We start from the raw sequence: 54,886 nt of genomic DNA on the forward strand, positions 1-54,886 counted from the left end.
AGCTCGTCCAGGATCTCCGACGCCGACAGCCCGGAGATCGTCTCGAAGTGGTGGATCTCCGTCGCCGTGAACGCCTTGAGCGAGACGTTCGGCAGGGCCGCCTTCAACTCGCGCAGCGAGCGCGGGTAGTAGCGCCACGGCAGGTTCGGGTGCAGGCCGTTGACGATGTGCAGCTCGGTGAGGTTCTCGCCCTCCATCGCCTTGGCGAGCTTCACCGCCTCCTCGATGCGCATCGTGTACGCGTCCTTCTCCCCCGGCTTGCGCTGGAAGGAGCAGTAGGCGCACGACGCCGTGCACACGTTGGTCATGTTGAGGTGGCGGTTGACGTTGAAGTGCACCACGTCGCCGTTCTTGCGGGTGCGCACCTCGTGCGCGAGCCCGCCCAGCCACGCCAGGTCGTCCGACTCGTACAGGGCGACGCCGTCCTCGCGGGTCAGCCGCTCACCGGCCCTGACCTTCTCCTCCAGCTCGCGCTTGAGCCCGACGTCCATGCCCACACCTTTCACCGACGACCTACCGACGACCTACCGACGACTTCCCGCCGGTTCCCTGCCGGCCCGACTACCCCGCCGGCCCGGCTTCCTGCCGACCCGACCCACCGTACGTCTTCGCCCCTACACCTCTTCGGGCAGCTCCCCGACGCGGTTCTCCCACTTCGTGGAGAGCACGATGGTGGTACGGGTGCGGGACACGCCCTTGGTCCCGCTGAGCCGGCGGATGATCTTCTCCAGACCGTCGACGTCCGTGGCCCGCACCTTGAGCATGAACGAGTCGTCGCCGGCGATGAACCAGCAGTCCTCGATCTCGCTCAGGTCCTTGAGCCGGGCCGCCACGTCCTCGTGGTCGGCGGCGTCGGACAGCGAGATGCCGATGAGGGCGATGACGCCGAGGCCCAGCTGGGCGGAGTTCACGGTGGCGCGGTAGCCGGTGATGACGCCGGCCGCCTCCAGCCGGTTGATGCGGTCGGTGACACTGGGTCCCGACAGGCCGACGAGGCGTCCCAGCTCCGCGTACGAGGCCCGGCCGTTCTCCCGGAGGGCCTGGATGAGCTGCCTGTCCACCGCGTCCATGCGAATCGAAGCCTTCCGATCAAGATTCCTGAAGAGATGAGAGGTACTGCGACTTGCTCAGACGGCCCTCATGAGGCCCGGGTTCCGGCCGCGCCGCCCAGATCGCCGTCCCACCGGCGGTAGAGCCCGTGCGCGACCCCCGCCGCGTCGAGTACGCGCCCGGCGACGAAGTCGACCAGGTCCTGGATGTGGGTGGCCCCCGCGTAGAACGCGGGCGAGGCGGGCACGACGCTCGCGCCGGCGTCGTCCAGCGCGACCAGATGGCGCAGTGTCTGCCCGTTCAGCGGGGTCTCGCGCACGGCGACGACGAGCGGCCGCCGCTCCTTGAGCGTGACGCTCGCGGCCCGCTGGAGAAGGTCCTTCGACAGTCCGAGGGCGACCCCGGCGACGCACGCCGTCGAGGCGGGGACGATCAGCATCCCCTTGACGGGATACGACCCGGAGGAGGGGCCGGCGGCGAGATCCCCCGCGCTCCAGTGCCGCACCCGGTCGCCGCTGACGTCCGCGTCGAACGCGCCCGGCTTCCCGTCGGCCCCGCGCGCGAGCCATTCCCGCAGGTCGTCCCGCCAGTGCGCGTCCCGGAAGGAGATCCCGGTCTCGTCGAGCAGGGTGAGTCGCGAGGCCCGGCTGACCACCAGATCCACGCTCTCGCCCGCGGCGAGCAGCGCACGCAGCACAGCGGCGGCATAGGGCGTACCGGACGCCCCGGACACCCCCACGATCCAAGGCACGCGCTGCGTTTCTCCTGCGTTCACACCTTGAGCGTACCGGTGGGCGGAAAGGTCTTCAGGACTGGACTACACCGTGAGCCCGCGCACCATCAGGTCGGCGAGCGCACAGACGAACAGGCTGATGCCGATGAACCCGTTCGTCGAGAAGAACGCCCTGTTCAGCCGGGACAGGTCGTGCGGCTTCACGATCGAGTGCTCGTACACGAACGCGCCCGCGACGATCAGCAGCCCCAGCCAGAAGAACGCGCCGGCACCGGTGGCCAGCGCGTACCAGACGAGCAGCGCGGTCGTCACGGCGTGGCAGACGCGCGCGCTCTTGATCGCCGCCGGGATGCCGAAGCGGGCCGGGACGGACATGACGCCGGTCTCCCGGTCGGTCTCGACGTCCTGGCAGGCGTAGATCAGGTCGAAGCCGCCGATCCAGACGCCGACGGCGAGACCGAGGACGACCGCGTCCCAGGACCACTCGCCGGTGATCGCCAGCCAGCCGCCGATCGGCCCCATCGCCTGCGCCAGACCCAGGATGGCCTGCGGGAAGTTCGTGAACCGCTTGCCGTAGGGGTAGACGACCATCGGGACGACGGCGATGGGGGCGAGGGCCAGGCAGAGCGGGTTCAGCATGGCCGCCGAGCCGAGGAAGACGGCGACGGCGATCAGCGCGCCGGTCCACGCGTGCTTCACCGACATCGCGCCCGTCACCAGCTCGCGCTGCGCGGTGCGCGGGTTGCGGGCGTCGATCTCGCGGTCGATGATCCGGTTGACGGCCATGGCGAAGGTGCGCAGGCCCACCATGCAGACGGTGACCAGCAGCAGCCTGCCCCAGTGGATGTTGCCGTCCAGCTCGAACATCGCCGTCAGCGCGGCGATGTACGCGAAGGGCAGCGCGAACACGGAGTGCTCGATCATCACCAGGCGCAGGAAGGCCTTCGTGCGCCTCGGCTGCTGCGGGAGCGCTGCGGAAGCGGAGCTCACAGCCCGTACTCCTTCCAGCGGCGGTCGACCTTGGCCGCCGTCTCCGGGTCGGAGAGGACCATCTCGGGCCAGCCTCCGTCGCGCGTGTACCCCTCCTCGGGCCATTTCCGCGTCGCGTCGATGCCCGCTTTGCCGCCCCAGAACTGCTGGTAGGACGCGTGGTCGAGATGGTCGACGGGGCCCTCGACGACCGACAGGTCGCGGGCGTAGTCCGTGTTGCCGAGCGCCCGCCAGGCGACCTCGTGCAGGTCGTGGACGTCGCAGTCGGCGTCGACGACCACGATCAGCTTGGTCAGGGACATCATGTGCGCGCCCCAGACCGCGTGCATGACCTTCTGCGCGTGCTTGGGGTACTTCTTGTCGATCGAGACGATCGCGCAGTTGTGGAAGCCGCCGGCCTCGGGCAGGTGGTAGTCCACGATGTCCGGAACGATGATCTTGAGGAGGGGGAGGAAGAACCTCTCCGTGGCGCGGCCGAGCGGGCCGTCCTCCGTCGGCGGCCTGCCCACCACGATCGACTGCAGCAACGGCCGTTTGCGCATCGTCACACAGTCGATCTTCAGGGCGGGGAACGGCTCCTGCGGCGTGTAGAAGCCGGTGTGGTCGCCGAAGGGGCCCTCCGGGAGCATCTCGCCCGGCTCCAGCCAGCCCTCGATCACGACCTCCGCCTGCGCCGGCACCTGCAGCGGCACGGTCTTGCAGTCGACCATCTCGATCCGCTTGCCCGCGATGAAGCCGGCGAAGAGGTACTCGTCGATGTCGCCGGGGAGCGGGGCGGTGGAGGCGTACGTCACGGCGGGCGGGCAGCCGAAGGCGATCGCCACGGGCAGCTTCTCGCCCTTGCGGGCGGCCACCTGGTAGTGGTTGCGGCTGTCCTTGTGGATCTGCCAGTGCATGCCGATCGTGCGCTTGTCGTGCCGCTGCAGGCGGTACAGGCCGAGGTTGCGGATGCCGCTCTCGGGGTCCTTGGTGTGGGTCAGGCCCAGGTTGAAGAAGGAGCCGCCGTCCTGCGGCCAGGTGAAGAGGGCCGGCAGCTCGTCGAGGTCGACGTCGTCGCCGTACAGGACGACCTCCTGGACAGGTGCATCCTGGGTCTTCACCTTCTTCGGCGGCACGTGCGTCATCGCGCCGAGCTTGCCGAAGGCCTCGCGCACGCCCACGAAGCCCTGCGGCAGCTCGGGCCGCAGCAGCCCGCCGATCTTGTCGCTGATGTCCGCGTACGACTTCAGCCCGAGGGCCTTCAGCAGCCGCCGGTCGGTGCCGAACACGTTCATCGCGAGGGGCATGCTCGACCCCTTCACGTTCTCGAAGAGCAACGCGGGGCCGCCGGACTTCTGGACCCGGTCGACGATCTCCCCGACCTCCAGATACGGATCGACCTCGGCTTTGACGCGCTTGAGGTCGCCTTCGCGTTCCAGTGCCCTGAGCAGGGAACGAAGATCGTCGTAAGCCATGTGTCCCAGTATCGGCCACCCGCTACCCTGACCCCGTCACCGGGGCCGCCCCAGCTCCGCCACCCTCTGTTGAAGGAACCTGCCACCATGCTCAGGTATCTGCCGTTCCTGCTGGTCCTGGCACTGTGGATCTACGCCTTCATCGACTGCCTGAACACCCCCGAGGAGGAGGTGCGCGGGCTGCCGAAGGTGATCTGGGTGATCATCATCCTGCTCTTCGGCGAGGTGCTCGTGGGCCCGGTCGCCTGGCTGGTGGCCGGAAAGACGCGGCACGCGCCGGCGGGCGGCTCCACGCCGTCGCAGTGGCACCGCAACCAGCGCACGGAGTTCGTCGCGCCGGACGACAACCCCGAGTTCCTCAAGTCCCTGAAGGACGAGAACAACAAGGACGAGAAGCTCCTCAAGGACTGGGAGGCCGACCTGCGCCGCCGCGAGGACGAGCTGAAGCGCCGCGAGTCGGGCGAGGAGCCTACGGAAGGCTGACGGCGTCCACGAACGCGGCCCAGGCGCTCCGCGCGACGACGATCACCGGACCGTCGGCCACCTTGCTGTCACGGACGGGGACGACGGACGTGAATCCGGGGGCGACTTCTAGGCAGTTGCCGCCGTTCTCGCCGCTGTAGCTGCTCTTGATCCAGGTCGTCGCGCTGAGTTCGAACCTGTTCATGGTGGCCGTACCCCTCCATCGCGTCGCTGATCAGAACGACGGACTCGCGGGCCGACAGAGCGTCCGCCCTGAGCACATCATAGGTGCGGCTATGGCTGGCGAAGACGGCCGGATCGTCGTTGAAATGGCCGCGATCCACCGACTCCGAGTACACCCATCGGTGACCATTGGGCAGCTCGATCAGCGACATCGACACATTGGGCCGCAAAAGCTCCGGGAAGTCCGCCGGGGCCACCTGAACGCGGATATTGGCACGTCGGCCGGCCTCTAAAAGATGCGCGCACTGGTCCCGCATGATCGCCGCACCCCCCACGACGTGGCGCAGGCAGCTTTCGTCCAGTACGACGACGTACAACGGACCGTCTTCAGCCAGGAACCGCTGCTGTCGACTCAGCCTAGCCCGTACGCGCTCCTCTACTTCACGGCCGCTCGTCACGCGTGAGAACAGAGCGTGCGCATACTCCGGGGTCTGCAACATGCCTGGCATCACGCGTTCTTGGTACTCCCAGAGCGACACCGCCTCCGCGTCCATCTCCGCCCGGCGCTTGAACCAGTCCGGATGCTCCACCTGTGGATACCAGTCCACCCGGACCCACAGGCGGCCCAACGCCCCTCCCGTGGTGAGCACTTCGTCGCACTTCTTCGCGAACGGCTCCTGCGGGACCCGTGTCCCCGCCTCCACCCGCGCCACCAACGACCGGTCGCACGGGATCGCCTTCGCCAGTCCGTCCTGCGTCAGCAGGGCCCCCTCGCGGAAGTGGCGCAGCAGCTCGCCGAACAGGGCGGCGTTGGTGGTCACGGTCGTCATCCCCTCTGTGACAGGAGTCCGTTGGCACGCGTCGGGCATTGATACGCACCATGCCCTCGCGCGACGCTCGACACACCCAGAGTCACGACGTCGGTACGGAGAGGGCACGGACGAGCATGACCGAAAGCACCGAGAACCAGTTCGAAACCGGAGCGGTCGTCTACGACTCCGCCTCGGGCAACGTCGGCGAGTACCGCGGCACAGCGGGCCCCTACGCGCTGCTGCGTCCGGTCGGCGGCGGCCGGGAGTGGGAGACACGACCGGAGTCGCTGCGTCCGGCCACCCCCGGCGAACGCCTCGGCGCGGGCGTCCGCGCGGCCAACTCCCGCTCGTCCCAGCATGCGCAGGAGCCCCCCGTCCCCGTCCGCGACTGTGCGGCCTGCGCCGATCTGGCCGGGCTTCGCGACGACGCCCGCGCCCGGCACGACGGCAGCGCCGAGACCGACGCGGACGTCCTGCTCCGCCGCCACCAACGGCGATACCACGCACCGCTGCTGGGGCTGGAGGAGTACGAGCCCGCGCCGAATGCCTCGGATGGGGTGGAGTACGAGACGTCGTGCACCGAGTGCGCGGCCGGGTCCGGAGCCCGGCGGCGGCCCGCCGACGTGGAGGAGTGGCAGCGGGGGCACGCCCGGGACACCGGGCACGCCCGCTACCGCCGCACCGTCGCCGACTACGCGGTGTGCGGGCTCCAGGCACCGGTGCCGTGAGTGTCCGGGCGGTCGCGGTCGACGTGCTGGATCGACAGCATGATCAGGGCGGTGACGCCGCCCCAGTCGGACGGACGCAGCTGGACCCGGAAACCGTACTGTTCGCAGACGCGGCGCACCACGAAGAGGCCCATGCGCTGGGAGGTCCCGGCGTCCGGAGCTGCCCGCAGGTCGGTCAGCCTCGCGTTGACGTCGTGGAAGTCCTCGGGAGAGAGGCCGAGTCCCCGGTCATGGATCTCCAGCAGGACACGGCCGTCCGGCAGCAGGTGGCCGGTGACACGCACCTCGGTGTTCGGCGGAGAGAACGCGGCGGCGTTCTCCAGCAACTCGGCCAGCAGGTGGACAAGGCCGCTCGCGGCGACGCCGCGGATCTCGACTCCTGGAAGACCGGACAGATCGAAGCGCTCGTACTGTTCCACCTCGAAAGAGGCGGCGCGGACCACGTCGACAAGGGGGACGCCACGGTCCCCGTATCGGCCGGACACACCACCGGCGAGAAGCTGGAGGGTCTCGCTGATGCGCCCCAGACGGGTGGCCAAGTGGTTCAGGCGGAAGAGCCCCTCCAGTTGATCGGCGTCCGCATCCGGGCGGCGCAGCTGGAAGACCACATCCAGCTGCGCTTCGATGAAGGCCTTCTGGCGACGGGCCATACTGCCGAAGACCGCGCGGAGCGACGCTTGCTCGGCGGCGATGCGAACCGTCCGAAGATGGAGCCGGTCGAACGCCCGGGCGACCTCCCCGATCTCGTCCTTGGTCTGGATGCCGATCGACTTGACGGTGGTGTCGACGTCGGCCGAGTCGGCTGGGGAGATGTGCTGGACCATTGCGGGCAGCCTGACGTCGGCGACCTCGATCGCCGCGTCCCGTAGCTGGCGCAGTGCCGCCGACCTCGTGACGACCGAGGGCCGGATCCTGGTCACCCGGTTGGTGGCCTCTTCGATGATCTCTCTGGCCTGGGCCTCCGCCTCCAGGCGCAGCCGCTCGGCGTCCCGCCGGGCCCCTTCGAGGTCCACGCGACGCTCTGCCGCGACGCCCTCCGCATTCGCCGCGCGCAAACGCTCCTCGACGACCCGCCTCTCCAGCCGTTCGCGTTCCGCCGACTCCTCGACGGCGACGAGCTCCGCCTCCAGTTCCCCACAGCGCGCCCTAGCCGCATCGCGTTCCCGGACCGCTTCGGCAAGCGCCGCCTCCAGTTCCGCGATCCTCTCCCGCAGGTGCTCGCCGCGGACCTCGAGATCGGCCTTCTGGCGGCGGTACAGGTCCAGCTCCGACCCGAGCTCCCGCTGCTCACGCGCACAGGCGATTTCGAGCTCCTTCATACGCGACTTGAGCGCGTCCAGCTGTTCCCTGTGGCGGGACAGGTTCCCTTCGAGGTCGTGGATGCGCAGTTCGGCGTCCTCCTGCCTCAGCACCGCGTCCTCCAGCCTGTCGCTCGCCATCTGCTCGCGGTACCTGGCGGGCTGATCGGCCATCAGGGCCTCGCGGTACCGCTGATACAGATGTGCCTGCAGATCGGCGGTGACCTCCCACCCGTTCCGCTCGCAGGCCGACTTCATGAGGACGTCGAGGAACTGCTTGTCGGGAATGCGGTCACCCTTGAGGTAGCGGGAGACCGAGGGCGCGCTGAAATGATGGCGAGCGGCGAACACACGCAGACTCAGCCGCGTCGCCTTGAAAAGGCCGCGCATCGCGAGAACCAGGTCCCGCGTCTCCTGCGAAAGGTCGGGGCGCAACGACTGGAAGCCCTTGAGGTGCTCCACGTCGCCGAAGGACGGCTCCCCGTCGTCGAACTCCTGCTCCCCCACAGACCGTCCCGCCTCTCGGTGCCCCTGGTCGTCATTGATTCCCACCTCCTGCGCTCCTTCCACCTCCAGGGTCAGTCGATCAGACCGTTGAAGAACGGCACGGCGAGACCGAAGCCCGCCGCACCCGTCAGGACGGCCTGTGCGGTGCTCAGCCCGGTCAACCCGGTCAGGACGCCCGCGCCGATGCCGCACAGGACCGCGAGCAGGAAGATCAGCGCCGAGCGAGTGGTGAGCAACGTACGGTTCACGACAGCCTCCTTGGATGCCTCGACAAGTGGCTCCAGCGTGGCGAGGACCAAGGGTGTTGCGGAACGGAAACACCGACTGTTTCCGCAGGTGGAAACAGGAGTCGCGGTAGGGGACAGCTGTTTCCGGCCGGAAACGGGGCGGAGTTCAGTCGACCGTGATCGAGTCCAGCTTCTCGCGCAGGTAGACGTGCGAGTCGACCGGTTCGTACGCCACCCGGCCGACCGGGGCGGGCACCGACTCCACGAGCGTCCCCGGTGTGCACTCGCCGAAGTAGACGAGGGACATCAGCTCCTCGCCGGGCTCGTCGGCCGGGGGCGGCAGGACCCGGTGCCGGCCGGAGCGCCACCGGTCGCCGGTCCAACGGGCCAGCAGATCACCGACGTTGACGGTGAAGGCGGCCGGGTCGAAAGGCGCGTCCTCCCAGCCGCCGTCGTCCGTCCAGACCTGGAGACCGCCCTTGCCGGCCTGCCGGTCGAGGATCGTGACGGTGCCGAAGTCGGTGTGCGGGCCGATGCGGAACTGACCGGGCTGCGGCTCGCCGACGACGTCCGTCCCCGGATACCAGTTGATGTTGAAGCCGTAGGTGGGATGGTCCATGTGGCGGGAGAAGAAGTCCGGTTCCAGGCCCAGGGCCTCGCCGAGCAGGGACAGCAGCTCCTTCTCCAGCCCGGCCATCCGCTCCAGGTACTCCTCGCACAGCGCCCGCAGCCGCGGGGTCTGCGCGGGCCAGACGTTCGGCGCGTACCACTCGGCGTTGACCACCGGGTCGTCGAAGGGCTCATGGGTGGCGAAGGTCAGGGACTCCTTCAGGTCGGGAGGCGTCTCGGTGCCCTCCGCGTAGCCGTTGGCCTCCGCGCCGGGGCCCAGCCAGCCGCGTCCGCCCACCTTCGCGGCGTACGGCTGCTTGGCCTCCGCGGGGAGGGTGAAGAACGCCCGGGCGGCCTCCCGGAGGCGGGCGCGCAGCGAGAGGTCGACGCCGTGCCCGGTGATCAGCAGGAAGCCGACGGTCTGCAGGGCCTCGTCGACGGTGCGGGCGATCGCTGCGCGGGTGCCGGGGTCGCCGTCCAGCCAGGGCCGCAGGTCGATGGTGGGGATGCGCGGAATCCGCCGGGCGGCGGGATCGCTCGCGGCATCACGCACAGAATCACTCACGGGATCGCTCACGAAGTCACTCACCGATGTCCTCGTTCCACAGGGCCGGGTTCCGGGCGATGAAGTCGCGCATCATCGCGACGCACTCGGCGTCGTCCAGCAGCACGATCTCCACACCGTGCTCCGCCAGCCAGTCGTGGCCGCCCCGGAAGGTCGTCGCCTCTCCGACGACCACCCGGGAGATGCCGAACTGGCGGACCAGACCCGAGCAGTACCAGCACGGGGAGAGGGTCGTGACCATCGTCGTGCCGCGGTACGACCGCTGCCGGCCCGCCGCCCGGAAGGCGGCCGTCTCGGCGTGCACGGAGGGGTCGCCGTCCTGGACGCGGCGGTTGCGGCCGCGGCCGAGGAGCGCGCCGTCAGGGCCGTACAGGGCGGCGCCCACCGGGATGCCGCCCTCGGCGAGACCGGCGCGGGCCTCGGCGACGGCGGTGGCCAGCCAGGTCCGGGCCGTGGGCCGATCCAGAAGGTGATCCATGCGTTCATGCTGCTGCGGCGGACGGCCGGGGGCAACGCCGCATCACTCGTGCGGGACGCCGGACGCCCGATCCTCCCGGTGTCGTGACCGCACTACGTGACCGGACCGGACCGGACGTCGTCCAGGTAGTCGTGCAGACGGCCCGCTCCCGCCAGCATCGCGCGACTGCGGGCCGTCAGCGCCTCACCGCGCGCCGCGAGCGCGGACCGCAGCGCCGCCGCGCTGCCGCCCTCCAGGCGCAACTCCGCCAGCACGGGCCGGATCTGCGCGAACAGGTGGTGACCGCGGCGCAGGCTGTGCACGATCCGCGCGTCCCGCACCTCCGCGGGACCGTAGACCCGGTACCGGGTCCCGCGCTCGCGCGGCGGACTGACCAGCCCGGCCGCCTCCCACACGCGCAGCGTCGACGTCCGCACCCCGAGCAGTCGGGCCACCTCCCCGATCCGCAGCCCGGAGGACGCGACGGCCCCGGGGGATCCGGCAGGTCCGGGCGCTCCCGCGCGACCGGGGGCCTCCCGGGCCAGCGCCTCCAGGGCCTCTCCGGTCGCCCGCAGGGCGGTGCGCTCCCGGTGCAGTTCGGCGTGCGCCTCGTCGACGAGGGCGAGCGCCGCCGCGACGTCCCCCTCGTGGACGGTCCGCATGATCCGGGCCGCCGTCACCGGCCCGTATCCCTTCACCAGCGCCCGGTACGCCAGCAGCGCCTGCCGGTGCGCGGCCCCGAAGACGCGGTATCCGGACTCGGTGCGCTCCGCCTCGGGCAGCACCCCCACCTCCTCGTAGTTGCGGATCTGCTGCGTGGACAGCCCCGCGAGCCGGGCGAGGTCGACGGTGCGCAGCCGGCGATGGGTCATCCTGAACGGCTCCCGGGCGAGGAGGTGACGACGTGAGGAGGTGAGGAGGTGAGGAGGTGAGGAGGTGAGGAGGTGACACCGTACGTGTTCCGCAGGCGGCCCGCGGCCGGTCCGGGACGGGGCGGGCCACCGGATGACCGGAACCGGCCCCACCGCGGATCCGCGGCCCGGTCGAGGCAACCCCGGGCCGTGCGGACCTCTCTCACCGTGCAAAGGGGGACATCGGATGAAGATCGTGACGACTCGGTACGCGGCCATCGCCGCGCTGCTCGCCTGCTGCTGCCTGCCGCTGACCGCCTGCGGCACGGAACGCGCGGGGACGCATGCGGCGGGCTCCCGGTCCGCAGGGGGATCGTCCGCGGGGGACGAGACGAGCGACGACGGCGGGGAGAACCTCCCCGACACCACCTCCGACGACCAGGGCTCCGGCCCCGACACCACGACCGACGACCAGGGCGCACTCCCGGACACGACCTCCGACGACCAGGGCACCCTGCCGGACACGACCTCCGACGACCAGGGCGCGCTCCCGGACACCACGTCCGACGACCAGGGCGACGGCCGTTTCGCGGGCGACATGACGGCAGACGGCAAGAGGGTGCCGACGGAGGGTCCGCACCGCTGGTTCCCGATGCTCCGCGAGTTCCGCTCCTACCTCGGGGCGGGCCTCCCGAAGGAGGACGCCGCAGTCGCAGCCCACGTGACGGGCGTCCATGTCCGCGTGCCCGCGGGCACCGACCGCAGAGTGGCCGTCGTCAACGTCGACTACGGCGTGTGGGAGCAGGCGGGGGTCGACCGCACCGCGCGGGTCTTCGCCCGCTGGCGGCTCGCCGTGTACGGCGACCACGGCCGTGTGCAGGTCCTCGGCTCGGGGAAGACCACCGCCGAACTGGACTGGTGACCGACGGCACCTGAGTCCGGTACCGCCGCCGCGTGAGCGCCCTTTCGTGGCCCGAGGGACACCACGCGATCTGGCGGATATCAACTCCCTCTCCTTACCCTTGCGTTGGGGACCGGCCCTGGGGGAGGTACGGTGCACAGACGGTTGTACGGGCGGGGCGCGCTGTTCGACGTCGATCCGCCCGGTCTCGTGGCGCGGCTGGTCGGGATCCGTCCCTACGAGCTGCACGCGGAGAAACTCGAACATCCGGGCGGGCCACCGCTGTTGGTGCTGGCGGGCGGCCGGGGACTGGGCAAGAGCGCGGTGCTGGCCGAGCTGTGGGACGCCTACACGGGCCGCACCCGCCGGGGCGAGGCCCGCAGGCGCACGCCGGTCGCGTTGATCGACTGCGAGGACGAGCAGTTCGCCCGCCCGCCGCACGAGGAGAGCCCCGAGTCCTGGTCACCGGTGTGGCAGGCGCTGCTGGTGGTCGCCGAGCAGCTGACGGAGCCGGTGCGGGCGGCCGGGCAGCTCACGTTCCCGCGACTGACGGCCGGGCTGGTCGCCGTACGGGCCAGCGACTGGAGCGGACGGACCGACTCCGACCGCATCCGGCGGGAGCTGGTGCGCATCCTGCTGCTGAACGAACGGGCCTCGCGGTTCACCCTGGCCGGGCGGTGGGCGGCGAAGGTGGCGTCGAAGGTGATCGCGGCGGCGAGCGGCGGGGGCCCGTTCGTCGCGGCGACCGTCGAGGCCACCCTGGAGGCGCTGTCCGAGGGGGTCACGCACCGCAAGGAGCAGAAGCCGGCCACCTGGTACCGCGGCTATCCGAACGCGGGCGGCAACGCCAAGCGCGGTCTGCTGCTGCTCGCCGGGAACTTCCGGGCGGGCGGCACCTCGCGCGAGCACGCCGAGCGCTGGCTGGTACGGGCGCTGCTCGCCGACCTGGCCGAGGCGTACTCGGGGCTCGGTTCGCATCTGACCCGTCTCGGCCGGCCGCTGGTGCTGCTGGACAACGCGGGCGGCGGTCCGGGGCCGGGCCTGCTGGACGCCGTCCTGAGGGACCGGGCGGACGGGGTCGCCGACCAGGTGGTGTGGGTGGCGACGGTGCGCGGCCCGGACCACCCGGCGCTGGGCGACGCCGTACGCCGCACCCTGCCGCAGGTCGCCCGGACCACGGACTGGGAGCCGGGCGGCACGCCGTCCTCGCGGGCGCTGGTGGTGCCGCTGCCGCCGCTCTCCCCCGACGACACCCTGCACATGGTCGGCGCGGTCTGCGACGACGTCGAACCGCCGCCCCGGTTTCCGCACGCCACCCACCGGCTGACCGGCGGCAACCCGCTCGGCATCGCGCTGCTCGCGACCGCCGCCCGGCAGCACCCGGAGCAGGCGGCGTCGCTGGGACGGCTGCTCACCGCGAGGATCGGGCCGGAGGAGGGGCAGGCCGACGAGGGCCGGCCCGTCTACGCCGAGCTGCTTGCCCGGCTGGCCCCCGCCAGCCGGCTCGAGGAGCTGACGGTCCTCGCGGCGGCCCACGGCCACGCCTCCGCCACGGCCCTCGCACAGGCCCGGCTCCCCGAGGACTTCGGCTCGTCGGGCGTGCGGGCGCTGCGGATCCGGCTGGCCGAGGAGGGGATCCCGGACGAGACCGGGCACTTCGTCGGCGACCCGTTCCTGCGCACCCTGCTGCTGCTCCGGCTGCACCACCGGCAGGCCGACCACACCGGGTGGCGCGAGACGCACGAGACGATGATCGCCCACTTCGCGACGGGCCTGGGCTTCCGGACCCCGAGTCCCGGCGTGGACGCCTTCCGCCTGTACCACCGGCTCGCCCTCGGGGACACCGCCGACGCGGTCGCCCACCTGCGGGACACGTTCCCGGTCCTCGCCACCCGCGCCTGGCTGCTGACGCTCCGGCTGCTGGGCACCGCGCCCTACTTCCACGCGCACGACACGCAGGGACGGGACGCGGACGGGCACGAGGACCGGCGCTCGGCGGTCGCGCTGGGCCGCACCGACGCCGGAGAGGAGCCGCCCGAGGGTGCCGACCGGGCCCTTCATCTGCGGGTACGGCGGCTGCTGCACGCGGTCTGGCAGGTGTCCGACCCACTGGTGCTGCCGGATCAACGGGTGTGCGAGCGGCTGGAGTTCGAGCTGCGCCAGCTGTCCGATCTGCGGCCTGCCGGGGGCGCGCTGCTGTTCGCGGCATCCCGGGCGTGGCCCCGCGACGCCCTCGCCGGCCGCCCGCTGCGGATTCCGGAGGAGGACGGCGACACGGACGGCGACGGAAACGGCAGTGGCGGGAACGGACCGGACGACGGCGGCGACGGGGACGGGGAGGCGTGATGGCGGACGGAGTCAGAAGCCCGCTGGTGCGGTGGCTTCGGGAGATCTGGGAGATCCGGCTCCACCGCTATCTGGCGCTGCTGCTCACGGCCGCCGCGGTGACCGGGCTGGTCTTCGCCGTGCGGGCGGTCACCGCGGAGCACCGGGCGTGCGCGCCGGGCGTGGCCCGTCCGCCCGGCAGCGACGAGTGCGTGGGCGTGGCCACGGACGCGTTCGACTTCGGGCACCCGCAACTGCGTGACGCGGTGAAGGCGATCGACCGGGAGAACAGCCGCCTGAAGGCGGGCGGTTACGTCACGGTCGCCCTGATGCTGCCGTACACCGCCACCACCCCCTCGACGCTCAGCGACATCCAGCACGAGGTGCAGGGGGCGTACCTGGCGCAGTGGCAGGCCAACCACACCTCCAACGGGCAGGCCCCGGCGATCCGTCTGGTGCTCGCCAACCCCGGCGCGACCAGCGCCCACTGGGAGACGATGGTCGACCGGCTGGAGCGGATGGCGCGGGGCGAGGACCGGCTGAGGGCGGTGGTGGGGGTCGGCCAGAGCACCGACGCCAACAAGAAGGCGGTGGCGGAGCTGACCCGGCGGGGCATCCCGGTGGTCGGCGCGTCCATCACCGCCGACGACCTCGCCAACGGGCAGAACGGCAGGGACCCCTTCCCCGGACTGGCCCGGGTGGCCCCCACCAACACCGACGAGGCGCGCGCCCTGGCCTCGTTCGCCAAGGTCGACGCCGCACGGGCGCTGCTGGTGTACGACAAGCCCGGCGACCCGTACACGCGCACGCTGCAGACGTCGTTCGCCGCGCTGCTCAAGGGCTCGCCCTACGAGCCGCAGCCCTTCACCCCGCCCGCCGACCGGACGCAGGAGGGCACCACCGCGAACACCTTCCGGCAGATCACGCATCTGGTGTGCGACACCTCGGCGGGCACGGACACGATCCTGTTCGCCGGGCGGCACACCCAGCTGCGGCAGTTCGTCAACGCGCTGGGCACCCGCGGCTGCCAGGACCGGAGGTTCACCGTGCTGACCGGCGACGAGGGCTCGTACCTGTCCGGCGACAAGAAGCTGGACCGCACCGCCCTCACCCACAACCTGTCGGTCCGGTACACCGCCCTCGCCCACCCGGACGCCTGGACGACGTCCCCCGCGGGGCCGGGCGGCTCCGCGGGGGACGCGAAGGTCCTCACCGACCTCCTCGCCCGCAGCGCCCGGGCGCCGGTCGGCCCGATCGGCGAGGTCGCCTTGGAGGACGGTCAGCTGATCATCGGCTACGACGCGATGACGCTGGCCGTCCACGGCATCCGCGAGGCCACCCCGGAGGGCGGGACGGCTCCGCCCCTCGCGGACGTCGGCCTGCAGTGGCCGCAGGTCAAGGGCTCACTGCGGGTGAACGGGGCGAGCGGCTGGATCTGCCTGGACGTGCACGGCAACCCGTACGACAAGGCCGTCCCGATCGTCGAACTGCACGCCGACGGCGGCTCCCGCTTCGTAAGGCTCGCCTGGCCGGAGGGGAAACCGCCGTCGAAGGAGTGCCTGCCGGCCGTCAAGGGAGCCCGACCCGCCGTGCCGTCCCGGCCCGCCGAACCACCGGCGACCGGAGCGCCGGGCTAGTACTGCAACGGTGCTTGCCGTGACTGCTGGCCAGCTCGTTCGTTGGTGTGGTTATGGGTGGGGACCTTGCTGAAGTCAGGTTGTGGGCCGGAGAGCTGGACGTACTGCATGAGCGGTTCGTGCACCGGTTCAACCGGGAGGAGCCGCGTCAGTCGGCGCTTGCTTATATGCGGGGGCTGGTTGCGCCGCTGGAGCGGAAGAACGGCTGGACGCTGGCGGAGGAGGCCGGTCACGCGGGCCCCGATCGCATCCACCGGCTGCTGAACCGGATCGAGTGGGATGCCGACGAGGTCCTGGACGACGTGCGCGACTACGTGGTGGAAAACCTCGGAGACCGGGACGCCGTGCTGATCGTCGATGACACCGGCTTTTTGAAGAAGGGCGTCCGCTCGGCCGGCGTGCAAAGGCAGTATTCGGGCACAGCCGGCCGAACGGAGAACTGCCAGATCGGTGTGTTCCTCGCCTACGCCACCGGCCGCGGACGCACTCTGATCGACCGCCGTCTGTATCTGCCCACCTCCTGGACGGACGACCGGGACCGCTGCCGCCGGGCCGGCATCGACGACAGTGTCGCCTTCGAGACGAAGGTGGTCATGGCCAAGGCGATGGTCCGCCGGGCAATCGCCGACAAGGTCCCGTTCAGTTGGGTGACGGCGGACGCCGCCTACGGCTACAGCAAGGGCTGGCGGTTCGAGCTTGAGCAGGCGGACGTCTTCCACGTCATGGCCACCACCCGGCACGACACCGTCGTCACCCGCTGGTCCGTCGATCACCCCGTCCACGACCTGTTTCCCGGCCTGCCACGGCAGAAATGGAAGCGCCGTTCCTGCGGTGAAGGAGCCCATGGCCGGCGGATCTTCGACTGGGCCCGCGTCGAAGTGAGGCCCTGGCACCGGGAGGACCGCCGGCACTGGGTTCTCGCCCGCCGCAGCGTCAGCAGGCCCGAGGAGATCTCCTACTACGTCGCCTACTGTCCCGCCGACACGACGCTGGACGAGCTGATCCGCATCGCGGGCAGCCGATGGGCAGTCGAGGAATGCTTCCAGACCGCCAAGCAGGAATGCGGCCTGGACGACTACCAGGTCCGCCGCTACCCGGGCTGGCACCGCCACATGACCCTGGCCATGGCCGCCCACGCCTGCCTGACCGTCCTGCGGGCCCGCCAGCTGGACATGGACAAAGCAGAAACGGATCCTCCCAGCTCATCCACCTCAGCCTCGCCGAAATCCGACGCCTGATCCACCGCCTCACCGACCGTCGGCCAGAACCGGTCGAGCACATTCTGCGATGGTCAACGTGGCGTCGACGACGCCAATATCAAGCCCGCCTGAGTCACTACAAACGACGCGGACACAGCCCCTGAAAACTGCCCAGCACTCAGAACAAGCACCGTTGCAGTACTAGGGCGTACGCGACCGCCCGCTCAGAAGGTGATGCCGGTCAGTGCGCCCAGGGATTTCACCTCGGCGTAGGAGTGCTTGCCGGAGATGAAGATGTTGACGCCGTAGTAGTTGAACAGCCAGCAGCCGAAGGCGAGGAGGGCCAGGTAGGCGGCCTTGCGGCCCTTCCAGCCGGCGGTGGCGCGGGCGTGCAGGTAGCAGGCGTACGCGACCCAGGTGATGAACGACCAGGTCTCCTTGGGGTCCCAGCCCCAGTAGCGGCCCCACGCGTCGCCCGCCCAGATCGCGCCCGCGATGATCGTGAACGTCCACAGGGGGAAGACGGCGGCGTTCACGCGGTAGGCGAACTTGTCGAGGGAGGCGGAGGCGGGGAGCCGGTCCAGGACCGAGTTCGCGAACCTGCCGGGCGTTCCGCCGTTCGCGAGCTTGTTCTCGTAGGCGTCCTTGAACAGGTACAGGATCGTGGCGACCGCGCCGACGTAGAACACCGCGCCGCAGAAGATCGCGGTGGAGACGTGGATGTACAGCCAGTAGGAGTGCAGCGCCGGGACCAGCTGGTCGCTCGCCGTGTAGAGGACCGTCACCGCGAGGCCCAGGTCCAGCAGGACCGTGGTGATCAGGAACAGGCCGAGCCAGCGCACGTTCTTCTTCAGCGCGAGCAGGCCGAGGTACACCCCGACGGCCACCGTGGAGAAGGTGATGTTGAACTCGTACATGTTGCCCCACGGCGCGCGCTGCACCGAGGCCGCACGGGCGATCACGCCGCCCACCTCGACCAGGAAGGCGAGCACGGTGAGGGAGATGGCGATCCGGCCGTACATGTCGCCCTGCTCGTCGCCTCCGTGCGCGCCCGGCCCGTCGGGCACGTCACGCGCGCCGGCCGCGGAGCGCACCACGACCTGCGGCCGCTCCAGGACGGCGGTGGAGCCGCCCTTCGTCACGGTGACGGCCGGCCCCTTCGCCTTCGCGTCCTGCTGGGCGGTGAGCGCGGCGGCGGTGCGGCCGACCTTGCTGCGGCTGCCGAGGAGCCATTCGGCGATGTACGCGAAGAAGGCCAGGGTGTAGACGGCCATCGACGAGTAGATCAGCGTGTTGCTGATGCTCGCGAGATGTTCGTTGGTGGCGGCGGCCAGCTCGGTCGCGGCGGCGAGAGTCACTGCTCAGCCCCTTTTTCGGCGGGTACGACAGGGGGATCGGTGGGTTCGGGTGAGTCGGGATCGGCGTCGGGCGCGCCGGGGGCCCGGTCGTACAGGGTTGCGGCGAGAGCGCCGAGTTCCTCGGGCACCTTGGCGGACTCGCTGCGGCCGAGGCCGGCCATCTCGACGACCGTCACCCCGTCGGCCCCCCGCACGGCGCGCACCCACACCCGGCGGCGCTGGACGAACAGGGAGGCCGCGAGCCCGAAGATCGCGGTGATCGCGCCGCCCAGCGCCCAGCCGCTGCCCGGCTGCTGGGTGACCTGGAAGTTGGCCCACTGCCGGGTGCTGTCGTAGGTGACCGTGCCCGCCCCGCCGGGGAGCGTCATGGTCTCGCCGGGCTTCAGGTTCTCGCGCAGCTGCGCGTTCTTGGAGTCCTTGAACTCCTTCATATGGGCCTTGTCGAGCTGGTACACGCTCTGCGGGATGCCCGAGTTGACGCCGAGGTCGCCGTGGTACGGCGTCAGGTTCAGCACCGGGTTGCGCAGCGACGGGAACGTGGAGGCGGTCTCGCTGCCCGGCGTGTACGTCGGCAGGAAGAACGCCGAGATGCCGAGCTGCTCGCTGACGCCCCGGGCGTCGCGGTAGCCGTCGAGGACCTTGATCACGCCCGACGAGGTGACGTTGGAGTCGAGCGGCAGCAGCGGGACGGCGTCATGGAAGACGACCTTTCCCCTGCCGTCGCGGACGGTGATCACCGGGGCGTAGCCGTGGGCGGTGAGGTAGACCTTCGAGTCGTCGATCTCCAGCGGGTGGTTGACCTTGACGACGGTCTTCGCGTCCTTGCCGTACGCGCCCACACTGTAGGTGAGCGCGGCCTGGTAGGTGCGCGGGGTGCCGGTGTTGGGGCCCGAGGTCTCGTACGTGCCGGTGAACTTGTCCAGGGTGAAGCTGAACGGGTTCAGGTCGTCGGTGTCGAAGAGGTTGCCGGACTTGAAGTCGTCGTAGGAGATGAGGGTGTTGGAGAAGCCGCCGCTGCCCTCGACGAGGAGCTTGTTGCCCTCGGACTTGAAGAGCTGGCCCCAGGCGAAGGCGACCAGCATCACGATGAGGGCGATGTGGAAGGCGAGGTTGCCGACCTCGCGCAGATAGCCCTTCTCCGCGGCGACTGCGTCCCCGCTCACGTGGGCGCGGAAGCGACGCTTCTTCAGCAGGGCCAGCGCGGCCTCGCGTACCTGCTCCGGCTCGGCCGGGGTACGCCAGGTCGTGTAGGCCGGCAGCCGGGTCAGCGTCCTCGGCGCACCCGGCGGGCGGCCGCGCAGCTGGCCCACGAACTGCCAGGTGCGGGGCACGATGCAGCCGACGAGGGAGATGAACAGCAGCAGGTAGATCGCGGAGAACCACACCGAGCTGTACACGTGGAAGAGGCCGAGCCGGTCGTAGACGACCGCGAGGCTCTCGTGGGCCCGGCGGAAGTCGGCGACCTTCGTCTCGTCGTTGCCGGACTGCGGGATGAGCGAGCCGGGGATCGCCCCGAGCGCGAGCAGCAGCAGAAGCAGCAGGGCGACCCGCATGGAGGTGAGCTGACGCCAGAACCAGCGGGCCCAGCCGACGACGCCCAGGGCGGGCATGTTCGCGAGCGAGTCCGCGGGCGCGGTCGACAGCTGGGAGCCGGCGGCGCCGAGGTCCTGCTCCTCGGAGGCGGCCGGAGTCCCGTCGGGGCCGGCGTTGACCGTGCTCTTGCTCATGGCTCAGATCCCCACAGTGAAGCCGGCGGACCAGGACTGCATGTCCTGCACGATGCGGTCCCAGGCACCGGTCAGCAGCAGCAGACCGGTGACGATCATCATCGTGCCGCCGATCCGCATCACCCAGACGTAGTGGCGCTTGACCCAGCCGAAGGCGCCGAGCGCCTTGCGGAAGGCGACCGCGGCGAGCACGAACGGCACGCCGAGGCCGAGGCAGTAGGCGACGGTCAGTATGGCACCGCGGCCCGCGCTGCCCTGCTGGGAGGAGAGGGCGATGACGGAGGCGAGGGTCGGGCCGATGCAGGGCGTCCACCCGATGCCGAACAGGGCGCCGAGGAAGGGAGCGCCGACGAGCCCGGCGACGGGCCTGCGGTGGAAGCGGAACTCCCGCTGCGTCATCCAGGGCATCAGGCCCATGAAGAAGACGCCCATGAGGATCATGAGGACGCCCAGCACCTTGGACAGGACGCCCTGGTTCTCCTGGAGCGTCTGGCCGAAGTACCCGAACAGGGCGCCGCCGGAGACGAACACGGCGGTGAAGCCGAGGACGAACAGGGAGGCGCCGGCGACCATCCGTCCGCGCCGGGCCTCGGCGAGGTCGGTGCCGGTCACGCCGGTGACGTAGGACAGATAGCCCGGGACGAGCGGCAGGACGCAGGGCGAGAAGAAGGAGACGAGACCGCCGAGCAGGGCGAGCGGCAGGGCGAGCAGCAGGGCGCCGCTCATCACCGTCTGGTTCGGGTCCGTGGCGGCGGCGTACGTGGTGAGCGCGCTCACGTCACTTCTCCGCGAGGATCGGGGCGATCATCTTGCGCAGCTTCTCCTCGCTGAGCGCGGCCAGCGAGCGGGCGGCGATCTTCCCCTCCCGGTCGACGACGAGGGTGGAGGGGATGGCCTGCGGGTTGAGCGTGCCCTTGCGGAAGCGGAGGATCAGCTTGCTGCTGGGGTCGTACAGGCTGGGGTAGGTGACCCCGTACTGCTCCTCGAAGGCGAGGGCGCTGCGGACCTGGGGGTCGGCGACGTTGATGCCGACGAACTGCACGCCCTTGCCCTGGAGGTCCTTGGAGACCTTCTCGAAGTTGGGCGCCTCGGCGCGGCACGGGGCACACCAGGAGCCCCACACGTTCAGGACGACGATCTTCCCCTTGAAGGAAGCGACGTCCAGCTGCTTGCCCGCGACGGTCTCACCCGAGAGGTCCGGGACCTGCGCCCGCTCGCCCTTCTCGGCGGTGGAGATGCCGTCCTTGCCCAGGACGAAGTTGGTGCCGCCGCCCCCGCCCGACGTGCCGCCGGAGCCGCAGGCGGACAGCAGCAACGCGGCGACGAGGGCACCCGCGCCGAGGACTGCGGGGCGACGCGGACGGATCCAGGCGGCACTCATGTGAAAAGTTTCGCATGCCCGTTCTGGGGATCTTGCGCACCCCCCTTGCGGGGAGAAAACCGCATTTCAGGTGGCAGACGCGGAGGCCTTCGGGGACTTCGGGGCGGTCGGCGACTTCGGGGTCTCGGCCAGGAATGTCTTCCAGCCGCCGGCCGGCTGCTGCCCGACCTCGAGGGTGCGCAGCTTCTCGAGCACCTCCGGCTTCTGGACGTCGATCCAGTCGACGAACTGCCGGAAGGAGACGATGCGCACGTCCGCGCCCTTCTCCTTCTCGCGCGCGATGTGCTTGAAGGACTCCTCGACGGCGTCCATGTAGATGCCGCCGTTCCACTGCTCGAAGTGGTTGCCGACGAAGAACGGAGCCCGGTTCGTCTCGAATGCCCGCTTGAATCCCTGTATGTACGCCTGGGCGGACTGCTGCCGCCAGCCGGGGTAGTTGTGGGCGGGCGCCTTCGTCGAGTTGACGGACTGGTTGGCGAGCATGTTGTAGTCCATCGAGAGGACCTCGAAGCTGCGCCCCGGGAAAGGTATCTGCTGCAACGGCAGATCCCAGATCCCGCCCTTCTTCTTCGGCCACACCTGACGGCCGCCCGGCGAGGAGGCGTCGTAGCGCCAGCCGAGGGCGCGGGCGGTGGGCAGCAGGTTGTCCTGACCGAGCAGACAGGGCGTGCGTCCGCCGACGAGTTCCTTGTCGTAGTCGAAGGGCAGCGCGGGCAGGTCGGTCCAGCCGGTGTTGGTCCGCCACTCCTTCACGAACTTCTTCGCCTGGTCTATCTCGCTGCGCCACTGCGCCGGCGTCCACTTGCCGACCGAGCCGTGGCCCTCGCCGCAGAAGTGGCCGTTGAAGTGGGTGCCTATCTCGTGCCCCTCGAGCCAGGCGCGACGGACGCCCGCGAGCGTCATCTTGACGTGCTCGTCGGTGAGGTAGCCGATGTCGGAGGCGCCGCGGGGGTTGTTCGGCGGGTCGTAGAGCCGCTTCTTCGACTCGGGCAGCAGATACAGCCCGGACAGGAAGAAGGTCATGCTCGCGCCGTGCGCCTTGGCGAGATCGAGGAAGCGGTCGAAGAGTCCGTTACCGACCTCGCCCGCGCCGTCCCAGGAGAAGACGACGAACTGCGGCGGCTCCTGGCCGGGTTGCAGCGGCACCGGCTTGGCCGGCTGATGGGGCTGCTTGCCGGTGAAGGACGTGGAGCCGTCGCCGAGGGGGCGGGCGTCGGCCTTCGGGCGGGGGCTGCCGGAACCGCCGCCCTTGGCGCCCTTCTTCGCGTCACCGGCGGGGGAAGGGTCGTCCGAACTCGTGAGGCTGCCACAGCCGGCGAGTCCGGCGACTGCCGCGGCTCCGGCCCCGAGTCCGATGGCTCCCCTTCGGGTGATCGTGCGCATGGCGTCCTCGTTCATCAGATCCTCTGGTGGTCACCCATTCAGAGGACATGATGAACGGTGAGGTTCCTCTCGATCACGTCGATCTGGCAACAAATGTCACGAACGTGTCATGAGCAACGGCGAGGGTTCGCGGAAACAGGCGACGGGCGGTGGGCGCGCCACCGCCCGCCCGCCGGTTCAGCGGACCTGGTCAGAGATGTTTTTCACGACGTACCGCTGCGGGGCGCCGCAGGCGGCCTTCGACGTCTTCCTGATGCCGACCCACGGGCCGTACACCTTCCAGTTCCTGCCGGTGATGCCGTCTTCGCACGTCACCACGACGCGCACCTGGCCGGTGCCGCTATAGCAGATCACGGATCCCCAGTTCGGGGTCGGATTGATCTCGTCGGTGCCGTGCTGACACACCTCCGGCGTGGCGCTCGCGGCGGTCGCGCCCGCGATCGGCACGGCGACGGCGATGCCGGCCAGCACCAGCGGCGTCATGGCGAGCGACGCCAGCTTCTTCATCTTCATGACTTCTTCCCCCCTTCTGGCTGCCTGCCGGTCCAGCAGGCAGCCGGGACCGGGCCCATGGAACACGGCCGCGGCGACGGTCACGGAGGACGCTACCCAAGATCCAACAGGCATGTCCATGCCCTTTGGCAGGGCCTGGCCTACGCCCCGAAGGCCTTGCCCTTGCCCTGGACCGGCTTGGCTCCGGCACGCAGGTGCGGCGGCACCAGGTCGAGGGCGGGTTCGGTGTATCCGACCGACATGATCCGGTCGCCCTGGTAGGTGAACGTCGTCAGCGACGCGAGCGTGCACTGCCGCTTGCGCGGGTCGTGCCACAGCCGCCGCCGCTCGACGTAGGACCGCACGATCCAGATCGGCAGCTGATGGCTGACCAGCACGGCCTCGTGCCCGCGGGCCGCGTCCTTCGCCGCGTCCAGCGCGCCCATCATCCGCACGACCTGGTCGACGTAGGGCTCGCCCCAGGACGGCTTGAAGGGGTTGACGAGGTGCTTCCAGTTCTCCGGCCGGCGCAGCGCCCCGTCCCCCACCCCGAACGTCTTGCCCTGGAAGACGTTCTCAGCCTCCAGAAGCCGCGCGTCGGTGGACAGGTCGACCCCGTGGGCCTTGGCGATGGGCGTCGCCGTCTCCTGCGCCCGCTCCAGCGGGGAGGCGACGACGTGGGTGACGTCGCGGGAGGCGAGGTGCTCGGCGACGCGGTCGGCCATCCGCCGGCCCAGCTCGGAGAGGTGGTAGCCGTCGAGACGGCCGTAGAGCACGCCGTCGGGGTTGTCGACCTCGCCGTGCCGCATCAGGTGGACGACGGTGACGTCCTGGGCGGCGCCGTTCTTCTCGAAGGTGCTCATCAGGCCGTGGCCTCCGCAGCCGCTCGGGCCGCCGCCGGGAGGGCGTCGGCGATTCTCTGGACGGCCGTGTCGTCGTGGGCCGTGGACACGAACCAGGACTCGAAGGACGACGGCGGCAGATAGACGCCGTTCGCCAGCAGCGAGTGGAAGAAGGCGGTGAAGCGGAACGACTCCTGCGCCTTGGCGTCCTCGTAGTCGCGCACGGGACGGTCCGTGAAGAAGACGGAGAACATGTTGGAGGCGCTCTGCAGCGTGTGCGCGACGCCTTCCTTGGTCAGCGCCTCCGACACCAGCGACTGGATCTGCGTGGAGACCGCGTTCACCTTGGCGTACGCGGCGTCGTCGAGGAGCCGGAGCTGGGCCAGGCCGGCCGCGGTGGCCACCGGGTTCCCGGAGAGCGTGCCGGCCTGGTAGACGGGGCCGGCGGGCGCGAGGTGCTCCATGACGTCGGCGCGTCCGCCGAACGCCGCGGCCGGGAAGCCGCCGCCCATGACCTTGCCGAAGGTCATCAGGTCGGGTGTGACCCCGTCGATCCCGAACCACCCGGAGCGGCTGGTGCGGAAGCCCGTCATCACCTCGTCGGAGACGAACAGCGCGCCGTTGGCCCGGCAGGCGTCCTTGAGCCCCTGGTTGAACCCGGGCAGCGGCGGCACGACGCCCATGTTCCCGGGCGAGGCCTCGGTGATCACGCAGGCGATCTCGCCGGGATGCCGGTGGAAGGCCTCCTGCACGGCCTCCAGGTCGTTGTACGGCAGGACGATCGTGTCGCCGGCCTGCGCGCCGGTGACGCCCGGGGTGTCGGGCAGCGCGAAGGTGGCGACCCCGCTGCCCGCCGACGCGAGGAGCGAGTCCACGTGGCCGTGGTAGCAGCCGGCGAACTTGATCACCTTGGTGCGCCGGGTGAAGCCGCGGGCGAGACGGATGGCCGACATGGTGGCCTCCGTGCCGCTGGACACCAGGCGGACCTGGTCGACGGGCTCGACCCGCGCCACGATCTCCTCGGCGAGCGCGACCTCGCCCTCACCGGGCGTGCCGAAGGAGGTGCCGCGGGTGACGGCCTCCTGCACGGCGGCGATCACCTCGGGGTGCGAGTGCCCGAGGATCATGGGCCCCCAGGAGCAGACCAGGTCGACGTACTCCCGCCCGTCGGCGTCCGTCAGATACGGGCCGGCGCCGGACACCATGAACCGTGGCGTGCCGCCCACGGCGCGGAACGCGCGCACCGGCGAGTTCACGCCGCCCGGCGTGACGACGGACGCACGGTCGAACAGCGCCTGCGAGACGGGCGCATCGTATGAATAGGGCAGTTCGCTCATGACCTGCGGCTTCTCCGACCTTCTCCGACTTGCTGGACTCCGGTTGCCAGTGACCTCCCAGGGTAGGCCAGCGGTGGCCGGGCCCCACGGGGCCTGCCGTCGCCGGCCACGGCGGCGCCGGTCCGGACCCGGACGGCCCGCGGCCCGTCCGCGGCCCCCTTCCGGCCCGGTCGTGGCCCGACCGTGGCGCACGTGGCTCCGCCGACGGCTTCACCATCTGCGAAACTGAGTCGGAACGGGCCTGACAGACGTAGCTCTCTCCGACCGTGTGTCGAGGGACTGCGAGTTTTTCCTGCGGACAGGTGTTTCACCGCACGTTTCGGCGGGCGGCCGTGGGGGAGGTCACTGACACGATGATCGGGTTGCGCGGCGGCGCCGGCGCGTCCTAGAAAAGCAGTCGGGTGGAGATATGCATCGCGGTGGCGGACTGGGCGAGGGGACTGACGACCTGGGTCCTCGGCGTGCCCGGCGGGGAAGGCACCGGCGCAACATGGAGGAAAGCGGCGAAGCGCGACAGACGCAGGCACAAGGCGCACCGAGCGAGTCCGAGCGGGTCGACCGGCAGGTCGACCAGGTCGACCGTCTCGAGGCGGGAAGCAGGAATGGTGGTCGGGTGGGGGTGACGTACAAGTACTTCGGCGCACCGGACGGCGCCACTGCGGCCCGCGTCCCCATCTCGATGCGCCCGGAGGAGCTCGGCGGCGACGAGCTCGGCATGAACGGCATGTTCACCAAGATCAAGCCGGAGACGATGGCCGCGATGGTCCTGACCGGCATCGAGGGCGTCCCCCTGCACAAGGTGCCCCCGCTGGAGCTGGTCGTCCTCCACCCCGACTACGCCGTCGTGAAGCTCCCCATGACCGTCGTCGACCCGCTGCGGGACATCGGCGAGGAAGCGGTCGGCGCGGCCGCGTTCATCTGGTCGACGGTCCCGGACCGCGGCGGCCCCCGCGACGCGTTCAACGTGTACCAACTCCTGCACGAGTGGCAGGACTTCAGCCACCGTCTGCATGAGGCGGGGCATCAGCCTTATTGCCTTGTGTGGCCCTGATCGGCTCTGAGCTGGGTTTCTTGCGGGTTGGGCGGGGTCTTCGGGCCTCGCCCTTTTTGGTGCGGGGGAGGGGCCGTTGGACGGCCAGGGCACATTGAGGGCACATGGGCTCAGACGGGGGCACTGATGCGCCCCCGCCGTCGGGTGTACGTCGCTGCCGGGATCAGCCGCACAGCGGCTCCGTCAGTCGTCCGAGGAGTCCGGCGACGAGTGCGCTCTGGGCGGGGACGGTGTCGGGGTAGCCCGCCGCGCGGAAGACGAGCGCCCCGATCGGGATGAGCGTGACTTACGCGGCGTCGCCGGCGACGTGGGCGACCATCGCCGTCATCGACAGCGCGAAGGTGAGGTACTTGCCCGGCACCCGCGCGACCATGCGGCGCAGCAACGTCGTGAACAGACCGCTCGCCTGGGCGACGGCGATGCCGAAGCCCACGATGAGGATGGTGGCCAGCGGCGGGAAGGTCGCGAAGTTGTCGACCGCTCCCTCGACCATCGTGGTGAGCCCCGCCCTACTGAGCAGGCTCTGCACCTTGGTTGTCTCGTGCGTCCCGGGGTGCACGGTGCTGACACCGGCCGCCGCCAGGACCGCGCTGAGGACGATCACAACCCCCGCGAGGATCCAGAACAGCCAGAACGGGTCGGGGAGTTTGTTGCCGACCTTCTCGATCGCGCTCGCGCCGCCGATCCCCTTCCCCCGCAGACGAGCCGACTCGTGCCCCTCCAGCGTCCGGTCGCGGATGTACTCGCGCTCCATGCCCGACATCGCGGCGAGCACGGTGAAGACGACGCCGCCCGGGTCATGGCTGCCCTGGAGGGCGCCGGTGAGGAACTGCAGGCCGATGCCGCCCGCGCGCGGGGGCTAGGGGATGCATCAGCCGGCGAGGTTCTCCTTGACCCACTGGCGGAGGTCGGTCACGGGGATCGCGTGGCGTGCGTTGTAGGTGTCGTCCTTCGCCCACGCGACGCCGCGGCCCTGCGCGAAGACCGCCCGGTATTTCCGCGTCATGTTGTCCGGGTCGGCGGCCAGCTCGTCGAGCAGCGCCGGAACCGTCCACACCGCACGGCGGAACGGACGCTCCAGCACGGTCTCGAGCGTCTCGGCCAGCTCGCCGTAGGTGATGGTGTCACCGGCGAGGTAGACGATCTCGTTGCGGATGCGAGGTTCGGCGAAGAGGACGTCCGCGGTCAGGACGCCGATGTCTTCGGGCGTCGTCACGGTGACCGCCGTCTCGAGACTTCCCAGCGCGTTGACGGTGTCGTTGGGCAGGTCCACCATGCCCGAGCCGGGCTCGAAGAGGTAGTTCATGAACATGCCGGTGGAGATGATGACCCACTCGGTCTGGTCCTGGGAGCGGAGCAGGTCACGGACGTCCAGCTGGGAGTCGAAGATGTCCTGCGGGCTTCCTCGGCCGATGACGTCGAAGTCGACGCCGAACTGCCACGGGAAGTACCGCGGGAGCCTCGCCTGGAGGGCGGCCTGGGCGACCTTCATGGGGGTCTCGAGGCCGGCGGTGATGCCCGTGCACCCGATGACCGTGTCGTAGTCGGCGAAGAGGGAGGCGAGCTCGTCGACGGTGTTCTTCACGAGGTCCCCTTCGACGATCTTCACGCCCAGGTTTTTGATCTCAGCGACGTCGCGCTGCTTGTCGGGTGCCGTGGACGCGATGGCGCCGGCGCGCAGGAGCACGCTGACGGATGCGCCCTCCACGTCCTTCGCTCGTCGCACGACATTGCGGATGACGGGCATGCCGAGCTCCCCGGCCCCGATGATGAGGATGTCCCGGGAGGTGGGGATCGAGCTGTCGCTGGTCATCTGAAGGTTCCTCTCGTGTTCGTCTTTCCCAGGTGTGTTCTGGTCGCTGGGGTCTCGAGAGTCACCGTAAACTTTGACATCAGTGTCAAGGTCAAGTCGCCGGCCGGCGAGGAGGAGCGAGTGATGAAGATCAGTGAGGCCGCCAAAAAGGTAGGAGCCCCGGCCCGGATGCTCCGCTACTACGAGCAGCACGGGCTCATCGAGTCGTCGCGGTCGACCAACGGTTACCGCGACTACTCTGAGGACCAGGTCGAGCATGCACGGCACGTCCGGGCGCTCGTCGAGGCCGGTCTGTCGACAAGGATGATCAAGATCGTGCTGGACATCGAGGCCCCCTCGACCCAGGACGCAGCAGGCGCGTGCACCCAGATCCTGGCAGAGGAGCTCGCTCACGAGCTGCGCGTCGTCGAGAACAGGATCGTGTGCCTGGAGAAGAGCCGAGACGCGGTGATCGACTACCTCCGGCGAACGGGCCACGCAGACCTGCTGACCCCAGCATGACCCGCAACCCCCGGCATGGCGGGTGCAGGCGGTGGTCGCAAGGCGGGCTGCGGCGGAGAACAGTCGCAGGCGCATCTTTCTTGGGCTCCCAGCGGCGGACTTCGCCGTCGAGGGCGAGCATCGGCAGCCGAGCAGGTCCAGGGCGAGGCAGACGATCTCCAGCCAGACCTGGTTCTGGGCGGTGCCGTGCAGGGGGAGGTTGCGCAGTCCGGTGGTGCGGGCGGCGCGGATGCGGTCCTCGGCACGCGCCCTGCGGCGGTGGCGAAGTTCGAGGTCTACGAGCTGGCCACCGGAGGTGTTCGTGGCGAAGACGGTGAAGCGGTGGCCTGTGCCGCGTCCAGCCCGCTTTGGCGGGCCGTCTCGACCAGCAGCACCCCGCCGGCCTGGGAGACCACCCCGCTGGAGTCACCCAAAACCCGCACACGCGGGTATGACCCGCTACGGTTCTCCACTTGAAAGGTGCCTCTCGCTCGGCGACGTACTGGACCCTCGACAGGTCCTATCGCCCCAGGTAAGAGGCCCTTTCTGTTTCCTGACCACCCGTTGGACAGTCAGCTCCGTGAAGCGCCTGGTCAGAGCTGAAGGGGACGACCTCCGGACCAACCGAACCATCGATCGATCGCCACGTGGACCGTCACGAGCGGGTGCTCTCTGGCCGGGTAGTCCTTGCCGAGGAAGTGCCGTGAGAGCCGATCGATGTCGGCGAGTCCCTCATCAGGCTTGATCGACACGACGTGTCCCTGGACGGATACATGCGTGCCGAAATCGTCCGCTCCCAGCACTGTCAGCGACACGTGGCCGTTGTTCTGCAGGTGTTTCAGGCGGGCGCGGTCGGCGTTCATGCACAGCATGAGAAGTCCGTCATCTTCGATGAGGTACCAGGTCGCTACCGATACAGGGCGGCCTTTCGCCGTGACCGTCGCCATGACGGCCGGGTTCGGCTTCCGGAGAAAGGCCAGGGCGGCCTCTGGCAACGGAGCATCAGACACTAGATCCATCCTTCCATGACACGGGTCCCGGGACACGGCACCCTCCGCCAGATCACATCGCAGACCAACCGCACTGTGCGGTCAGGCTGTTGTCACGCCGCTGCGCGTTCGACCGGCGGCCGACGCCTCAATTCCCGCTGGAGGACGGACGGCGGCTGGTAGGCCACGTCGAGTGTGCCCGTGTCCGTGCCGGGCGGCACGATGGCGTCGATCCGGTCCAGGACGTCGTCCGAGAGCGTGGCCTCGGCGCCCGCGAGCAGATCGTCCAAATGCGCCATGGACCGCGGTCCGAGGAGCGCGGATGTGACGCCGGGGTGAGCGAGCACGAAGCCCACGGCCAGATGGGTCAGCGGCATGCCCGCCTCTTCGGCGAGCGGGATGAGCTGTTCGACGGCGTCGAGCCGCCGTTCGTCCCTGAGATGCGAGAAACTGTACTGCGAGGAGCGGTGCGTCTCGGCCTGCCGGCCCTTGCGGTAGCGCCCGGTCAGCAGCCCGCCGCCGAGCGGCGACCAGACCAGGGTGCCCATGCCGAATTCCTGCGCCACCGGGAGCACCTCGCGCTCGATGCCCCGGTCGAGGATCGAGTACACCGGTTGCTCGGTACGCGGCCGGGCGAGGCCGCGCCGCTCGGCGACCCAGTGGGCGCGGACAAGGTCGGAGGCCGGCATGGCCGAGGTGCCGAAGGTGCGGATCTTCCCGGCTCGCTGCAGGTCGGTGAGAGCCCCGAGCGTCTCCTCGATGTCGGTGTCGGGGTCCGGGCGGTGAATCTGGTAGATGTCCACATAGTCGGTGTCGAGGCGGCGCAGCGAGTCCTCCAGCGCGCGCACCAGCCAGCGCCGGGACGCGCCCTGATGGTTGGGCTCGTCGCTCATCGGCCTGCGGGCCTTGGTCGCGAGCACGACGTCGTCCCGTCGGCCCTTCAGCGCCCGGCCGACGATCTCCTCCGACTCGCCGTGCGCGTACACGTCGGATGTGTCGACGAGGTTGATGCCGGCGTCCAGGGCCCGGTGGATGATGCGGACGCAGTCGTCGTGGTCGGGGTTGCCGAGGGCGCCGAACATCATGGCGCCGAGAGCGTAGGGGCTCACCTTGATCCCGGTCTTGCCCAGGCCGCGGTAACGCATGTTCCTCCTGTAGAACCGTCTGCGAGGTGCAGCCATCAGCCTGCCGGGGGGATGCCGGACGATGAATACTTGAGAGTCCCGATTTTTTGAGCGAGAGTACGGGCATGGCGACCGATCGACTCTCCGAGGCACTCGACCTGGTCGAGGTCCGCGGTGTCCTCGCGGGCGGCATCGCCGCTCGCGACGGATGGTGGAGCCGCGCACAGCTCTCCGACCCGGTCAAGTTCTTCGCGCTCGTCAGCGGTCGGGCCCGCCTGACAACCGACGGGAGCGACGAACCGGTCGACCTCGTGGCCGGTGACGTGGCGATCCTCACCGGGCGCTCCTGGGCCGCGTTCGAGGCCGGCGCGGAACCCCGCCAGGAGGTGCAGCCGGAAACCGACTTCTCCACCGACCGCTTCGCGTCCGCAGACCGCGACACCGACGACATCGTGATCGGCGGCAGCGTCAGTCTGAACGAGGCCGGAAGCACGCTCCTCCTCGAAACACTGCCGCCACTGGCGCACATCAGGTCGGCCGGCGACGACGGCGACCGGCTCCTCGCCGCCCTGCTGCGGCTGTTCGACGAGGCGACCGCGCAGCGGCCCGGCTCGGCCTTCGCGGTCCAGCAGCACGCCCAGATCTTCCTGCTGGAGCTGCTGCGGTCCTATGTCGACCAGTCCGCGCTGCCCTCCAGCTGGCTGCGGCTGCTCGTCGACGAGCGTCTGCGCCCCGCCCTCGACCTGCTGCACGGCTGCCCCGGGCGCCCCTGGGGGCTCGAGGAGCTGGCGCGGGCCGCCGCGATGTCCCGGACGACCTTCGCCGAGCGGTTCCGGCAGGCGGCCGGTGTGCCACCGCTGACCTACCTGGGACGGTGGCGCATGCTGCTCGCCCAGCGGGCGCTCCGGGACGGTGACGCCGGCGTCGCGGCGCTCGCCGAGGCGTTGGGCTACGGCTCGGAGAGCGCCTTCAGCACGGCGTTCAAACGCGTCGTCGGCGAGTCGCCGCTGCGCTACCGGGCCCGCGTGCGACAGAACGTCACCGAGTACGTTCGGACCCAGACGCCATGACGCCTCGGTCCCGTTCAGCTTCCTGCGAAGACCTGGCCGATGCGCGCGTCCGCTTGTTGGCTGCGGGGGGGGGCACTGGCCGATCCGGGCACCGCGTCTGCCCCGCGCCTGATGACCAGGCAGTGCCTGGAAGCCGTCCCGCACCTGGCGCTCGCGGTGGCCTCGGCACCCACTGACCTGCACTAATCAACTGGCCAGGTAAGCCCCGAAGTCCTAGTCGTGACGATTCGTCGGTTTGCCCGGCAGGCCGATTCGGCTGACCGCCCCCTCACCATCGCACCGGAGATGAACGCGGCGAAGGTCGTCTCCGCCGCTCCGCGCCTATCAACCTGTACTACGGCCTCGTCCAGGCCGGATTGACGATGACCGCCGCCCACGTACCGGGCACGTGGACCTTCAACAAGCACGGTTTGAAGATCCTCGACATGGAACCGGACATCCCCGACGTGGCGGTCAGGCCCGACGGGGTGGGTGCCTTCCAAGCAGTGTCCGACGCCACAGGATCCGAGCGAACCACTGATTCGATCACCATCGGATCCCTGTGGAACTCGGTTCCCGAACTCACCGAAGCGCCCCTTGCCGGGATAACGAGCGACCCAGCGTCATCGCCGACAGACAGACATCCGTCCAAGGCGAGGTGGTCAGGTGGTCAGGTGGTCAGGTGGTCGACCAATTCCGCTCCCCCCGCCGAGTACCTGCGCGCGTCGGTCTGCGTGAACGAGGAAATGCCGACGCCGGCGGACAGGAAGGCATGGCTGGCGGCCTTCCTTCCGAACTATCGGGCCTCCACGGTGCACAGCTCTGGGGCAACGAGGAGGACGCCTTCAGAGAGATCCGCTCTCGGCGCTTCTCCGTCGAATTCTGCTGGCCGGCGACCAAACGGGACATGGACGAGGCAGACATCGACGGATTCTTCGACAGCAGGGCTCCCGCCTACCGCTTCAACGCCGACCGCTTCCTACGACCGTCGTTCGAGCCCGCCAAGGCACCCCCGACGCCTCTCATGTCCTGGTGACTGATCCTCTACAGCTTCTCGATGCTGGCCCGCTACCAGCCCCGCAATTGGTCCGAGGCCCTGGACGTCGACAAGTCCCCCAGCGCGGCGCACTGGAGTACGCCCTCGACATCGCCCTAGAAGTCATCCCCCACCTCGTACTTGGACCAAGAGCCGTTGTTGCTCGCCAAGCCGATGGCATTCAAGCCCGCCAGGGCACATGAGCCTGGGAAACGGCGCCGAGCAGTGAGAACTACCGAGAGTCGTTTCCGCAGCTCAGCGCGCATCCCACCAAGAAACCCCAGGTCAGTCCCCCACTTCCTCCAATCGCTGCACGAGTGGCAGGACTTCTCGCACCGGCTGCACGAGGCGGGCCACCAGCCGTACTGCCTCGTGTGGCCCTGAGCCGGCTCCTCCGTCACCCGACGGGATCGCCCCCGTCGGGCCAACTGGCTTTGCGGAGCGGCGCTTTCGGGCGCGCGTGAGTAGCCGGCCGGGCGGCGAGGGTGGGCGGGAGCATGTCAGGATGACGCTCCGACAGTCACTCATGGACGGAGTCCCTCGTCATGTCCTCTGCCCTCGGCGGCGACGGCGGCGCCTCTCTGCACATCGACACGAGCAAGCCGCACCCCGCCCGGATGTACGACTACTTCCTCGGCGGGAAGGACAACTACGAGGTCGACCAGGCAGCCGCTGAGCAGTTCATCAAGGCGGCGCCCGAGGTCCGGGTGGCCGTGCGGGCCAACCGGAGCTTCATGCACCGCGCCGTCCGTCATGTCGTCGCGGAGGGCGGCGTCCGACAGATCCTCGACATCGGCACGGGTCTGCCGACCGAGCCCAACGTGCACCAGATCGCGCGGGCCGTCGCGCCCGGGACACGCGTCGCCTACGTCGACAACGACCCGATCGTCAGCACCCACTCCATGACGCTCGTGGACGACGCCGCCGACACCTCCGTCGTCCTGGCCGACCTGCGCGACCCCCGGTCCGTCCTCGACCACCCCGACGTGCGCCGGGTGATCGACTTCGACCGGCCGGTGGCCCTGCTGCTGGTGGCCGTCCTGCACTTCCTCACCGAGGCGGAGGATCCGGACGCCGTCGTCGCCGAACTGCGTGACGCGCTGCCCGCCGGCTCGTACCTGGTGCTGTCCCACGCGACGGGCGACCTCCACGAGGACGGGCGCGAGGAGGCGGCCGCCGTCTACAAGAGCGCGACCGCCAGCATGAACCCCCGCGGCCACTCCCGCGTCCTGGACTTCTTCGGGGACTTCACCCTGCTCGACCCGGGCCTGGTCCTGGTCCCGCAATGGCGTCCCGACGAGCCGCCCGCGCCGGACACCCCGCCCATCGGCATCTACGGCGCAGTGGCCCGCAAGGGCGACTGACGGGGCCCACGGCCGACGGGCGGCACGGCCGGGCGTGGCGTGCGGGCCGGCTCAGTTCCAGAAGCCTTCGCCCTCCGGCCCCTCGATCTCCTGCTCGGCCCAGATCGTCTTGCCCTTGGCGCCCGGGCGGGCGCCCCAGCGCCGGGACAGCTGGGCGACCAGGAGCAGGCCCCGGCCGCCCTCGTCGTAGGTGCGGGCGCGGCGCATGTGGGGCGCCGTACCGCCGGCGTCGCTGACCTCGCAGATGAGCGTGCGGTCATGGATGAGCCGCAGCTGGACGGGCGGTTCGCCGTGCCGGATGGCGTTGGTGACGAGCTCGCTCACGATCAGCTCGGTGACGAAGGCGGCGTCGGCGAGCCCCCAGTCCGCGAGCCGTCCGACCGCCTTCTTCCGGGCGTCGGCGACCGCGGCCGGGTCGGCGTCCACGTCCCAGGTCGCGACGCGGGAGGCGTCCAGCACCCGGGTGCGGGCGAGGAGGAGCGCCACGTCGTCGGAGGGCGTCCCGGGGAGCAGGCCGTCGAGCACGGCGTCGCACATGACGTCCAGGGAGGCCGCGGGGGCGGTCAGGGACCGGCACAGGCGGGCGGCGCCGTCGTCGACGTCGCTGTCACGGGACCGGGACGCGATGAGGCCGTCGGTGTAGAGGGCGAGCAGGCTGCCCTCGGGCAGCTCCGTCTCGAGCGCCTCGAAGGGCAGTCCGCCCAGGCCCAGCGGGGGCCCCGCGGGAAGCGGCAGCAGTTCCACCGTGCCGTCGGGGCGCGCCACGGCGGGCAGCGGGTGCCCGGCCCTCGCCAGCGTGCAGCGGCGCGTCACCGGGTCGTACACGGCGTACAGGCAGGTCGCCCCGACGTCGCCCGCGGTCCCCTCGTCGCCGAGTGTGTCGGCCTCGGTGGCCAGCCGGCCCACCAGGTCGTCGAGGTGGGTGAGCAGTTCGCCGGGGGGCAGGTCGATGTCGGCGAGGGTGCGCACGGCCGTGCGCAGCCGCCCCATGGTCGCCGAGGCGTGGATGCCGTGGCCCACGACGTCGCCGACGACGAGCGCGACCCGGGCGCCGGACAGCGGGATCACGTCGAACCAGTCGCCGCCCACCCCGGCCCGCGCGTCGGCGGGCAGATAGCGGGAGGCGACCTCCATCGCGGACTGCTCGGGCAGCCGCTGCGGCAGCAGACTGCGCTGCAGGGTGACGGCCGTCCTGCGCTCGCGGGTGTAGCGCCAGGCGTTGTCGATGCAGACCGCCGCCTTGGCCGCCAGCTCCTCCGCGAGCACCACGTCGTCGTGCTGGAAGGCTTCCGGACGCCGGTGCCGTACGAGGACGGCGACGCCCAGCGCGACGCCGCGCGCCGACAGGGGGACGGCGATCACCGAGTGGAGGCCGAAGTCCCGGATGCGGGCCATGCGCAGGGGGTCCCCGGCGACCCAGGCGGGGACGGCGGCCTCGGTCACCTGACGGCGGACGGCCCGGCCCGTGCGCAGGCTCTCGGCGGGCGGCGAGCTGTCCGGGTACACGTCGACGTCGCCCGGCTGGAGGACGGCTTCGGGGACGCCCGGCAGCACGGACTGGTGGGCGACGCGGCGCAGCGGCAGGGATCCGCCGGTCGTGGCCTCCTCCTGCCCCGCCTCGAACGAGGTCAGCAGGTCGACGCTGACGAAGTCAGCGAGGCCCGCGACCGCCACGTCGGCCAGCTCCTGGGCGGTCCGCGTCACGTCGAGGGTGCTGCCGATCCGGGTGCTGGCCTCGGCGATCAGCTGGAGGCGCTGGCGGGCCCGGTGCTGTTCCGTCATGTCGTGCCCGGTGGACGCCACACCCAGGACCCGGCCGTCCGCGTCCTGCACCCGGTAGAGGTCGACCGCCCAGGCGTGCTGTCGGCTCTCGCCGGGGGCCCGTGCGACGTTCTCCACGTGCCGCGGCTCGCCGGTCTCCAGCGTCCGCCGCATCAGCCGCTCGACGTCCCGCGCCGACGCGGTGGGCAGGACGTCGGTGATCCGCAGGCCGCGCAGGTACCGCTCGTCCAGGCCGAGGGCGCGCTGTGCGGCTTCGTTGGACCGGCAGAAGCGCAGGTCCGTGTCGTGGACGGAGGTCGCGCAGCAGGGGGACTCGAGGAACCCCCACCGCAGGAGCGCGTCCTCGTCGGCCCGGGGCCGGGGCGGTGCTTCCGGCACCGCGCAGACCAGCAGCCAGTCCCGTGCGCCGCCGTCCCGCCTCCGGTGATGTGCGACGACCCCGGCCTCCACGGGACGACCGTCCCGATGTCTCAGGACGAGCACCCCGTGCCACCGCGCCCGGTCGGCGAGAGGCAGCCCGGCGGCCGGCTGATCGGTGAGGGGCAGCCCCATCGGCGGCGGACGGGTGGGCGGCGCCATCCCGTCCACCGGGCCGGCCGCGGCCGGGCCGCCCGTGGACGATCCGCCGGCCGGACCCGCTTCACCGCCGGTGGGGGCCGACGCGTCCGGCGGGGACGCGGTGGGGCGCGGGCCGGGCGGCGGCCGGCGATCCGCGGCCGCCGCGTGTGCCGGGGGCGGTTGGCCGGACGGGGCCGGTTCGCCGCCGGACGGGGCCGGTTCGCCGGACGGCGACGGGGTGCCGCCGGGTGCAGCCGGAGCGGGTGCGTGGGGCGGGGGGTGGGCGAGCAGGGTGGTGGCCGGGCGGCCGACGACCTGCTCCGCCGTGTAGCCCAGCAGTCGTGCGGCGCCCGCGTTCCAGCCGGTGACGGCGCCCTCTTCGTCGACGGTGACCCGCGCGGTGAGCGCCTTGCCGACGGCCTTCGATGCCTCGCTCATCTCACTCTCCCGCGGAATGCGCAACCCGTATCATTCCCGGCAAATCCATGCATACACAGAATCACGCAGATTTCCGTGAGAATGCCGCGTCCGCCCGGCCGCCCGCGGCTCGCCGCCCCGGAGCTCCGGGGCACCGGTCGCTCACGTCCCGTCCGGTGCTCCGTGCTCTCCTCGCCGCCCCTCCGGCAGGTCTGCGCCCACGGTGAAGCCGATCACCGAGCCGCCGCCCGCGCGCCGTGCGGCGAACGGCGCGCCGCCGTGGGCCAGCGCCACCTCGCGCACGATGGACAGACCGAGGCCGGATCCGGGCAGGGAGCGGGCGTCGGCGGCGCGGTAGAAGCGGTCGAAGACGCGCGTCAGGTCGGCCTCGGCGATGCCGGGGCCGCGGTCGAGGACCTCGACGCGGACGACACCCGCCCGGTCGGGCCCGGTGACGGCGATCTCGACGGGGGCCCGGCCGTCCCGGTCGAACTTGGTGGCGTTCTCCACGAGGTTCGACACCGCGCGCTGGAGCATGCCCGGCCGTCCGTAGGAGCTGGTGTCGCCGCGGGTGCGGAGCAGGATCTGCCGTCCCGTGCGGCGCCGGGCGAGGGCCGCCACCTCCTCGGCGAGGTCGGCGAGGTCCAGCCTCCGCGGCGGCTCGGCGTCGGACTGGCCGGCCGCGAGGTCGACGAGCTCGTTGACCAGGTCTGTCAGCTCCCGGGCCTCCTGGCCGAGGTCCGCCACCAGCTCGTCGCGGATGTCCGGCGGCAGCTCGTCCATGCGGTGCAGCAGGGAGATGTTGGTCCGCAGCGACGTCAGCGGCGTGCGCAGTTCGTGGCCCGCGTCCTGGACGAGCCGCCGCTGGTCCTCCTCGGACTGGGCGAGCCGGCCCAGCATGCGATCGAACGCGCGGCCCAGCCGGCCCACCTCGTCGTGGCCGGTGACGGGCACCTGAACGCCGAGCCGCCGGGTGCGGGCGACGCTCTCGGCGGCGGTGGTGAGGATCACCAGCCGGTGGGTGATGCGCCGGGCCAGCCACCAGCCGAACAGTCCCGCGGCCGTCACGACCGCGGCCATCAGGATCAGCGTGCGCTGCTGGAGCGCCCGCAGCAGGTCCTCGGTGTCGCTGAACTCCTGCGCCACCTGGACCGCGCCCCGCCCGCCGCCGAGCGAGACGGTCGCGATGCGGTAGACGTCGCTGCCGACGTCGACGTCCTTGTGCTCGGCCATCTCTCCGGCGTCGGCGGCGCCCGCCACCGTGCGGTCGGCGGCCGCCACCGGCAGCCCGGGGGTGCCGGCGTCCACGACCCTCCCGTCCGGGCCGAGCACCTGCACGTCGGTGCGGGCCGGCCGCACGATGTCGTGCCCGGGCTCGGCCGAGGAGAAGTCCTCCGGCGCCATCCGCTGGTCGCGCACCTCGTCCCGCAGGTCCTGCACGACCTCGTCGAACACGGACTCCTGGTCGACCCGGACGAGCCGGGCGGCCGCCGAGTAGGACAGGACGCCGACGAGGACGGTGACGGCGGCGGTCACGGCGGCGAAGGACACCGCGAAGGTGGTGCGCAGCGACACCAGTTTCGGCCGCGGCCGGGACAGGAACGCGGGCAGCAGCCGGCGTAGCACGGGGCGCTGACGGCTCACCCGCGCGCCCCTCAGTCCTCGCGCAGCACGTAACCCACGCCGCGCACGGTGTGGATCAGCTGCGGGGCGCCGGGCTGGTCGAGCTTGCGGCGCAGGTAGCCGACGTAGACGGCGAGGTTCTTGGAGCCGGGCCCGAAGTCGTAGCCCCAGATGCGGTCGTAGATCGTGGAGTGGTCCAGGACGATCCCGGCGTTGCGCACCAGCAGTTCCAGCAGCTCGAACTCGGTGCGGGTGAGCTCCAGCTCCCGTTCGCCCCGCCAGGCCCGCCGGGCCTGCGGGTCCATGCGCAGCCCGGCCGCCTCCACCTGCCGCTCGGGGGTCGGCTTGGGGATGTCGGGGACGGGCACGACGGCGTCGGCGTTGGTCCGGCGCAGCAGCGCCCGCAGCCGGGCGAAGACCTCCTCGACGTCGAACGGCTTGACGACGTAGTCGTCGGCGCCCGCGTCCAGTCCGGCGATCCGGTCGGCGGTCTCCACCAGCGCGGTCAGCATCAGGACGGGCGTGCGGTCGCCCTCGGCGCGTAGCACCCGGCACACCTGGAGGCCGTCGATCCCCGGCATCATCACGTCGAGGACGAGGACGTCCGGCGGGTTCCTGTGGGCCTGCGCCAGCGCCTCGACCCCGTCGGCGACCGCGGTGACCCGGTAGCCCTCCAGGGACAGGGCGCGTTCCAGGGCGTTGCGGATGGCACGGTCGTCTTCGGCGAGCAGCACGGTGGGAGGCACCTGCCCAGTCTGCCAAGGCCTCCGGCGGTTGGGCCGGGGGGACGGTCGTAGCGTCACCCTTCTTACTCGGCTCTCACCGTCCGGGTGGGCGTGTCCGGGGGCTGCCGCTCCCGGACCCCGCTTCGGCCCGAACGGCTTCGTCCTCGATCGCCGGACGGGCCGAACGTCCCGACTGGGCGCTCCGAGAGGCGCGGTCACCGTGCGGCCAGCGCCGCCAGCCGTTCGGCGAAGGGGACCACCGTGAGCTCGGCCCCGTCCGTGCCGGCCTTCGCCGGGCGGGACGGGGACGACGGCGTCGACAGGCCCGTCATCAGCGCGGTCAGCTCGCCGGCCGCGCGCTCGATGCGCTCCGGCAGGCCCTGCGCGCCCCAGTCCTCCGAGGCCGCGTAGACGGCGGTCGGGACGACGACGGCGTGCAGGTGGGAGAAGAGCGGCCGCAGGGCGTGCTCCAGCACCAGCGAGTGGCGGGCGGAGCCGCCCGTGGCGGCGATGAGCACCGGCTTGCCGGCCAGCGCGTCCGGGTCCAGCACGTCGAAGAAGGACTTGAACAGGCCGCTGTAGGACGCGGAGAACACCGGGGTGACGGCGATCAGGCCGTCCGCCGCCGTCACCGCCTCCAGCGCGGCCGCGAGCCGGCGTCCGGGAAAGCCGTTGGTGAAGTGGTGGGCGATCTCGACGGCCAGGTCGCGCAGCTCCACGACCTCGACGTCGACGGACGCGTGCCGCCCTGCCGCCCCGGCAAGCCGGTCGGCCAGCAGCCGGGTGGACGACGGGACGCTCAGCCCCGCCGAGAGCACGACGAGCTTCATGCCACGACCTCCTTCGTGTCCTTGCCGCCGCCGCTCTCCTCGGTCTTCTTCCGCGCGAGCAGCGACCCGTGGGTCGGCGCGTCCGGCACGTCGGCCGGACGGCCCACGGCGAACTCCTTGCGCAGCACCGGCACGACCTCCTCGCCGAGCAGGTCGAGCTGCTCGAGCACGGTCTTCAGCGGCAGCCCGGCGTGGTCCAGCAGGAACAGCTGACGCTGGTAGTCGCCCGCGTACTCGCGGAACTTCAGCGTCTTCTCGATGACCTGCTCGGGCGTGCCGACGGTCAGCGGGGTCTGCTCGGTGAAGTCCTCCAGGGACGGCCCGTGCCCGTAGACCGGCGCGTTGTCGAAGTACGGGCGGAACTCGCGCACCGCGTCCTGCGAGTTCCTCCGCATGAACACCTGGCCGCCCAGGCCGACAATGGCCTGCTCGGGAGTGCCGTGGCCGTAGTGCGCGTACCGGGCGCGGTAGAGCTCGACCATCCGCCGGGTGTGGTCGGCCGGCCAGAAGATGTTGTTGTGGAAGAAGCCGTCGCCGTAGAACGCGGCCTGCTCGGCGATCTCGGGCGAGCGGATGGAGCCGTGCCAGACGAACGGCGGCACGTCGTCCAGCGGGCGGGGCGTGGAGGTGAAGCCCTGGAGGGCGGTGCGGAACGTGCCCTCCCAGTCGACGACGTCCTCGCGCCACAGCCTGCGCAGCAGGGCGTAGTTCTCGATGGCGAGGTTGATGCCCTCGCGGATGTCCTGCCCGAACCAGGGGTAGACCGGGCCGGTGTTGCCGCGCCCCATCATGAGGTCCACGCGCCCGTCGGCCAGGTGCTGGAGCATCGCGAAGTCCTCGGCGATCTTCACCGGGTCGTTCGTGGTGATGAGGGTGGTGGAGGTGGAGAGGATCAGCTTCTCCGTCTGCGCGGCGATGTAGCCGAGCATGGTGGTCGGGGACGAGGGCACGAACGGCGGATTGTGGTGCTCACCGGTCGCGAAGACGTCGAGGCCGACCTCCTCGGCCTTCAGCGCGATCGCGACCATGGCCTTGATCCGCTCGCGCTCGGTCGGCGTACGGCCCGTGGTGGGGTCCGGCGTGACATCGCCGACGCTGAAGATCCCGAACTGCATGGTCGCTCACCCTCCAGGTTGTTGACGCTTCAACTATACCCGGAGAACGGCGGCCCGCCCATGGCTATTCCCCACGGCTGTGCCCGGCCGTCCGCACACGGCTGCACCCGGCCGTCCGCCCCACGGCCGTACGCGCGGTCCGCCCGCCCCTGCCTCCCGCCTCACGCCTTCCAGTGCGGGTCACGGCCGGTCCGCGCGAGCAGCCGCTCGAACGGCGACGCGTCCTCGGCAGCCGCCACCGCCTCGCCGAACACCCCCATCCGCCGGGCCGTCGGCTCCAGCACGGCGACCGCCCCCGCCAGCTCCGCCACCACCGCCTCGTCGGCCTCCGGGTAGTCCTGGCCGGTGGCCCGCGCCAGGTCCCACACATGCACCGTGAGATCCAGCAGCGCCATGGAGCCGACCAGTCGCGCGGGCATGTCCATCGCGCCCGTCGTGCCCTCCTCGGCGCCCGGCGCGGACCAGGCCGCCACCAGCAGGTCCGTCTCCGCCGTCAGCCGCGCGCGCCAGTCCGGCCCCGCGCCCACCCGGTCGGGAGCCTCGCCGAACTCCGCCGTCTCCTTCGCCGCCAGCCGCTGGAACTGGACGACCACCTGGAACACATGGTTGACCAGGGCCTTCACGTCGTACTCCGCACACGGCGTGGGGCCGGTCAGCGCCTCGTCCGGGATGCCCCGCAGCACCGGCTCGGCCCGCTCGCGCGCCATCCCGAGCAGCTCGCCGATGCCATACGCGCGCACACCGCCGCTCACACCGCCGCCGATGCCGCTGTCGTCCACTCCGCTGTCGTCGATGTCCATGCCTCGACGGTAGAGACGCCGCCGCCGGCCGTCTTGAAGAAACGCGACGTACGATCACGCCATGGCCGCCCCCCGCCGCGACACCCGCGGGATCGTCGACCCGGCCGGGCTGCTGGCCCGCGTGCGGTTCCGCCGCCACCGGCCCGCCGAGCCGCTGCGCCGTCACGTCGAGACGTACTGGCTGATCGACTGGGACCTGCCCGAGCCGTACGCCTCCCACATCGTCCCGCACCCGTCGGTCAACCTCACCTTCCAGTGGGAGGAGGCCGACGGTCCGCCCTACGGCGAGCTGACCGGCGTCGCCCGCGGCCTCTACACCAGAAAGCTCACCGGCCGGGGACGGGTCTGCGGGGTGAAGTTCCGCCCCGGCGGCTTCCGGCCCTACGCCCCCGCGGAACCGGTCGCCCACTGGACCGGCCGCGTCCTGCCCGCCCGCGACGTCTTCCCGCAGGCCGGCGGCGACACCCCCCGGACGGTGACCGGCCCCGCCGACGACCTCGGCCGGGTCGCCGCCCTCGACGCCCTCCTGCTCTCCTGCGAGCCCGAGCCCGACCCGCGCGCCGACCGGGCCATGGACCTCGTCGAGCGGATCCGCGCCGACCGCACCGTACGCCGCGTCGCCGACCTGGCCCGTGCCGAGGGCCTGTCGGTACGGGCCCTGCAACGGCTCTTCGCCGCCTACGTCGGCGTCAGCCCGAAGTGGGCCATCCTCCGCTACCGCCTGCACGAGGCGATGGAAGTCGCCGGCACCCGGCGGGACCTCGACTGGGCCGGCCTCGCCGCCGACCTCGGCTACGCCGACCAGGCCCACCTGGCCCGTGACTTCACCGCCACCGTCGGCCTCCCCCCGGCCGCGTACGCCGACGCCGTCCGCACGCCGTAGTCCCCGGTTCAGGACGTCAGCGGCAGCGCGTCCATGTACGCGTTGGACGGCTTGGGCGCCTTCGCCACGCTCGCGGCGTCCAGCGCGACCGCCGCCGACTCCGTGCCCAGCGTCCCGCCCGGATGCCAGGTCCCGGTGACGTTCACCCAGGTGTCCGCCTTCGGCGCGGCGGCGCCGTGGACCAGCACCTTCACCGACGACGCGTCCGCCGCGCAGCAGCTGACGATGATCCGGGTCAGATACCAGCCGTTCCCGCTCGCGGCCGGCGTGACGAACCCCGTCATCACCACGGTCCGCTTCCCGACGGCCCGCGACCGGTCCTGCTGCACCCGCTGGGTGAAGTCGGTCAGCGTGATCGGCAGCGGCGACGTAGCCGGCAGCGGGTCGAACCCGTCCTCCTGCACCGCCACCGCCTTGGCCGGTTCACGCGAGGCGGTGTACGAGCCGAGCGCGGGAGGGGCGTAGAACAGCAGGCTGAGCACCGGCAGGAACAGCAGCCACGCCACCCTCGGCACCCGGGAGTGGTCGTGCCCGTGCGCCTCCCCGGGCCCGTGTCCGTCCCCGTGCCGGTCGCCGCCCGGCCCCCCGCGGCCGCCCCACGCCTCCGCCGCCGCCGCGCATCCCAGCGCCGCCAGCACCGCTCCCGACGCGATCAGCAGCGGCCGCATGCCCGGCTTCACCAGGTTGAGGTACAGGTCGGTGAAGAGCGCGGCGTGCAGCAGCCCGAGACCGCTGAGCGCCAGCAACGCCGCCTGCGTGAACCGCCTCACAGCAACACCCCTCCGATCACCGCGCTGCACACCACCGCGACCACCGCCGTCGCCGCCGAGAACCGCACCGCGAACGCCCGCCCGAACGTCCCCGCCTGCAACGCGATCAGCTTCAGGTCGACCATCGGCCCCACCACCATGAACGCCAGCCGCGCCACCGGCGAGAACCCGCTGAGCGACGCCGCCACGAACGCGTCGGCCTCGCTGCAGACCGCCAGCACGATCGCCAGCAACGCCAGGAACAGCACCGAAAGCCACGGCGATCCCGCGAACGCGTCCAGCACCGAACGCGGCACCGCCACGTTGAACGTCGCCGCCGCCATCGCCCCCACCACCAGAAAGCCCCCGGCGTGCAGGAAGTCGTGCTGGAAACCCCGCCGGAACTCCTGGAACCGGCTGTGCCCCGGCACATGTCCCGCCGGCCGGTCGGTCCGCGGCCGCAGCCACTCCTCGCGCCCCAGCCACAGCCACAGCCAGCCCATCGCGGCGGCCGTCACCAGCGAGGCCGCCAGCCTCGCCAGGACCATCTCCGGGCGGCCCGGGAACGCCACCGCCGTCGCCGTCAGCACCACCGGGTTCACCGCCGGCGCCGACAGCAGGAACGCGAACGCCGCGGCCGGCGTCACCCCCCGCCCGATCAGACTGTTCGCCACCGGCACCGACGCGCACTCGCACCCCGGCAGCACCACTCCCGCCGCCCCCGCCACCGGCACGGCCAGCGCGGGCCGCTTCGGCAGCATCCGCTGGAAGACACGCGCCGGCACGAACGCGTTGATCGCCCCCGACAGCGCCGTCCCCAACAGCAGGAACGGCAGAGCCTGCACGGTCACGGCCAGACACACCGTCCGCCAGGCCTGCACCGCCGGCTCGTCCAGCGACCGCCCGACGACCACCAGCAGCACACCCGGCACCACCGCCGCGCCCAGCAGCATCAGCGGCCAGTGCCGCGGCAGCCCACGCCCCGCCGGGCCGCCGGCCGGGCCGCCGGCCACCGCCCCGGACGGCCGTATGTCCGTCTCCTGCATCCCGCCCTACACCCGCCCTTCCCGCAACCGCGCGACCTGCTGCGCGCCGAACTCCACCGTCCGCCGCATGTGCCGCACGATCACCGCGAGCTCGGCGTCCTCGAGATCGTCGAAGAGCGGCATCCAGTCGCCGCCCAGCCGCTCCCACGTCCGCCCGAACTCCGCGATCCGCTCCGGCACGGTCGCCACGAGCACCCGCCGCCGGTCGGCCGCGTCCCGCTCGCGCACCACGTATCCCGCCTTCTGCAACCGGTCCACCAGCCGGGTCGCCGACCCCGTGGTCAGCCCCGTCAGCTCCGCGACCCGGCCCGTCGTCACCGGCTCCCGCTCCAGCACCAACAGGTTCAGACACTGCAGATCCGTGGGGTGCAGCGCCAGCCGGTCCGCGAGAGCCTGGTTGAACAGGGCGTACGCGGCCGCATATCGACGGGAGACCACGGACAGGTCGTCCAGCAGCCGCGACCGCACGTTCTGGGACATCGCTCCCTTTCGCCGCGCCGTCGTCGGCGCCGTCCGCAGATCGTACGACGCGTGCGTCCCACGGTCCTCAGAAGAAGTACGCGTCCCCGGTGTCCAGCACCAGCACCGCCTGACGGTCATTGGAGCGGTTGCGGTCCACCGCCCCGCCGCCCCACACCGTGCCGACGGTCATCGTCACCTCCGCCGGACGCCCGCGCAGCCACACCCGCGCGGCGATCTGCTCGCCCGCCCCGTCCGCGACCAGCGCGCCCGTCCGGCACACCACCTCCTGCCGGCCCGTCCGCGCGCATCCCGCCGGCAGCCGCTGCTCCCCCGCCGACAGCGGCGCCGACCACCGCAGCCGCACCGTCGCGTCGGCGACGTCCGCCGGACCGTGGTTGCGCGGGGTCAGCCGCACGTCGACCCGGCCGCCGGCCATGACGGCGTACCCGTGATACGAGAGATCCGCCTCGGCCGCCGGCCCGGCGGCCTCCCCCGCCGGCCTCTTCTCCTCCCCCGCCGGCCTCTTCTCCTCGGCCGCCCCCGGCTCCCCGGCCGGCGCCGCACCCGCCCCCGCCGTCAGCGCCGCGCCGCACGCCAGCGCCGCACCCCACACCGCCAGACCCCGCAACCCGCGCATGCCGCCACTCCTCGATCGGAAACCGCCCGGCCCCTACGCAGGGCATGTATGCCACGCCCGGCATCCGGCAGACGCCCTCCAACAGGTGACGGGACCCCGGCGCAGACCCCCGGCCGGCCGCACGTCCCGCCCGCCTATCCTGGCCGTAGCCCAGCCGTACCCCGCCCCACCACCCCGCCCGAGGAGCAGTCCATGGCCGCCGCCGTACCGCCCACCGCCTCCCGCATCGCCGTCGTCACCGGTGCGAGCAGCGGAATCGGCGCCGCGACCGCCCGGGAACTCGCCGCGGCCGGCTACCGCGTGGTCCTGACCGCCCGCCGCAAGGACCGCATCGAGGCGCTCGCCGAGGAGATCACCCGCTCGGGCGGCTCCGCCACGGCCTACCAGCTGGACGTCACCGACCGCGCCGCCGTCGACGAGTTCGCCACCGCCTTCCGGACGATCGGCGTGCTCGTCAACAACGCCGGCGGCGCGCTCGGCGCCGACCCCGTCGCCACCGGCGACCCCGCCGACTGGCGCACCATGTACGAGACGAACGTCCTCGGCACCCTGAACGTCACCCAGGCGCTCCTGCCCCGGCTCGAGGCGAGCGGCGACGGCACCGTGGTCGTGGTGTCCTCCACCGCCGGACTCGGCACCTACGAGGGCGGCGCGGGCTACGTCGCCGCCAAGCACGGCGCGCACGTCCTCGCCGAGACCCTCCGCCTGGAGATCGTCGGCCGGCCGGTCCGGGTCATCGAGATCGCCCCCGGCATGGTGAAGACCGACGAGTTCGCCCTCACCCGCTTCGGCGGCGACCAGGACAGGGCGGCCAAGGTCTACGAGGGCGTCGCCGAACCCCTCACCGCCTCCGACGTCGCCGAGACGATCACCTGGGCGGTGACCCGTCCCAGCCACGTCAACGTCGACCTGCTCGTCCTGCGCCCCCGCGCCCAGGCGTCGAACTCCAAGGTCCACCGGGAGCTGTGAGCCCGCGGGCGGCGGCCCCCGCGCTCAGGGGCCGCCGCCGCACGCGGTCAGGGACCCGGGCAGTCCGGATCGTCGACGATCACCGCGTTGGCCGGGATGACGACGACCTCGTCCTCGTCCTCGGCCTGCACGAACTTCGTGGTGGCATAACCGCGCCGGCCCTTCCCGACGCACTTCGTCGCCAGGTTCCCGAACGTGTCCGGGAAGTTGTACACCTCGGCCGGGGTGTCCTCCCCGGCCCGCCCGGCCACCGGGGCGTCGGCCTTGCCCCGCTCGTCGTAGTACTCCTGCGAGCACCCGCCGAGCAGCAGCGCGAGCGCGCACACCACGACGGCCGCCGTCAGCCGCCGCACGTCTTGTCCTGCACGATCTGCACGTTGGACGGACCGGTCGCGTTGGTCGTCACATACGCCCGGTACCCGTGGCCCACGCACTTCGTGGCCAGGTTCCCGAAACCGTCGGGCATGTTGAACACCTCGGCGGGCGTGTCGTCCCCCGCCCTGCCCTGCACCGGGGCGTCCCCCATGCCCCGCTTGTCCTCGTACTCCTGGGAACAGCCGGCCAGCGCCCCGACGGCCAGCAGCACCAGCCCCGCGGCCCACACTCCCGCACGCATCCGCCTGCGCTCCATTGCGGAACCCCCGTTCTCCCGTGTCCCCGTGTCCCCGTGTCCCCGTGACCTGCGACCCGCCGGCCCCGTGCCTTCACGGGCCCACGGATCGCATCCCCGTTCGAGCAAGCTCGAAGGTGCACCTGAAGACACCGCCGCGCCCCGTTGCGGTTCCCGCTCCGCCGTAAGGTCTGGTCCGTGGACCGACACATACCGTTCGACAACCTGCACAACTTCCGCGACCTGGGCGGATACCCCACCGGCACCGGGCACCGCATCCGCCCCGGCCGCCTGTTCCGCGCGGACTCCCTCGGCGGACTCGTCCCCGGCACCCCGGACTGGGACCGCTTCCTCGCCCTGGGCGTGCGCACGGTGATCGACCTGCGGCGCCCCCGGGAGATCGAGGAACTGGGCCGCGTCCCCGGGCACGGCTCCTTCACCTACCGGAACGTCAGCATCGAACACCGCTCCTACGACCAGGCGGCGCCGGCCCCGGACACCGACCCCGGCCCGTACCTCTGCGCCCGCTACCTGGAGGTCGCCGAGGACGGCGCCGAGGAGATCGCGACGGCACTGCGCCTGGTGGCCGCGGCGGAGCACCCCCTGGTCTTCCACTGCGCCTCCGGCAAGGACCGCACCGGCCAGCTCGCCGCCCTGATCCTCGGCCTCCTCGGCGTCCCCGACGAGGTGGTCGTCGAGGACTACACCCTCACGGAACTGGCGGCCCCCCGCCTGCTCGCCGACCGGCGCGACCGCAACGGGGGCCGCTCCCCTGCCTGGCCGACCTTCGGCCGCGCCCCCGAGGCGGCGATGCGCCTGTTCCTGGCCGCCCTGCGCGAGCGCCACGGCTCGGTGGAGGCGTACGTGACGCGGGCCCTCGGCCTGAACGCGGCCGAACTGTCCGGCGCCCTGCGCTCCCGTCTCCTCGAACCGCTCCCCACCGCCCGGCCGGAGCCGTCCTACCGCAGGGCGCGGCCGCAGGACGCGGCCACCCTGGTCCGCCTGCGCGACACGGCCGCCCTGTGGCAACTGGCCCGCGGCATCCGGCAGTGGCAGCCGGGTGAGAAGACCGAGGCCCACTTCCTCGACCGCATGCGCGAGGGCGAGGTCTGGCTGGCGCACACCGGCGCCGCACTCACCGGCGCCTACGAACTCTGGTGGGACGACCCGGCGGCCTGGGGCCCCCGTCCGCCCGAGGCGGGCTACGTCCACCGCCTGATGACGGCCCCCCACACCGCCCCGCCCGGCGCGGGCCGCCGGCTGCTGGCGCACGCCGAGTCCCGTATCGCCGCCGCCGGCCGCCCCTACGCCCGCCTCGACTGCCTCTCCGCCAACCCCCGCCTGCGCACCTACTACGAGGCGGCCGGCTACACGGTCGTCGGCGAACAGCGCGCCAAGGACGGCGGCACGGGCAGCCCGTACGCGGTGACGCTCCTGGAGAAACGGCTCACTTGAACCCACACGAGTGAATGACGCCGACTCGGCCGCCGAAGCACTGGCCAGAACGGTCCAGAGCTGCGCCTTGCGCCTCTGGCGGTTCCGGACCGGAAAAGTCCCGATGCCGACAGACGATCAGTGAACCGAGGGGCCCGAGCCGCACCCCGGTTCGGGCCCCTCCACGCGTCAGCCCTTCACGCAGATGAACTGCTTCAGCTTGGCCACCACCTCGACCAGGTCACGCTGCTGTTCCATCACCTGATCGATGTTCTTGTAGGCGCCTGGAATCTCGTCCACGACGCCGGAATCCTTGCGGCACTCCACGCCCCGTGTCTGCGCCTCCAGGTCCTTCGTCGAGAAGCGACGCCTGGCCGCGGTGCGGCTCATACGGCGACCTGCCCCGTGCGACGCCGAGTTGAAGGCCTTATCGTTACCCATGCCCTTCACGATGTAGGTGGCCGTCCCCATGGAGCCGGGGATGATTCCGAGGTCGCCCGCGCCCGCCCGGATCGCGCCCTTACGGGTGACCAGGAGGTCCATCCCGTCGTAGCGTTCCTCGGAAACGTAGTTGTGGTGACAGCTGACCTCCATCTCGAAGGTCGGCTTCGCCTTCTTGAACTCCTTGCGGACCACGTCCTTCAGGAGCGCCATCATGATGGTGCGGTTGTACTTCGCGTACTCCTGCGCCCAGTAGAGGTCGTTGCGGTAGGCCGTCATCTGCGGAGTGTCCGAGATGAAGACGGCGAGATCGCGGTCGACCAGGCCCTGGTTGTGCGGGAGTTTCTGGGCGACACCGATGTGGTGTTCCGCCAGTTCCTTGCCGATGTTCCGGGAGCCGGAATGCAGCGTGAGCCACACGGAACCCTCGGTGTCGAGCGAGAACTCACAGTGATGATTTCCCGCTCCCAGCGTGCCCATCTGCTTGCCCGCCCGGTCACGGCGGAACCTCACCGACTCCGCGACGCTGTCGAACCGGCTCCAGAAGTCGTCCCAGCCGCCGACGGCCAGACCGTGGAACCGCCCCGGATCGACGAGGTCGTCGTGCATGCCCCGCCCCACCGGAACAGCCTGCTCGATCTTCGAGCGCAACCGGGACAGGTCCCCCGGAAGGTCGTTCGCCGTCAACGACGTCCTGACCGCGGACATCCCGCACCCGATGTCGACCCCCACCGCCGCCGGACAGACGGCCCCGCGCATGGCGATGACCGAGCCGACCGTCGCGCCCTTGCCGTAGTGGACGTCCGGCATGACCGCCAGGCCCTTGATCCACGGCAGGGTGGCCACGTTGCGCAGCTGCCGCAGCGCGCCCTCCTCGACCGACGCCGGGTCGGTCCACATGCGGATGGGCACCTTCGCGCCCGGCATTTCCACGTACGACATATCGCCCTCATTCCCCCGGAAAACGAAAAAAGTGGTGAGTCGCAAAACCGGTGCCAAGGTCGGTGAAAACAGACGACGGACCGGCATCCACGGTGGTGCGTGCGATACACATTGTCTGCAGGGACCGGCCTCGCCCGGCAAGCGATTAACCAGCGAGGACGCGGACCCGAAGACCCGACATCCCGAAGTGACCGTGGAGAGGAGCCGACCGTGCAGCGGAAGGCCTACGTACCCGGCGCCGTCGCCCTTCTCGCGGCGCTGCTGGCCGGCTGCACCGGTGGCTCGGACGACGCCGGCTCGGACGACAACTCCAACCCGGGCGAGGCCAACACCTCGGCGCCCGCCGCCCAGCCGGGCAGGTACGCCACGCTGCCGGAGGCGTGCGGCGTGGTGAGCCGGGCCACGCTCGACTCCCTGCTTCCCGGCATCCAGCAGCTCACCGACGTGACGCGACGCGAGACGGCCTACGCCGGTGAGGCGACGCTGACCTACGACACGGACCGCAAGGTGGGGTGCCGTTGGAAGGTGGAGTCGGCGGACGCGACCGATCACCTCCTCGTCGATTTCGAGCGGGTCGTCTCCTACGACAACGCGGTGAGCGACGACTCCCAGGCGGAGACGCTGTTCGCGAAGAAGGTGGCGGCGGCCGACCTGCCGGCGCCCGTCGCGTCCGCCACGACGGGTGTCCCGCCCTCCACGAGTGCGACGAACTCCCCGAGCGCGGGGGCCCCGTCGACGGCCGGCGCACCCTCCGTGTCCCCGTCCGCCCCCTCGGCGTCGGCGTCGGCCTCCTCGACGGCCGCGGCGGCCGATCTGCAGCCCCGGCTCCTGGACGACCTCGGCGACGAGGCGTTCATCGACGACGCGCTCGGAAGTTCCGGTTCGACGGTCGCACAGCGGACGGTGACTGTGGCGTTCCGCACGTCGAACGTCCTGGTGACCATCCAGTACGAGGAGCAGCCGGCGATCGTCGGCGTGACGCCGGACAGTGAGGAAATGCAGGACAAGGCCAGGAAACTGGCCGCCCAGTTGGCCGACTCACTGGCCGGCTGAGGTCGGTTCGGGGCGCGTCGGGCCCCGTCCGTGAAGCCTTCGAAGCGGAACCGCACACAGTCTTCACCGCGTACCGTGGCCCCTCGGACCCGATCCGACCGCAGGAACCACGAGCGTCATGAGTGAAGGAACCATGCAGCGACGAGCCCAGCGAGACGGCCAGTTCAACCAGCGCGAGGAGCGTGACGAGCGAGCGATGCGCACGGGAGGGCTCAACCGCCTCCTGGCAGCCGCGGTCGCCGTCCCGGTGATGCTGATCGCCGCGGGCTGCTCCTCGGACTCCGGCTCGGACGACGCTTCGAAGGACGCCGCCGCGAGCGCCGGCGCCGCCGCGGACTCCGCCGCGAGCGCCGCCCCCACCGTGCAGGCCGCGGCCTACCAGCAGCTCCCGAAGGCGTGCGCGGCGTTGTCGAAGAAGACGCTGACCGAGCTGGTGCCCAAGGGGGTGACCTCCGGCAAGGAGGGGACGACCGGGGACGCCGCGGACCGGGCGAGCTGTTCGTGGTCGAGCCTCGCCAACAACGGGGTGAAGGGGTCGCAGTTCCGCTGGCTGAACGTGTCGCTGCTGCGCTTCGAGTCGGACGCGACGACCGGCGACGGCGAGTCGCAGGCGAAGACGTACTACGCGAAGCAGGTCAAGGACTCCCAGGCGGTGGCGGGCGCGACGAACGCGAAGTCGCAGCCGGTGGCCGGCGCGGGCGACGAGGCGACGCTGGTGCGTTACGACCTGAAGAAGACCGAGGGCGCCTTCAAGCAGCAGACGGTGGTGGCGCGGGTGGAGAACGTCGTCGTCACACTGGACTACAACGGGGCCGGTCTGGCGGGCGACAAGGCGCCGAGCGCGGACGCGCTGGCGGCGTCGGCGCAGAAGGCGGCGAAGGAAGCGGTGGCGTCGGTGCGATCGGCCAACGGCGCGGGCGGCGGCGGGAGTTCGGCGGATACGCCGACGGGCTCGGCGACCGGTTCGGCCGGCCCGTCCCCGTCGAAGTCGGCGTCCGTCTCGCCGGGTCAGGGAGCTTCGCTGCCGTCGTCGCCGACCCCGGAGGCGACGGCGTCCAAGGCGGCCGCGGCGGCCCCGAAGGCGACCGCCTCCGCGAAGAGCTGACGGTCCGGAAAGGCGTGCACCGCACACATGTGCCACCCTGTTGCGCGCAAGAACACGCAAGGGGAGGGGAGTACGGGTGGCCGCGCCAATACAGCTGACCCGGATGCACCGCGTTCTCATCGGCGTGGTCGTGACCGGCGCCGTGATCATCGCCGGCATCGGCTTCGCCGGTTCGTACGCGGCCGTCCGTGAGCTGGCCCTGGAGAAGGGCTTCGGGAACTTCTCGTATGTGTTCCCCATCGGCATCGACGCGGGCATCTGCGTCCTGCTGGCCCTGGATCTGCTGCTGACGTGGATCCGCATCCCGTTCCCGCTGCTGCGGCAGACGGCGTGGCTGCTGACCGCGGCGACGATCGCGTTCAACGGTGCGGCGGCCTGGCCGGACCCGCTCGGCACGGGCATGCACGCGGTGATCCCGATCCTGTTCGTGGTGTCGGTGGAGGCCGCCCGGCACGCCATCGGCCGGATCGCGGACATCACGGCGGACAAGCACATGGAGGGCGTGCGCATCACGCGCTGGCTGCTCTCCCCGGTGCCCACCTTCCTGCTGTGGCGCCGGATGAAGCTGTGGGAGCTGCGCTCCTACGACCAGGTGATCAAGCTGGAGCAGGAACGTCTCGTCTACCAGGCCAGGCTGCGTTCGCGCTTCGGCCGCGCCTGGCGGCGCAAGGCGCCGGTGGAGTCGCTGATGCCGCTGCGACTGGCCCGCTACGGCGTCCCGCTGGCGGAGACGGCCCCGGCGGGTCTGGCGGCGGCGGGGATAGAGCCCGCGCTGCTGCCCCCCATGCCGACCCAGGCGCAGGAGCGGGCGCAGGTGCAGTCCCACGCCCCGGCCGAGCTCCAGGGACCGACGGCCCCGGCGTCCCCGGGCAATCCGCAGTTTCCGCAGAATCCGCAGCACGCGCAGGGGCCGGCGGCCGGCTTCGGACGGCAGGCGCAGCAGCCGCCCGGGCAGCCCGGGCAGCCCGAGGAGGACCAGAGCCCCTGGTTCCAGGCGATGCCGCACGAGGCCGCCTACCAGGGCGGCTACGACCCCACCTACGACCCCGCGGAGCAGTACGCCGACTGGTACGAGGAGCAGCAGCAGGCGGAGGAGTACCAGGAGCAGTACCAGGAGGAGCCCCCTCTCCAGGAGCCGTCCCCGGAGGAGACCGGTTCGTTCCCGATCCCGGTGGGTCCGGGCCGCAGCCGCGAGCTCGGCGGGGGCGGCGGCTCCCCGGAGCCGACCGAGGAGGACTACTACATGGTCTTCAAGAAGTCGATAGACGGCAGCTACCCCACCTCCGGCCAGCTCAGGAACGACGTGGAGGCGACGTACGGCGTGATGCTCCCGCAGCGCGAGGCCGACCGCATGGTCAACCGCTTCACCAACCGTCACACGGCGGAACTGCAGGACGACCACATCGCTTAGACGTCCTGACAGAAGTTATTGATCAAGTAACCATCCGCTTGGACCACGCCCGTACACCGTGGACGGTGTGCCAGGTGACCGTGGACGGTGTGCCAAGTGACTGTGGACGGTGTGCCAATGACAGGGGAATGAGCGCCGTACATCCTTGTGATCGCCGCAGAGACGTCTGGGACTTGCCACAGGACAGGCCTGTGACGTCAAGACCGAAGCGGTCAGCTCAGCCAACCCGTCGATGAAAGGGAAACCCGTGCCGATTTCTCGTTTCATGAAAAGTACACTAACGGCGGCGATAGCGACTGCGGGACTGGTGGTGTTCGATGCATCTCCGGCCCTTGCAAGTCAAGATGTCACTGTCCATATTCTGCAGTGCGAATTCGAGTACTGCCCCTCTGCGGGGTACGGGTGGTTCCATGCCGATCCGAACGGAAGTCTTCCCGGTGACGCGCTGAAGGCCTGCGACCTGCACGCCGATGGCCGCGGCATAAAGGCGACGCTGACCAATCGAGACACCGGCAAAGTCATTCGCACCGCCGATACCTCAGGTCACGCCTCGCCCTATTGCACGGGTTGGAAAACCGGCGACCTTCCGGAGCAAACCCGGGTCTGGGTCGACGTGTGCCTGACGGGCGCAGGGCCGGCCAAATGTGCTTACGGGTCCGAGGGATGGAGCTAACGGCGGCGTTTTCGCCGCCGCGATCCGCGCGGGCGCGTATTCACCGATCCGCTGACGACGGCTGACACCGCGGCCGGCCGCTCCGCCTCGCCGCCTGCCTCGTCACGCACCGCCCCGTCCCACGCCTTCGTCGGGACGCCGTGGACGGACCGGAACACGCCGGGGCGGACCGGAACACGCGAAGGGGCCCTCTCGCCGATCACCGGC

54 protein-coding genes and 5 pseudogenes are annotated in these 54,886 nt (G+C 71.1%); 20 read left to right on the plus strand and 39 right to left on the minus strand.

Annotated elements, in window-relative coordinates; translation table 11 throughout:
- The 5 genes from ACH4ZA_RS34610 to ACH4ZA_RS34630 form a co-directional block, all read right to left on the minus strand.
- A partial coding sequence (locus ACH4ZA_RS34610) for a radical SAM protein (protein ID WP_398433199.1) occupies positions 1–491 on the minus strand: 491 nt, incomplete at its 3' end.
- A 123-nt stretch (positions 492–614) separates the two neighbouring features.
- A complete protein-coding gene (locus ACH4ZA_RS34615; protein WP_307045217.1) occupies positions 615–1,070 on the minus strand; it encodes an Lrp/AsnC family transcriptional regulator in 456 nt (151 codons plus the stop codon).
- Positions 1,071–1,138: 68 nt separating this feature from the next.
- Entirely contained in the window at positions 1,139–1,801 is a 663-nt protein-coding gene (locus ACH4ZA_RS34620; protein WP_319280341.1) for a UbiX family flavin prenyltransferase, read from the minus strand.
- A gap of 66 nt (positions 1,802–1,867) precedes the next feature.
- Entirely contained in the window at positions 1,868–2,773 is a 906-nt protein-coding gene (gene mqnP / locus ACH4ZA_RS34625; RefSeq protein WP_398433200.1) for a menaquinone biosynthesis prenyltransferase MqnP, read from the minus strand.
- Positions 2,770–4,227 carry a menaquinone biosynthesis decarboxylase gene (locus tag ACH4ZA_RS34630; protein ID WP_398433202.1) on the minus strand — a complete coding sequence of 486 codons (1,458 nt, stop codon included), beginning with the start codon at positions 4,225–4,227 and terminating at the stop codon, positions 2,770–2,772. Before ACH4ZA_RS34630 ends, mqnP begins: the two co-directional genes overlap by 4 nt.
- 87 nt (positions 4,228–4,314) lie before the next feature.
- On the opposite strand from ACH4ZA_RS34630, the gene ACH4ZA_RS34635 reads away from it, so the two are divergent.
- On the plus strand, positions 4,315–4,710 hold the full coding sequence (locus ACH4ZA_RS34635; protein WP_398433203.1) for a PLD nuclease N-terminal domain-containing protein: 396 nt from the start codon (positions 4,315–4,317) through the stop codon (positions 4,708–4,710).
- Here ACH4ZA_RS34635 and ACH4ZA_RS34640 read toward each other — a convergent pair.
- Both ACH4ZA_RS34640 and ACH4ZA_RS34645 read right to left on the minus strand, forming a co-directional pair.
- Positions 4,697–4,807: pseudogene (locus ACH4ZA_RS34640) on the minus strand (DUF397 domain-containing protein); the annotation flags it as partial. The gene ACH4ZA_RS34635 and the pseudogene ACH4ZA_RS34640 overlap by 14 nt on opposite strands.
- Positions 4,779–5,702 (minus strand): Scr1 family TA system antitoxin-like transcriptional regulator, encoded by a 924-nt coding sequence (locus ACH4ZA_RS34645; protein WP_398433204.1) that lies wholly within the window; start codon positions 5,700–5,702, stop codon positions 4,779–4,781. The pseudogene ACH4ZA_RS34640 and the gene ACH4ZA_RS34645, both read right to left, overlap by 29 nt.
- A 116-nt stretch (positions 5,703–5,818) precedes the next feature.
- On the opposite strand from ACH4ZA_RS34645, the gene ACH4ZA_RS34650 reads away from it, so the two are divergent.
- Positions 5,819–6,412: a hypothetical protein gene (locus ACH4ZA_RS34650; RefSeq protein ID WP_398433205.1), complete on the plus strand. Its 594-nt coding sequence runs from the start codon at positions 5,819–5,821 to the stop codon at positions 6,410–6,412.
- Here the strand turns inward: ACH4ZA_RS34650 and ACH4ZA_RS34655 are convergent.
- The 5 genes from ACH4ZA_RS34655 to ACH4ZA_RS34675 form a co-directional block, all read right to left on the minus strand.
- Entirely contained in the window at positions 6,376–8,262 is a 1,887-nt protein-coding gene (locus ACH4ZA_RS34655; RefSeq protein WP_398433206.1) for an ATP-binding protein, read from the minus strand. The two genes, ACH4ZA_RS34650 and ACH4ZA_RS34655, sit on opposite strands and share 37 nt — an antisense overlap.
- 26 nt (positions 8,263–8,288) lie before the next feature.
- Entirely contained in the window at positions 8,289–8,465 is a 177-nt protein-coding gene (locus ACH4ZA_RS34660; protein WP_319280272.1) for a hypothetical protein, read from the minus strand.
- A gap of 145 nt (positions 8,466–8,610) precedes the next feature.
- Positions 8,611–9,618: a 2-oxoglutarate and iron-dependent oxygenase domain-containing protein gene (locus ACH4ZA_RS34665; RefSeq protein WP_319280274.1), complete on the minus strand. Its 1,008-nt coding sequence runs from the start codon at positions 9,616–9,618 to the stop codon at positions 8,611–8,613.
- A gap of 16 nt (positions 9,619–9,634) precedes the next feature.
- The gene (locus ACH4ZA_RS34670) at positions 9,635–10,096 is read right to left on the minus strand and encodes a nucleoside deaminase (RefSeq protein WP_398433208.1); all 462 of its coding nucleotides are present in this window, start codon (positions 10,094–10,096) and stop codon (positions 9,635–9,637) included.
- Between the two features lie 92 nt (positions 10,097–10,188).
- Complete coding sequence (locus tag ACH4ZA_RS34675; protein WP_398433209.1) at positions 10,189–10,947, minus strand: MerR family DNA-binding transcriptional regulator; 759 nt, start codon at positions 10,945–10,947, stop codon at positions 10,189–10,191.
- A 226-nt stretch (positions 10,948–11,173) separates the two neighbouring features.
- Here ACH4ZA_RS34675 and ACH4ZA_RS34680 point away from each other — a divergent pair, with 226 nt between their 5' ends.
- The 4 genes from ACH4ZA_RS34680 (at position 11,174) to ACH4ZA_RS34695 (ending at position 17,027) form a co-directional block, all read left to right on the plus strand.
- Positions 11,174–11,848, plus strand: a complete 675-nt coding sequence (locus ACH4ZA_RS34680; RefSeq protein ID WP_398433210.1) for a hypothetical protein — start codon at positions 11,174–11,176, stop codon at positions 11,846–11,848.
- Between the two features lie 132 nt (positions 11,849–11,980).
- A complete protein-coding gene (locus ACH4ZA_RS34685) occupies positions 11,981–14,173 on the plus strand; it encodes a hypothetical protein (protein WP_398433211.1) in 2,193 nt (730 codons plus the stop codon).
- Positions 14,173–15,789: an ABC transporter substrate-binding protein gene (locus ACH4ZA_RS34690; protein ID WP_398433213.1), complete on the plus strand. Its 1,617-nt coding sequence runs from the start codon at positions 14,173–14,175 to the stop codon at positions 15,787–15,789. Before ACH4ZA_RS34685 ends, ACH4ZA_RS34690 begins: the two co-directional genes overlap by 1 nt.
- Before the next feature lie 53 nt (positions 15,790–15,842).
- Complete coding sequence (locus ACH4ZA_RS34695) at positions 15,843–17,027, plus strand: IS701 family transposase (protein WP_398433214.1); 1,185 nt, start codon at positions 15,843–15,845, stop codon at positions 17,025–17,027.
- 185 nt (positions 17,028–17,212) lie between these two features.
- On the opposite strand, the gene ccsB is transcribed toward ACH4ZA_RS34695, so the two are convergent.
- The 8 genes from ccsB to hemL all read right to left on the minus strand — a co-directional run bounded on the left by ccsB (position 17,213) and on the right by hemL (position 25,508).
- The gene (gene ccsB / locus ACH4ZA_RS34700) at positions 17,213–18,346 is read right to left on the minus strand and encodes a c-type cytochrome biogenesis protein CcsB (protein ID WP_319280282.1); all 1,134 of its coding nucleotides are present in this window, start codon (positions 18,344–18,346) and stop codon (positions 17,213–17,215) included.
- Complete coding sequence (locus tag ACH4ZA_RS34705) at positions 18,343–20,073, minus strand: cytochrome c biogenesis protein ResB (RefSeq protein ID WP_319280284.1); 1,731 nt, start codon at positions 20,071–20,073, stop codon at positions 18,343–18,345. Before ACH4ZA_RS34705 ends, ccsB begins: the two co-directional genes overlap by 4 nt.
- Positions 20,074–20,076: 3 nt before the next feature.
- Entirely contained in the window at positions 20,077–20,850 is a 774-nt protein-coding gene (locus tag ACH4ZA_RS34710; RefSeq protein ID WP_398433215.1) for a cytochrome c biogenesis CcdA family protein, read from the minus strand.
- Position 20,851: 1 nt separating this feature from the next.
- The gene (locus ACH4ZA_RS34715) at positions 20,852–21,454 is read right to left on the minus strand and encodes a TlpA family protein disulfide reductase (protein ID WP_398433216.1); all 603 of its coding nucleotides are present in this window, start codon (positions 21,452–21,454) and stop codon (positions 20,852–20,854) included.
- Positions 21,455–21,520: 66 nt separating this feature from the next.
- Positions 21,521–22,837, minus strand: a complete 1,317-nt coding sequence (locus ACH4ZA_RS34720; protein ID WP_319280344.1) for a hypothetical protein — start codon at positions 22,835–22,837, stop codon at positions 21,521–21,523.
- Between the two features lie 177 nt (positions 22,838–23,014).
- Positions 23,015–23,434, minus strand: a complete 420-nt coding sequence (locus ACH4ZA_RS34725; RefSeq protein ID WP_319280288.1) for a hypothetical protein — start codon at positions 23,432–23,434, stop codon at positions 23,015–23,017.
- A gap of 56 nt (positions 23,435–23,490) precedes the next feature.
- Entirely contained in the window at positions 23,491–24,192 is a 702-nt protein-coding gene (locus ACH4ZA_RS34730; protein ID WP_319280289.1) for a histidine phosphatase family protein, read from the minus strand.
- Complete coding sequence (gene hemL, locus ACH4ZA_RS34735; RefSeq protein WP_319280291.1) at positions 24,192–25,508, minus strand: glutamate-1-semialdehyde 2,1-aminomutase; 1,317 nt, start codon at positions 25,506–25,508, stop codon at positions 24,192–24,194. The genes ACH4ZA_RS34730 and hemL overlap by 1 nt, the downstream gene beginning before the upstream one ends.
- A gap of 409 nt (positions 25,509–25,917) precedes the next feature.
- On the opposite strand from hemL, the gene ACH4ZA_RS34740 reads away from it, so the two are divergent.
- Positions 25,918–26,559, plus strand: a complete 642-nt coding sequence (locus ACH4ZA_RS34740; protein ID WP_319280293.1) for a hypothetical protein — start codon at positions 25,918–25,920, stop codon at positions 26,557–26,559.
- Between the two features lie 289 nt (positions 26,560–26,848).
- On the opposite strand, the pseudogene ACH4ZA_RS34745 reads toward ACH4ZA_RS34740, so the two are convergent.
- The 3 genes and pseudogenes from ACH4ZA_RS34745 to ACH4ZA_RS34755 form a co-directional block, all read right to left on the minus strand.
- Positions 26,849–27,238 (minus strand): annotated as a pseudogene (locus tag ACH4ZA_RS34745) (AbgT family transporter); the annotation flags it as partial.
- A gap of 21 nt (positions 27,239–27,259) precedes the next feature.
- Positions 27,260–27,400: pseudogene (locus tag ACH4ZA_RS34750) on the minus strand (recombinase family protein); the annotation flags it as partial.
- 30 nt (positions 27,401–27,430) lie between these two features.
- Complete coding sequence (locus ACH4ZA_RS34755; protein WP_319280296.1) at positions 27,431–28,372, minus strand: aromatic alcohol reductase; 942 nt, start codon at positions 28,370–28,372, stop codon at positions 27,431–27,433.
- A gap of 123 nt (positions 28,373–28,495) precedes the next feature.
- Here ACH4ZA_RS34755 and ACH4ZA_RS34760 point away from each other — a divergent pair, with 123 nt between their 5' ends.
- Positions 28,496–28,873 (plus strand): MerR family transcriptional regulator, encoded by a 378-nt coding sequence (locus ACH4ZA_RS34760; RefSeq protein ID WP_319280298.1) that lies wholly within the window; start codon positions 28,496–28,498, stop codon positions 28,871–28,873.
- Positions 28,874–28,891: 18 nt separating this feature from the next.
- Here the strand turns inward: ACH4ZA_RS34760 and ACH4ZA_RS34765 are convergent.
- From ACH4ZA_RS34765 to ACH4ZA_RS34775, 3 genes and pseudogenes are all read right to left on the minus strand, one after another.
- A pseudogene (locus ACH4ZA_RS34765) lies at positions 28,892–29,200 on the minus strand (transposase); the annotation flags it as partial.
- 245 nt (positions 29,201–29,445) lie between these two features.
- On the minus strand, positions 29,446–29,871 hold the full coding sequence (locus ACH4ZA_RS34770; RefSeq protein ID WP_059083462.1) for a pyridoxamine 5'-phosphate oxidase family protein: 426 nt from the start codon (positions 29,869–29,871) through the stop codon (positions 29,446–29,448).
- Between the two features lie 83 nt (positions 29,872–29,954).
- Positions 29,955–30,986 (minus strand): aldo/keto reductase, encoded by a 1,032-nt coding sequence (locus ACH4ZA_RS34775; protein WP_319280300.1) that lies wholly within the window; start codon positions 30,984–30,986, stop codon positions 29,955–29,957.
- 104 nt (positions 30,987–31,090) lie between these two features.
- On the opposite strand from ACH4ZA_RS34775, the gene ACH4ZA_RS34780 reads away from it, so the two are divergent.
- The 5 genes and pseudogenes from ACH4ZA_RS34780 to ACH4ZA_RS34800 all read left to right on the plus strand — a co-directional run bounded on the left by ACH4ZA_RS34780 (position 31,091) and on the right by ACH4ZA_RS34800 (position 34,414).
- On the plus strand, positions 31,091–32,035 hold the full coding sequence (locus ACH4ZA_RS34780; RefSeq protein WP_398433217.1) for an AraC family transcriptional regulator: 945 nt from the start codon (positions 31,091–31,093) through the stop codon (positions 32,033–32,035).
- Positions 32,036–32,397: 362 nt separating this feature from the next.
- A pseudogene (locus ACH4ZA_RS34785) lies at positions 32,398–32,547 on the plus strand (hypothetical protein); the annotation flags it as partial.
- A 374-nt stretch (positions 32,548–32,921) separates the two neighbouring features.
- On the plus strand, positions 32,922–33,050 hold the full coding sequence (locus tag ACH4ZA_RS34790) for a hypothetical protein (protein ID WP_398433233.1): 129 nt from the start codon (positions 32,922–32,924) through the stop codon (positions 33,048–33,050).
- Between the two features lie 21 nt (positions 33,051–33,071).
- Positions 33,072–33,170 (plus strand): hypothetical protein, encoded by a 99-nt coding sequence (locus ACH4ZA_RS34795; RefSeq protein WP_398433218.1) that lies wholly within the window; start codon positions 33,072–33,074, stop codon positions 33,168–33,170.
- A 425-nt stretch (positions 33,171–33,595) separates the two neighbouring features.
- On the plus strand, positions 33,596–34,414 hold the full coding sequence (locus ACH4ZA_RS34800) for an SAM-dependent methyltransferase (protein WP_319280306.1): 819 nt from the start codon (positions 33,596–33,598) through the stop codon (positions 34,412–34,414).
- A gap of 51 nt (positions 34,415–34,465) precedes the next feature.
- On the opposite strand, the gene ACH4ZA_RS34805 is transcribed toward ACH4ZA_RS34800, so the two are convergent.
- The 6 genes from ACH4ZA_RS34805 to ACH4ZA_RS34830 form a co-directional block, all read right to left on the minus strand.
- Positions 34,466–37,192, minus strand: a complete 2,727-nt coding sequence (locus ACH4ZA_RS34805) for a SpoIIE family protein phosphatase (protein ID WP_398433219.1) — start codon at positions 37,190–37,192, stop codon at positions 34,466–34,468.
- A gap of 141 nt (positions 37,193–37,333) precedes the next feature.
- Entirely contained in the window at positions 37,334–38,815 is a 1,482-nt protein-coding gene (locus ACH4ZA_RS34810; protein ID WP_398433220.1) for an ATP-binding protein, read from the minus strand.
- An 11-nt stretch (positions 38,816–38,826) separates the two neighbouring features.
- The gene (locus ACH4ZA_RS34815) at positions 38,827–39,540 is read right to left on the minus strand and encodes a response regulator transcription factor (RefSeq protein ID WP_319280310.1); all 714 of its coding nucleotides are present in this window, start codon (positions 39,538–39,540) and stop codon (positions 38,827–38,829) included.
- A 194-nt stretch (positions 39,541–39,734) separates the two neighbouring features.
- A complete protein-coding gene (locus ACH4ZA_RS34820; protein WP_319280314.1) occupies positions 39,735–40,349 on the minus strand; it encodes an FMN reductase in 615 nt (204 codons plus the stop codon).
- Positions 40,346–41,464 carry an LLM class flavin-dependent oxidoreductase gene (locus ACH4ZA_RS34825; protein WP_319280316.1) on the minus strand — a complete coding sequence of 373 codons (1,119 nt, stop codon included), beginning with the start codon at positions 41,462–41,464 and terminating at the stop codon, positions 40,346–40,348. Before ACH4ZA_RS34825 ends, ACH4ZA_RS34820 begins: the two co-directional genes overlap by 4 nt.
- A 161-nt stretch (positions 41,465–41,625) precedes the next feature.
- On the minus strand, positions 41,626–42,171 hold the full coding sequence (locus tag ACH4ZA_RS34830; RefSeq protein WP_319280348.1) for a TIGR03086 family metal-binding protein: 546 nt from the start codon (positions 42,169–42,171) through the stop codon (positions 41,626–41,628).
- A gap of 154 nt (positions 42,172–42,325) precedes the next feature.
- Here ACH4ZA_RS34830 and ACH4ZA_RS34835 point away from each other — a divergent pair, with 154 nt between their 5' ends.
- On the plus strand, positions 42,326–43,147 hold the full coding sequence (locus ACH4ZA_RS34835) for an AraC family transcriptional regulator (protein WP_319280318.1): 822 nt from the start codon (positions 42,326–42,328) through the stop codon (positions 43,145–43,147).
- Between the two features lie 8 nt (positions 43,148–43,155).
- Here ACH4ZA_RS34835 and ACH4ZA_RS34840 read toward each other — a convergent pair whose 3' ends face one another.
- The 4 genes from ACH4ZA_RS34840 to ACH4ZA_RS34855 form a co-directional block, all read right to left on the minus strand.
- Positions 43,156–43,917, minus strand: coding sequence for a TIGR03943 family putative permease subunit (locus ACH4ZA_RS34840; protein ID WP_398433221.1), 762 nt, complete (start codon positions 43,915–43,917; stop codon positions 43,156–43,158).
- Positions 43,914–44,942, minus strand: a complete 1,029-nt coding sequence (locus tag ACH4ZA_RS34845; protein ID WP_398433222.1) for a permease — start codon at positions 44,940–44,942, stop codon at positions 43,914–43,916. Before ACH4ZA_RS34845 ends, ACH4ZA_RS34840 begins: the two co-directional genes overlap by 4 nt.
- Positions 44,943–44,948: 6 nt before the next feature.
- Complete coding sequence (locus ACH4ZA_RS34850; RefSeq protein ID WP_319280323.1) at positions 44,949–45,422, minus strand: MarR family winged helix-turn-helix transcriptional regulator; 474 nt, start codon at positions 45,420–45,422, stop codon at positions 44,949–44,951.
- Positions 45,423–45,489: 67 nt separating this feature from the next.
- Positions 45,490–46,041 carry a hypothetical protein gene (locus ACH4ZA_RS34855; protein WP_319280325.1) on the minus strand — a complete coding sequence of 184 codons (552 nt, stop codon included), beginning with the start codon at positions 46,039–46,041 and terminating at the stop codon, positions 45,490–45,492.
- A 192-nt stretch (positions 46,042–46,233) separates the two neighbouring features.
- Here ACH4ZA_RS34855 and ACH4ZA_RS34860 point away from each other — a divergent pair, with 192 nt between their 5' ends.
- Complete coding sequence (locus ACH4ZA_RS34860; RefSeq protein ID WP_319280327.1) at positions 46,234–47,010, plus strand: SDR family NAD(P)-dependent oxidoreductase; 777 nt, start codon at positions 46,234–46,236, stop codon at positions 47,008–47,010.
- 47 nt (positions 47,011–47,057) lie between these two features.
- Here the strand turns inward: ACH4ZA_RS34860 and ACH4ZA_RS34865 are convergent, their stop codons facing one another.
- Positions 47,058–47,363: a hypothetical protein gene (locus ACH4ZA_RS34865; RefSeq protein ID WP_398433223.1), complete on the minus strand. Its 306-nt coding sequence runs from the start codon at positions 47,361–47,363 to the stop codon at positions 47,058–47,060.
- Entirely contained in the window at positions 47,351–47,626 is a 276-nt protein-coding gene (locus ACH4ZA_RS34870) for a hypothetical protein (protein ID WP_398433224.1), read from the minus strand. Before ACH4ZA_RS34870 ends, ACH4ZA_RS34865 begins: the two co-directional genes overlap by 13 nt.
- Before the next feature lie 192 nt (positions 47,627–47,818).
- On the opposite strand from ACH4ZA_RS34870, the gene ACH4ZA_RS34875 reads away from it, so the two are divergent.
- Complete coding sequence (locus ACH4ZA_RS34875) at positions 47,819–49,075, plus strand: GNAT family N-acetyltransferase (RefSeq protein WP_398433225.1); 1,257 nt, start codon at positions 47,819–47,821, stop codon at positions 49,073–49,075.
- Positions 49,076–49,243: 168 nt separating this feature from the next.
- On the opposite strand, the gene ACH4ZA_RS34880 is transcribed toward ACH4ZA_RS34875, so the two are convergent.
- Positions 49,244–50,437 carry an RtcB family protein gene (locus ACH4ZA_RS34880; RefSeq protein WP_319280335.1) on the minus strand — a complete coding sequence of 398 codons (1,194 nt, stop codon included), beginning with the start codon at positions 50,435–50,437 and terminating at the stop codon, positions 49,244–49,246.
- A 210-nt stretch (positions 50,438–50,647) separates the two neighbouring features.
- Here ACH4ZA_RS34880 and ACH4ZA_RS34885 point away from each other — a divergent pair, with 210 nt between their 5' ends.
- The 4 genes from ACH4ZA_RS34885 (at position 50,648) to ACH4ZA_RS34900 (ending at position 54,679) form a co-directional block, all read left to right on the plus strand.
- Positions 50,648–51,490, plus strand: coding sequence for a DUF3558 domain-containing protein (locus ACH4ZA_RS34885; protein WP_398433227.1), 843 nt, complete (start codon positions 50,648–50,650; stop codon positions 51,488–51,490).
- Positions 51,491–51,608: 118 nt separating this feature from the next.
- Positions 51,609–52,595 (plus strand): DUF3558 domain-containing protein, encoded by a 987-nt coding sequence (locus tag ACH4ZA_RS34890; protein ID WP_319280339.1) that lies wholly within the window; start codon positions 51,609–51,611, stop codon positions 52,593–52,595.
- A gap of 76 nt (positions 52,596–52,671) precedes the next feature.
- On the plus strand, positions 52,672–54,006 hold the full coding sequence (locus ACH4ZA_RS34895) for a DUF2637 domain-containing protein (RefSeq protein WP_398433228.1): 1,335 nt from the start codon (positions 52,672–52,674) through the stop codon (positions 54,004–54,006).
- Between the two features lie 247 nt (positions 54,007–54,253).
- Positions 54,254–54,679 carry a hypothetical protein gene (locus ACH4ZA_RS34900; RefSeq protein WP_319281457.1) on the plus strand — a complete coding sequence of 142 codons (426 nt, stop codon included), beginning with the start codon at positions 54,254–54,256 and terminating at the stop codon, positions 54,677–54,679.
- Positions 54,680–54,886 lie beyond the last annotated feature (207 nt).

The organism is Streptomyces sp. NPDC020597 (genome assembly GCF_044335095.1).
GTDB lineage: Bacteria > Actinomycetota > Actinomycetes > Streptomycetales > Streptomycetaceae > Streptomyces.

What these genes read in the sequence shown, in the direction of transcription:
- ACH4ZA_RS34675 (WP_398433209.1), bottom strand. Translation starts at nt 10,947, where the DNA reads ATGACCCATCGCCGGCTGCGCACCGTCGACCTCGCCCGGCTCGCGGGG.
- ACH4ZA_RS34820 (WP_319280314.1), bottom strand. Translation starts at nt 40,349, where the DNA reads ATGAAGCTCGTCGTGCTCTCGGCGGGGCTGAGCGTCCCGTCGTCCACC.
- ACH4ZA_RS34730 (WP_319280289.1), bottom strand. Translation starts at nt 24,192, where the DNA reads ATGAGCACCTTCGAGAAGAACGGCGCCGCCCAGGACGTCACCGTCGTC.
- ACH4ZA_RS34630 (WP_398433202.1), bottom strand. Translation starts at nt 4,227, where the DNA reads ATGGCTTACGACGATCTTCGTTCCCTGCTCAGGGCACTGGAACGCGAA.
- ACH4ZA_RS34825 (WP_319280316.1), bottom strand. Translation starts at nt 41,464, where the DNA reads ATGCAGTTCGGGATCTTCAGCGTCGGCGATGTCACGCCGGACCCCACC.
- ACH4ZA_RS34760 (WP_319280298.1), top strand. Translation starts at nt 28,496, where the DNA reads ATGAAGATCAGTGAGGCCGCCAAAAAGGTAGGAGCCCCGGCCCGGATG.
- ACH4ZA_RS34645 (WP_398433204.1), bottom strand. Translation starts at nt 5,702, where the DNA reads ATGACGACCGTGACCACCAACGCCGCCCTGTTCGGCGAGCTGCTGCGC.
- ACH4ZA_RS34635 (WP_398433203.1), top strand. Translation starts at nt 4,315, where the DNA reads ATGCTCAGGTATCTGCCGTTCCTGCTGGTCCTGGCACTGTGGATCTAC.
- ACH4ZA_RS34780 (WP_398433217.1), top strand. Translation starts at nt 31,091, where the DNA reads ATGGCGACCGATCGACTCTCCGAGGCACTCGACCTGGTCGAGGTCCGC.
- ACH4ZA_RS34755 (WP_319280296.1), bottom strand. Translation starts at nt 28,372, where the DNA reads ATGACCAGCGACAGCTCGATCCCCACCTCCCGGGACATCCTCATCATC.
- ACH4ZA_RS34880 (WP_319280335.1), bottom strand. Translation starts at nt 50,437, where the DNA reads ATGTCGTACGTGGAAATGCCGGGCGCGAAGGTGCCCATCCGCATGTGG.
- ACH4ZA_RS34680 (WP_398433210.1), top strand. Translation starts at nt 11,174, where the DNA reads ATGAAGATCGTGACGACTCGGTACGCGGCCATCGCCGCGCTGCTCGCC.
- ACH4ZA_RS34695 (WP_398433214.1), top strand. Translation starts at nt 15,843, where the DNA reads ATGGGTGGGGACCTTGCTGAAGTCAGGTTGTGGGCCGGAGAGCTGGAC.
- ACH4ZA_RS34650 (WP_398433205.1), top strand. Translation starts at nt 5,819, where the DNA reads ATGACCGAAAGCACCGAGAACCAGTTCGAAACCGGAGCGGTCGTCTAC.
- ACH4ZA_RS34870 (WP_398433224.1), bottom strand. Translation starts at nt 47,626, where the DNA reads ATGCGTGCGGGAGTGTGGGCCGCGGGGCTGGTGCTGCTGGCCGTCGGG.
- ACH4ZA_RS34740 (WP_319280293.1), top strand. Translation starts at nt 25,918, where the DNA reads ATGCATCGCGGTGGCGGACTGGGCGAGGGGACTGACGACCTGGGTCCT.
- ACH4ZA_RS34775 (WP_319280300.1), bottom strand. Translation starts at nt 30,986, where the DNA reads ATGCGTTACCGCGGCCTGGGCAAGACCGGGATCAAGGTGAGCCCCTAC.
- ACH4ZA_RS34850 (WP_319280323.1), bottom strand. Translation starts at nt 45,422, where the DNA reads ATGTCCCAGAACGTGCGGTCGCGGCTGCTGGACGACCTGTCCGTGGTC.
- ACH4ZA_RS34800 (WP_319280306.1), top strand. Translation starts at nt 33,596, where the DNA reads ATGTCCTCTGCCCTCGGCGGCGACGGCGGCGCCTCTCTGCACATCGAC.
- ACH4ZA_RS34690 (WP_398433213.1), top strand. Translation starts at nt 14,173, where the DNA reads ATGGCGGACGGAGTCAGAAGCCCGCTGGTGCGGTGGCTTCGGGAGATC.
- ACH4ZA_RS34795 (WP_398433218.1), top strand. Translation starts at nt 33,072, where the DNA reads ATGCTGGCCCGCTACCAGCCCCGCAATTGGTCCGAGGCCCTGGACGTC.
- ACH4ZA_RS34615 (WP_307045217.1), bottom strand. Translation starts at nt 1,070, where the DNA reads ATGGACGCGGTGGACAGGCAGCTCATCCAGGCCCTCCGGGAGAACGGC.
- ACH4ZA_RS34720 (WP_319280344.1), bottom strand. Translation starts at nt 22,837, where the DNA reads ATGCGCACGATCACCCGAAGGGGAGCCATCGGACTCGGGGCCGGAGCC.
- ACH4ZA_RS34805 (WP_398433219.1), bottom strand. Translation starts at nt 37,192, where the DNA reads ATGAGCGAGGCATCGAAGGCCGTCGGCAAGGCGCTCACCGCGCGGGTC.
- ACH4ZA_RS34830 (WP_319280348.1), bottom strand. Translation starts at nt 42,171, where the DNA reads ATGGCGCGCGAGCGGGCCGAGCCGGTGCTGCGGGGCATCCCGGACGAG.
- ACH4ZA_RS34835 (WP_319280318.1), top strand. Translation starts at nt 42,326, where the DNA reads ATGGCCGCCCCCCGCCGCGACACCCGCGGGATCGTCGACCCGGCCGGG.
- ACH4ZA_RS34715 (WP_398433216.1), bottom strand. Translation starts at nt 21,454, where the DNA reads ATGAGTGCCGCCTGGATCCGTCCGCGTCGCCCCGCAGTCCTCGGCGCG.
- ACH4ZA_RS34845 (WP_398433222.1), bottom strand. Translation starts at nt 44,942, where the DNA reads ATGCAGGAGACGGACATACGGCCGTCCGGGGCGGTGGCCGGCGGCCCG.
- ACH4ZA_RS34855 (WP_319280325.1), bottom strand. Translation starts at nt 46,041, where the DNA reads ATGCGCGGGTTGCGGGGTCTGGCGGTGTGGGGTGCGGCGCTGGCGTGC.
- ACH4ZA_RS34790 (WP_398433233.1), top strand. Translation starts at nt 32,922, where the DNA reads ATGGACGAGGCAGACATCGACGGATTCTTCGACAGCAGGGCTCCCGCC.
- ACH4ZA_RS34770 (WP_059083462.1), bottom strand. Translation starts at nt 29,871, where the DNA reads ATGGATCTAGTGTCTGATGCTCCGTTGCCAGAGGCCGCCCTGGCCTTT.
- ACH4ZA_RS34890 (WP_319280339.1), top strand. Translation starts at nt 51,609, where the DNA reads ATGAGTGAAGGAACCATGCAGCGACGAGCCCAGCGAGACGGCCAGTTC.
- ACH4ZA_RS34705 (WP_319280284.1), bottom strand. Translation starts at nt 20,073, where the DNA reads ATGAGCAAGAGCACGGTCAACGCCGGCCCCGACGGGACTCCGGCCGCC.
- hemL (WP_319280291.1), bottom strand. Translation starts at nt 25,508, where the DNA reads ATGAGCGAACTGCCCTATTCATACGATGCGCCCGTCTCGCAGGCGCTG.
- ACH4ZA_RS34670 (WP_398433208.1), bottom strand. Translation starts at nt 10,096, where the DNA reads ATGGATCACCTTCTGGATCGGCCCACGGCCCGGACCTGGCTGGCCACC.
- ACH4ZA_RS34860 (WP_319280327.1), top strand. Translation starts at nt 46,234, where the DNA reads ATGGCCGCCGCCGTACCGCCCACCGCCTCCCGCATCGCCGTCGTCACC.